Source organism: Paenibacillus taiwanensis DSM 18679, from assembly GCF_000425125.1.
In the GTDB taxonomy this organism is placed as follows: domain Bacteria; phylum Bacillota; class Bacilli; order Paenibacillales; family Paenibacillaceae; genus Paenibacillus_B; species Paenibacillus_B taiwanensis.
On sequence record NZ_KE384307.1, the window covers coordinates 850,309 to 907,979 of the forward strand.

Annotated in this window: 51 protein-coding genes (2 of these 51 only partly in view); 27 read left to right on the top strand and 24 right to left on the bottom strand. The window is 46.0% G+C overall.

From position 1 onward, the window contains the following. The 4 genes from murQ to H509_RS25770 all read left to right on the top strand — a co-directional run. Positions 1 to 322: the 3' end of an N-acetylmuramic acid 6-phosphate etherase gene (gene murQ, locus H509_RS0117830; protein ID WP_028546288.1), read on the top strand. The gene continues 581 nt to the left of window position 1, outside the view; 322 of the gene's 903 nt are visible here — the last part of the coding sequence; its start codon lies beyond the left edge, outside the window; its stop codon occupies positions 320 to 322. A gap of 308 nt (positions 323 to 630) precedes the next feature. Next, positions 631 to 1,500: a MurR/RpiR family transcriptional regulator gene (locus H509_RS0117835; RefSeq protein ID WP_036697711.1), complete on the top strand. Its 870-nt coding sequence runs from the start codon at positions 631 to 633 to the stop codon at positions 1,498 to 1,500. 265 nt (positions 1,501 to 1,765) lie between these two features. Next, the gene (locus H509_RS0117840; protein ID WP_028546290.1) at positions 1,766 to 2,224 is read left to right on the top strand and encodes a hypothetical protein; all 459 of its coding nucleotides are present in this window, start codon (positions 1,766 to 1,768) and stop codon (positions 2,222 to 2,224) included. A gap of 54 nt (positions 2,225 to 2,278) precedes the next feature. Next, positions 2,279 to 2,719, top strand: a complete 441-nt coding sequence (locus H509_RS25770; protein WP_051287309.1) for a YtxH domain-containing protein — start codon at positions 2,279 to 2,281, stop codon at positions 2,717 to 2,719. 150 nt (positions 2,720 to 2,869) lie between these two features. Here the strand turns inward: H509_RS25770 and H509_RS0117850 are convergent, their stop codons facing one another. After that, a complete protein-coding gene (locus H509_RS0117850) occupies positions 2,870 to 3,991 on the bottom strand; it encodes a phosphodiester glycosidase family protein (RefSeq protein WP_028546291.1) in 1,122 nt (373 codons plus the stop codon). 741 nt (positions 3,992 to 4,732) lie between these two features. Between H509_RS0117850 and racE the strand changes: the two genes are divergently transcribed. Next, positions 4,733 to 5,542, top strand: coding sequence for a glutamate racemase (gene racE / locus H509_RS0117865; protein ID WP_028546293.1), 810 nt, complete (start codon positions 4,733 to 4,735; stop codon positions 5,540 to 5,542). 94 nt (positions 5,543 to 5,636) lie between these two features. On the opposite strand, the gene H509_RS0117870 is transcribed toward racE, so the two are convergent. Genes H509_RS0117870 through H509_RS0117885 form a run of 4 tightly spaced genes read right to left on the bottom strand, consistent with a single transcriptional unit; the run spans position 5,637 to position 11,310 of the window. Then, entirely contained in the window at positions 5,637 to 8,213 is a 2,577-nt protein-coding gene (locus H509_RS0117870; protein WP_028546294.1) for a glycosyltransferase, read from the bottom strand. Next, positions 8,210 to 8,761 (bottom strand): GNAT family N-acetyltransferase, encoded by a 552-nt coding sequence (locus H509_RS26870; protein WP_169450943.1) that lies wholly within the window; start codon positions 8,759 to 8,761, stop codon positions 8,210 to 8,212. The genes H509_RS0117870 and H509_RS26870 overlap by 4 nt, the downstream gene beginning before the upstream one ends. Before the next feature lie 20 nt (positions 8,762 to 8,781). Then, positions 8,782 to 9,918 carry a DegT/DnrJ/EryC1/StrS family aminotransferase gene (locus H509_RS0117880; protein WP_028546295.1) on the bottom strand — a complete coding sequence of 379 codons (1,137 nt, stop codon included), beginning with the start codon at positions 9,916 to 9,918 and terminating at the stop codon, positions 8,782 to 8,784. A gap of 54 nt (positions 9,919 to 9,972) precedes the next feature. Continuing rightward, positions 9,973 to 11,310 carry a YncE family protein gene (locus H509_RS0117885; protein WP_028546296.1) on the bottom strand — a complete coding sequence of 446 codons (1,338 nt, stop codon included), beginning with the start codon at positions 11,308 to 11,310 and terminating at the stop codon, positions 9,973 to 9,975. Positions 11,311 to 11,494: 184 nt separating this feature from the next. Between H509_RS0117885 and H509_RS25780 the strand changes: the two genes are divergently transcribed. From H509_RS25780 to H509_RS0117910, 5 genes are all read left to right on the top strand, one after another. After that, positions 11,495 to 12,760 (top strand): M14 family metallopeptidase, encoded by a 1,266-nt coding sequence (locus tag H509_RS25780; RefSeq protein WP_245596139.1) that lies wholly within the window; start codon positions 11,495 to 11,497, stop codon positions 12,758 to 12,760. Between the two features lie 108 nt (positions 12,761 to 12,868). Then, positions 12,869 to 13,150, top strand: a complete 282-nt coding sequence (locus H509_RS0117895; RefSeq protein ID WP_028546297.1) for a hypothetical protein — start codon at positions 12,869 to 12,871, stop codon at positions 13,148 to 13,150. A gap of 99 nt (positions 13,151 to 13,249) precedes the next feature. Beyond that, positions 13,250 to 13,471: a YuzB family protein gene (locus H509_RS0117900; protein ID WP_028546298.1), complete on the top strand. Its 222-nt coding sequence runs from the start codon at positions 13,250 to 13,252 to the stop codon at positions 13,469 to 13,471. Positions 13,472 to 13,566: 95 nt separating this feature from the next. Next, the gene (locus H509_RS0117905) at positions 13,567 to 13,848 is read left to right on the top strand and encodes a hypothetical protein (protein WP_028546299.1); all 282 of its coding nucleotides are present in this window, start codon (positions 13,567 to 13,569) and stop codon (positions 13,846 to 13,848) included. Positions 13,849 to 14,059: 211 nt separating this feature from the next. Beyond that, positions 14,060 to 15,019: a sugar-binding transcriptional regulator gene (locus H509_RS0117910; protein ID WP_028546300.1), complete on the top strand. Its 960-nt coding sequence runs from the start codon at positions 14,060 to 14,062 to the stop codon at positions 15,017 to 15,019. 123 nt (positions 15,020 to 15,142) lie between these two features. Here the strand turns inward: H509_RS0117910 and H509_RS0117915 are convergent, their stop codons facing one another. From H509_RS0117915 to H509_RS0117950, 8 genes are all read right to left on the bottom strand, one after another. Then, the gene (locus H509_RS0117915; RefSeq protein ID WP_028546301.1) at positions 15,143 to 15,925 is read right to left on the bottom strand and encodes a Cof-type HAD-IIB family hydrolase; all 783 of its coding nucleotides are present in this window, start codon (positions 15,923 to 15,925) and stop codon (positions 15,143 to 15,145) included. Between the two features lie 34 nt (positions 15,926 to 15,959). Further along, on the bottom strand, positions 15,960 to 17,006 hold the full coding sequence (locus tag H509_RS0117920; protein WP_028546302.1) for an ABC transporter ATP-binding protein: 1,047 nt from the start codon (positions 17,004 to 17,006) through the stop codon (positions 15,960 to 15,962). After that, positions 17,003 to 18,754 (bottom strand): ABC transporter permease, encoded by a 1,752-nt coding sequence (locus tag H509_RS25785; RefSeq protein ID WP_084159252.1) that lies wholly within the window; start codon positions 18,752 to 18,754, stop codon positions 17,003 to 17,005. The genes H509_RS0117920 and H509_RS25785 overlap by 4 nt, the downstream gene beginning before the upstream one ends. Positions 18,755 to 18,773: 19 nt before the next feature. After that, complete coding sequence (locus tag H509_RS0117930; RefSeq protein WP_028546303.1) at positions 18,774 to 19,805, bottom strand: ABC transporter substrate-binding protein; 1,032 nt, start codon at positions 19,803 to 19,805, stop codon at positions 18,774 to 18,776. Between the two features lie 94 nt (positions 19,806 to 19,899). Beyond that, positions 19,900 to 20,760, bottom strand: coding sequence for a Cof-type HAD-IIB family hydrolase (locus H509_RS0117935; protein WP_028546304.1), 861 nt, complete (start codon positions 20,758 to 20,760; stop codon positions 19,900 to 19,902). Between the two features lie 26 nt (positions 20,761 to 20,786). After that, positions 20,787 to 21,521 carry an MBL fold metallo-hydrolase gene (locus H509_RS0117940; protein ID WP_028546305.1) on the bottom strand — a complete coding sequence of 245 codons (735 nt, stop codon included), beginning with the start codon at positions 21,519 to 21,521 and terminating at the stop codon, positions 20,787 to 20,789. A gap of 359 nt (positions 21,522 to 21,880) precedes the next feature. Then, entirely contained in the window at positions 21,881 to 23,860 is a 1,980-nt protein-coding gene (locus H509_RS0117945; protein ID WP_051287312.1) for an LTA synthase family protein, read from the bottom strand. 26 nt (positions 23,861 to 23,886) lie between these two features. After that, positions 23,887 to 25,041 carry a THUMP domain-containing class I SAM-dependent RNA methyltransferase gene (locus tag H509_RS0117950; protein WP_028546307.1) on the bottom strand — a complete coding sequence of 385 codons (1,155 nt, stop codon included), beginning with the start codon at positions 25,039 to 25,041 and terminating at the stop codon, positions 23,887 to 23,889. Between the two features lie 91 nt (positions 25,042 to 25,132). Here H509_RS0117950 and H509_RS0117955 point away from each other — a divergent pair, with 91 nt between their 5' ends. The 3 genes from H509_RS0117955 to H509_RS0117965 all read left to right on the top strand — a co-directional run bounded on the left by H509_RS0117955 (position 25,133) and on the right by H509_RS0117965 (position 28,672). Continuing rightward, a complete protein-coding gene (locus tag H509_RS0117955) occupies positions 25,133 to 25,789 on the top strand; it encodes an O-methyltransferase (RefSeq protein ID WP_281169752.1) in 657 nt (218 codons plus the stop codon). Between the two features lie 137 nt (positions 25,790 to 25,926). Further along, positions 25,927 to 27,267 carry a sodium-dependent transporter gene (locus H509_RS0117960; RefSeq protein ID WP_028546309.1) on the top strand — a complete coding sequence of 447 codons (1,341 nt, stop codon included), beginning with the start codon at positions 25,927 to 25,929 and terminating at the stop codon, positions 27,265 to 27,267. Positions 27,268 to 27,319: 52 nt separating this feature from the next. Next, the gene (locus tag H509_RS0117965; RefSeq protein WP_028546310.1) at positions 27,320 to 28,672 is read left to right on the top strand and encodes a sodium-dependent transporter; all 1,353 of its coding nucleotides are present in this window, start codon (positions 27,320 to 27,322) and stop codon (positions 28,670 to 28,672) included. Between the two features lie 493 nt (positions 28,673 to 29,165). Here H509_RS0117965 and H509_RS28210 read toward each other — a convergent pair whose 3' ends face one another. From H509_RS28210 to H509_RS25790, 5 genes are all read right to left on the bottom strand, one after another. Next, the gene (locus tag H509_RS28210; protein ID WP_211234347.1) at positions 29,166 to 29,630 is read right to left on the bottom strand and encodes a hypothetical protein; all 465 of its coding nucleotides are present in this window, start codon (positions 29,628 to 29,630) and stop codon (positions 29,166 to 29,168) included. Beyond that, positions 29,572 to 30,783 (bottom strand): MFS transporter, encoded by a 1,212-nt coding sequence (locus H509_RS0117970; RefSeq protein WP_028546311.1) that lies wholly within the window; start codon positions 30,781 to 30,783, stop codon positions 29,572 to 29,574. Before H509_RS0117970 ends, H509_RS28210 begins: the two co-directional genes overlap by 59 nt. Before the next feature lie 118 nt (positions 30,784 to 30,901). Then, positions 30,902 to 31,972 (bottom strand): Ger(x)C family spore germination C-terminal domain-containing protein, encoded by a 1,071-nt coding sequence (locus H509_RS0117975; RefSeq protein ID WP_028546312.1) that lies wholly within the window; start codon positions 31,970 to 31,972, stop codon positions 30,902 to 30,904. Then, entirely contained in the window at positions 31,969 to 33,099 is a 1,131-nt protein-coding gene (locus tag H509_RS0117980; protein WP_028546313.1) for a GerAB/ArcD/ProY family transporter, read from the bottom strand. The genes H509_RS0117975 and H509_RS0117980 overlap by 4 nt, the downstream gene beginning before the upstream one ends. Further along, positions 33,096 to 34,520 (bottom strand): spore germination protein, encoded by a 1,425-nt coding sequence (locus tag H509_RS25790; protein ID WP_245596164.1) that lies wholly within the window; start codon positions 34,518 to 34,520, stop codon positions 33,096 to 33,098. The genes H509_RS0117980 and H509_RS25790 overlap by 4 nt, the downstream gene beginning before the upstream one ends. A gap of 325 nt (positions 34,521 to 34,845) precedes the next feature. Between H509_RS25790 and hemE the strand changes: the two genes are divergently transcribed. The 5 genes from hemE (at position 34,846) to H509_RS0118010 (ending at position 40,915) form a co-directional block, all read left to right on the top strand. Then, entirely contained in the window at positions 34,846 to 35,895 is a 1,050-nt protein-coding gene (hemE, locus tag H509_RS0117990; protein ID WP_028546314.1) for a uroporphyrinogen decarboxylase, read from the top strand. Positions 35,896 to 35,908: 13 nt separating this feature from the next. After that, positions 35,909 to 36,850 (top strand): ferrochelatase, encoded by a 942-nt coding sequence (gene hemH, locus H509_RS0117995; protein WP_028546315.1) that lies wholly within the window; start codon positions 35,909 to 35,911, stop codon positions 36,848 to 36,850. A gap of 68 nt (positions 36,851 to 36,918) precedes the next feature. Further along, on the top strand, positions 36,919 to 38,376 hold the full coding sequence (gene hemG / locus H509_RS25795; protein WP_036697722.1) for a protoporphyrinogen oxidase: 1,458 nt from the start codon (positions 36,919 to 36,921) through the stop codon (positions 38,374 to 38,376). A 187-nt stretch (positions 38,377 to 38,563) separates the two neighbouring features. After that, the gene (gene moaA, locus H509_RS0118005; RefSeq protein WP_028546316.1) at positions 38,564 to 39,565 is read left to right on the top strand and encodes a GTP 3',8-cyclase MoaA; all 1,002 of its coding nucleotides are present in this window, start codon (positions 38,564 to 38,566) and stop codon (positions 39,563 to 39,565) included. Positions 39,566 to 39,634: 69 nt separating this feature from the next. Continuing rightward, the gene (locus tag H509_RS0118010) at positions 39,635 to 40,915 is read left to right on the top strand and encodes a molybdopterin molybdotransferase MoeA (protein WP_028546317.1); all 1,281 of its coding nucleotides are present in this window, start codon (positions 39,635 to 39,637) and stop codon (positions 40,913 to 40,915) included. Positions 40,916 to 41,125: 210 nt separating this feature from the next. On the opposite strand, the gene H509_RS0118015 is transcribed toward H509_RS0118010, so the two are convergent. Both H509_RS0118015 and H509_RS25800 read right to left on the bottom strand, forming a co-directional pair. Continuing rightward, on the bottom strand, positions 41,126 to 41,842 hold the full coding sequence (locus H509_RS0118015) for a glycosyltransferase family 2 protein (protein WP_028546318.1): 717 nt from the start codon (positions 41,840 to 41,842) through the stop codon (positions 41,126 to 41,128). Further along, complete coding sequence (locus H509_RS25800) at positions 41,839 to 42,780, bottom strand: glycosyltransferase family 2 protein (RefSeq protein ID WP_084159255.1); 942 nt, start codon at positions 42,778 to 42,780, stop codon at positions 41,839 to 41,841. Before H509_RS25800 ends, H509_RS0118015 begins: the two co-directional genes overlap by 4 nt. Positions 42,781 to 42,980: 200 nt before the next feature. On the opposite strand from H509_RS25800, the gene H509_RS0118025 reads away from it, so the two are divergent. The 9 genes from H509_RS0118025 to H509_RS0118075 all read left to right on the top strand — a co-directional run bounded on the left by H509_RS0118025 (position 42,981) and on the right by H509_RS0118075 (position 53,236). After that, a complete protein-coding gene (locus H509_RS0118025) occupies positions 42,981 to 44,030 on the top strand; it encodes a ThiF family adenylyltransferase (protein WP_028546319.1) in 1,050 nt (349 codons plus the stop codon). A gap of 119 nt (positions 44,031 to 44,149) precedes the next feature. Beyond that, a complete protein-coding gene (locus tag H509_RS25805; RefSeq protein WP_051287315.1) occupies positions 44,150 to 45,577 on the top strand; it encodes a CapA family protein in 1,428 nt (475 codons plus the stop codon). Between the two features lie 138 nt (positions 45,578 to 45,715). Continuing rightward, a complete protein-coding gene (locus H509_RS25810; protein WP_036698051.1) occupies positions 45,716 to 46,357 on the top strand; it encodes a fumarylacetoacetate hydrolase family protein in 642 nt (213 codons plus the stop codon). A gap of 7 nt (positions 46,358 to 46,364) precedes the next feature. Next, on the top strand, positions 46,365 to 47,192 hold the full coding sequence (locus H509_RS25815) for a DUF92 domain-containing protein (RefSeq protein WP_036697726.1): 828 nt from the start codon (positions 46,365 to 46,367) through the stop codon (positions 47,190 to 47,192). Positions 47,193 to 47,290: 98 nt separating this feature from the next. Continuing rightward, on the top strand, positions 47,291 to 47,866 hold the full coding sequence (locus H509_RS0118050; protein WP_028546321.1) for a TetR/AcrR family transcriptional regulator: 576 nt from the start codon (positions 47,291 to 47,293) through the stop codon (positions 47,864 to 47,866). 110 nt (positions 47,867 to 47,976) lie between these two features. After that, positions 47,977 to 49,935 (top strand): ABC-F family ATP-binding cassette domain-containing protein, encoded by a 1,959-nt coding sequence (locus tag H509_RS0118055; RefSeq protein ID WP_028546322.1) that lies wholly within the window; start codon positions 47,977 to 47,979, stop codon positions 49,933 to 49,935. A 304-nt stretch (positions 49,936 to 50,239) separates the two neighbouring features. Continuing rightward, positions 50,240 to 51,547 carry a helix-turn-helix domain-containing protein gene (locus H509_RS0118060; protein ID WP_157277793.1) on the top strand — a complete coding sequence of 436 codons (1,308 nt, stop codon included), beginning with the start codon at positions 50,240 to 50,242 and terminating at the stop codon, positions 51,545 to 51,547. Between the two features lie 497 nt (positions 51,548 to 52,044). Further along, positions 52,045 to 52,830, top strand: a complete 786-nt coding sequence (locus H509_RS0118070) for a hypothetical protein (RefSeq protein WP_028546324.1) — start codon at positions 52,045 to 52,047, stop codon at positions 52,828 to 52,830. 127 nt (positions 52,831 to 52,957) lie between these two features. After that, on the top strand, positions 52,958 to 53,236 hold the full coding sequence (locus H509_RS0118075; protein ID WP_028546325.1) for a hypothetical protein: 279 nt from the start codon (positions 52,958 to 52,960) through the stop codon (positions 53,234 to 53,236). Between the two features lie 123 nt (positions 53,237 to 53,359). Here the strand turns inward: H509_RS0118075 and H509_RS0118080 are convergent, their stop codons facing one another. The 4 genes from H509_RS0118080 to pepF form a co-directional block, all read right to left on the bottom strand. After that, positions 53,360 to 54,394, bottom strand: coding sequence for an oxidoreductase (locus tag H509_RS0118080; protein ID WP_211234348.1), 1,035 nt, complete (start codon positions 54,392 to 54,394; stop codon positions 53,360 to 53,362). 70 nt (positions 54,395 to 54,464) lie between these two features. Then, positions 54,465 to 55,556, bottom strand: a complete 1,092-nt coding sequence (locus H509_RS0118085; RefSeq protein WP_051287317.1) for a M42 family metallopeptidase — start codon at positions 55,554 to 55,556, stop codon at positions 54,465 to 54,467. A 95-nt stretch (positions 55,557 to 55,651) separates the two neighbouring features. Further along, positions 55,652 to 55,978 carry a LapA family protein gene (locus H509_RS0118090; protein WP_028546328.1) on the bottom strand — a complete coding sequence of 109 codons (327 nt, stop codon included), beginning with the start codon at positions 55,976 to 55,978 and terminating at the stop codon, positions 55,652 to 55,654. Positions 55,979 to 56,147: 169 nt separating this feature from the next. Next, positions 56,148 to 57,671, bottom strand: partial view of an oligoendopeptidase F gene (pepF, locus tag H509_RS0118095; protein ID WP_028546329.1) — the 3' portion only. 273 nt of this gene lie beyond the right edge of the window; 1,524 of the gene's 1,797 nt are visible here — the last part of the coding sequence; the start codon falls outside the window, past its right edge — the gene reads right to left on this strand; the stop codon is at positions 56,148 to 56,150.

Genomic DNA, 57,671 nt, shown 5'->3' on the forward strand with positions numbered 1-57,671 from the left:
TACAAGGATGAAAGCTGCCACTGCTCATAAAATGATACTGAATACGATCTCCACCTCTGTCATGATTAGACTAGGAAAAGTATATGAAAACTTGATGGTAGATCTGAACGCAAGCAACTACAAGTTGCAGGAACGCGCCCGCGGCATTGTTATGAGTATTACGAACGTAGATTATGAAACCGCGTCATCTACGCTTGCTGTAGCAGATCAAGAAGTAAAAACCGCAATCGTTATGCTGGAGGCCGGATTAAGCGCCAAGGAAGCAAGAGAACGCCTTGAGCGCACTGGGGGCTTGGTGCGGCAAGCAATTCATTTACATTAATGGACTGACGGGAAATAACATCAAATTAATTCCGACGTGTATGGCTTATTAACAGATGGAGGATTCTATCTTTATATCCAGCTTTGTGAGGACTTGAGAGTACGTATGTATGCTGGAAAGTAGTGCCCTTGTTAGAACATGTCCGTTGCGATTATGCTAGAACTACCCTTATCATAAAGCGTGGGTAAACCGTGTTATTGCTGTTCATGTTATTGCCGTTATAGTTAGAGGTAGTGCACATCATTTATAAATATAAACGCTTATATAATGGAGTCCGTAGCGTGCAACAGTCCAAAGGAGGAATCCCTATGTACGTATCGCCGACTAAGGGCGGCTTGGTTATGCTGTCTGATATGCTGTCCAAGCTGCCTCCTTCGGAGAAAAAGATCGCGCAGTATATTCTTGAACACCCGCAAGAGGCGGTCTCTTTAACCGCGTCCGAGCTCGGAGAGAGGTGCAATGCGAGCAGTGCAGCTGTCATTCGCCTTTGCAAATCTCTTAAACTCAAAGGCTTTCAGGAGCTGAAGCTCCGCATCGTAGGTGACTTAAATAAGTCAGAGCACGAAGGCTATCGGGATATTAAGCCAAATGAGAGCGTGGACGCTGTGTTGGAGAAGATGACCACAAACAGTATTCAGGCGCTAAGGGAAACGTCAGAGATTGTCAATCTGGCGGACATGGCAACCGTAGTGGATGTATTAATTCGTGCGCGCAACGTTCATTTCTTTGGAGTCGGGGCGTCCTCCATTATAGCGATGGATGCGCAGCAAAAGTTTCTACGGATTAACAAGCCAGCGACAGCGTTTACGGACGTGCATGTTGTGGCGATGAACATTGCTAACATGACATCAGAAGATGTTGTATTTGGCATTTCTTACTCTGGAGAAACGTCAGAAGTGTATGATATTTTACAGCTTGCCAATCAGAAGGGGAGCCGTACTGTAAGTCTGACTCATTACGGTAATTCATTAATTGCATCAGCGGCGCAGCTTAATTTATTTATATCGGCTACTAAGGAAGCAACCTTCCGCAGCGCAGCGACTTCTTCTCGACTGGCCCAACTTCATATTATTGACGTGCTCTTTATGTGTGTTGCCTCGCATCAATACGACAAGACCGTTCAATATTTGGATCAAACAAGAGAAGCCATTCGGTTTATGAAAGAACAACGTTCTTAACTAAATCACTTCCAACTACGGTATACCTTTTCTTCGGTTGAAGATGGAAATTTAATTCCACAGCCGCAGAAGGGGTATTTTGTTATGTCCTCATGCAACGACTATTAAGATTTCAATCTGACGAGATTGGCATGGATATAAAGGGCGAAGTCAAGCATATGAAAAAAAATAAAGCTTCTGTGTGTCAAGACAAGCCCATTCTTCTTATACTGTCATTACGACATGGGCATTCGTCCTGATCGATGCTGAACTCAGGAGGTAGATCATGGTAGAGTGGAGTGTTGCTGTAGCGGCTGGGGCCTGGCTTGTGCTTTGCATTACGGCAGTAGTCGCCATATGGCGAGGGCTTTTTTTAGTAAGACAGGCGAGTCAGTCTTTAAGTATGTTAAATACGCAGTCTACCCAACTTGTTCAGCAATTGAGCGACCTGACCCGCCGGGGAGATCAAGCGTTGAAGAAGGCGGAAGCAGCGGCAGAGCAATTAACGGAGTGGAGCGAAACGATTGGGCGGACTCGTCATATATTTGAGGGCTGGAACAGTCGTCTGGCGCGCTGGTCTGAACGGACAGAGTCTGCTGTTGAAGCAGCACAGCAGGCTAACGAGCGACGGATTCACGATACGCTACAGTGGGCCGACCTGGCCTACACACTATGGTCTGATATCCAGACTCGTCGTCAACGCTCATCATCACACGTTACTCCTGAGCAGAAAAGAAAGGATTAAATGATCTCGTTAAGCAGTGAACAGGACGAAGGCTATTTATAAGGAGGAAATAGAATGGCACAATCACAACGTAAATTTTGGGTAGGCTTGTTAGTTGGCAGTGTCGTCGGCACGGTATCGGCATTGTTGCTGGCACCAAAGCCGGGACGAGAACTGCGCCATGATCTTACTGAAGGTGCAAAGCAAGCCAGTGAGAAGTCGCAGCAGTTGGCAAAACAAGTGAGTGACAAGACAAGTGAATGGGTGGAAGCGGCCAAGGAGAAGACATCGGACTGGAAGCATGCACTTCAGGAGCGTTTTGGCAATCACGACGAAAAGGTGTTGGTTTCTTCGGTCGCAAACGAGCAAGCAGAGGATATCACAGTTGAAGCAGCAGCCGCTGTTGCCTTGTCGGGAAACGCAAGTGACTTGGGCCTGACCGCGGATCAAAAAGTAGCTATCGTAGTAGTTAGCGACAATGCAGCTGTAAATCAACAAGCTCAACCTATCAAATAGTGCGCACAGCTATCTGGATCGGTATAAGAAAGTCCCTACCTTTAGGAGCATGAAAAGCTAGCTCCACAAAGATAGGGACTTGTTTGTTAAAACAGTATACAGCCAAATTGTGATCTTACAAGCTACAAATATTCCGTGCTGATACATACATCAGGAATGACGCTTCCACGTGCTCGGATCAATTTTGGTCGGATCAAGGCCTTCCCATATATTTTTAATGATGGCTTTGTCAGGGTGATCAAATACAAGGAAGGCTGTTGGCAGCAGCCGCTCGCCGTACTGACTTGCAGGTGAGTTTACAAGCTTGCCACCCTCACCGACGAGTACGGTCGAAGAGCCGCCATCAAGATTGGCGGCGATGACAGCCCCGTGTTCCAGCATCAGCTGTTGGCAGTCATACAAGTTAGCGCCAATACTATGTGTCTGTCTTCCGTCTATGACGAGAAACAGTACCGTTCCGTCCTCTTTTTGCCCAATCACAGTACGAGGAGCAATACCCCAGCCATCGGCGGCATTTTTGATTAACCCTTTGCCGTTCACAATGATTCTAGGCTGAAAGCTGACAGCTTCCTTTACCCCGAGCTCTTCCATCTGGCTCACTGTATAATTGCCTGCTACCATTTTGCCCTCTTTATCAAAGCCGACGATTTGGGTCCGCTTATTTTTACCGATCCCGTTGTAGAAGAGCTTGCCATCTGCATAAACGATACCGATCGGCTGAAATCCATTCCCTTTCCAGTTTGGATCAGCAAATCCGCCCCCGTTAATACCAAATCGGGCTCCGGTCCGTTTAACCATCGTGGATACTTTTTCTCCCATGCCCATCTCATTTGTGACGGCTACCCGAATTGATTTAGGGTCTTGTATCGTAAGCAAGTAACCACTATATCCTTGTCCGCTAATTTCTTTTAGCTCCGTAAGCGGCTTGTCGTTTTTAGGTTGTGCTGGAGTTTTGATCAAATTTGTATTTGCTTGTTCGTCTCCCATTTGTTCAAATCGATTGTTGTACTGCTGGATTCTTCGATTCGTCTCTTTTTCCCCGATAATAAACTTGGCCCAGTGGCGATGCCGAGTCGTCAGCAGTGTATCAGCGATCATAAACCGGAACTGTTCACCTGATGGAGTAAACAGCAGCCAGCCTGCCCCGAACGTAATACATAACATAAAAATAGCCATCCAAACGCGGATAATTTTCCATATCGCACGTTTGCGTGCCCCTTTGCTCTTCTTTTTTTTCTGTTTCTGGTTGTCTGGAGCAGCAGGGGCAGGCATTTGTCTGCTTGACGATCGGTTGTCACTTCGTTGTCTTGTGACTCTCGGTGACGGAGAGTCCGGTGTGACGAGTCTACCATAATCATTGTTGACCGGCGTATTAAAGCTGCGTCCTCCTACTGCACGTCTGGCAGCATCATCGTGTGCAGCCGTTCTGTTTACAGGTCCTGTAACGGAACTAGCAGATGCGCTTGTTCGTAAAGGTTTATCGTTATGGCGAACAGCAGCGCTTCTTCGCGCAGGGGTGAATGCGGGACTAGAAGAAGTGTAGCTGCTTGGTGTACCTTGTACCGGTACAGCACGCTCGGGTGCAGGATCAGGCGGTGTATGCTTTAGCCTTCGTGGCGGGAGCTGTCTTGAAGCTGTTGGCTTTTGTGAATAATTTGGATTTCGCATTGTAGTTCCTCTCATCCTATAAGGTTGATCTCACTTGCTCCATTTATGACTTCCAATTACGTTCATACGTTCATTGGTTCTCTCTCTAGTTGTGAAATAAAAAGCACCGTTTCAACTTGTCTTTCAATAATAACGCGTGAATCGGTAAAAAGTTGCTGGCAGGTTACGGAATTGAACTTGCACGCCTTACCCGCAGCAGCATTACCTATACTTGAACCTTGTCTATATATCAGTTAGAATCGAGGTACGTTTTATCCTCGCTATACATATGGTATTAAGTACGGAATACGTCATAACGAGTGTGATCCGGTCAGTCAAACAAGAGATGAAGGAAGCGGTGTTTTCGTGCAACAAGCTATAGCAATGCTTGATTCAGGAGTCGGAGGCTTGACAGTTGTTAAAGAGGTCATGCGCCAGCTCCCTAGAGAGAAGATTATATATTTTGGCGATACAGCTCGCTCTCCGTATGGACCTCGTTCGTCGGAAGAAGTAAGATTGTTTACCCGTCAAATTGTAGATTATTTAATCCAGTATCAACCTAAAATGATCGTAATTGCTTGTAATACGGCGGCAGCAGTTGCCTTGGAAGACATACGACAGCATGTATCCGTACCTGTGGTAGGTGTTATTCACCCAGGAGCGAGGGCAGCCATATCTGCTACTAAATCGGGATATATCGGTGTCATCGGAACAGATGTAACCGTAAGAAGCGGTGCTTATGTGCAAGCGCTTAGACGTTTGTCCCCACATGTAGAAGTTATTTCACAAGCTTGTCCTCAATTTGTGCCGCTAGTCGAAAAAGGTATGTATCGATCGGAAGAAACGTGGAGTGTCGTTCGCGAGTCGCTTGCTTCTGTCCGGGCCACGCCAATTGATACGTTAGTTCTCGGCTGTACGCACTATCCGTTTCTGACCGAACCGATTCAGGAAGTGATGGGGCCTGGTGTTGAATTAATTAACTCGGCTGAAGAGACAGCACGTGAAGTAAGCACTATTTTACAAGATAAAAATCAGCTTGCGGAGAAAGATGACATGCCCGTTCATCAATTTTTTTGCAGCGGTGATCAGGAAATGTTTCAACATATTGCCAAGGAGTGGCTAGGAGATCAGATTCAGGATATTCCATGTATTTGGCAGGTGCCTCATATTTATTAGTCCACAGGTTTATAGCATAATTGCGAAGGGCTGTATTCGTTGTCTGCGTAGACAGACGAGATACAGCCCTTCGTCAGTGTTTTCCATAAGAGAACTAACTTTCATTAAAGGCACGAAGTATGGCCCAAGCTAACATCGTATCGGACACGACAGGGCGCAGCTCCACTTCCGTTAATTGCTCTATAACGTTTGAATGATACTTGATATTGTCCCAGTTCGTTATAATTAATGGTTTACTATGGGGATTTGTAGATTGTTGTTGCCACTGCTGAAGCATGGATAACAAGTGGTTCGATTCGGCATCGGTATGCATTTGGATACAGGCAGCAAGGTTTGTGAGCGTTGGCACAGACGATTCTACTGCGGCAGTTTCTGAAATAAGGTTTAGCCGTTCCAACTGCTCGACAGCGAGATGGTGAATCTGATGATCTTTGCAGTACAGCGCTAACGCTTCCGAATTATCAAGCATACTTCCGGTCAGTACAATCGCTTCAAAGGCGTAAGCACGCAGCGCGGCCACAAATGAGGTCAAGGCATATTGCTGTTCAAAAGGCTCGTTCCACAGCAGGGCGATGTAAGGCTTTCCATCATCAGCACGCTGCTCACGAAAGCGGTGATGCAGAATCGCAGCTTCGGCTACAGCAGCTACCCGAATTCTCTCCTTCTCTGTAGAAAATGTTCGGCATACATCATCGTGGGCAGACTGCCATAGGCGCTCTCTCGCTTCAACAGGCATCTGAATAAGGGTGTCCATTCCTTCGTACCAATCCTGTACGGTATTTGCAACTTTCCATCCCGTAACCTGATGTGTAACCGAACGGTAAGGCAAGGCGTCCGAATAGATGCCTATCGTGCCTGCCGCTGTATATTCTAAATATTTAATTGGACATTTTCCCGATTTAGCACGGGTGGAATCATCGAGCGGCGCAATCCCCAGATCAATGTCAATATTCATAAGTCGATTTAAATATTCGTAATAACTATACGTAAAAGGTACGTAGCTGACAGGTGATGACAGGGCAGGGAACGAATGCGGGTTCATTCCCCAAAATACAAATTCAATCTGATCCCCGTACTTTTGTGACAAGCGCTGAAAAGCTTCCCACAGTTGGGTGAATTCGTCGGTTCTTGAATTTCCGCCCGTATATCCAATTCGGAATGGCCGTGTGCCATTATTTCTAATAAACGGACGTTGCAAGTAACTCCCCGGAATGTTGGTGCTCAGTGTCAGAACACGGGGGTTATGGGGTCGGATGCTGTCAGCTGTAATATCCGAATAGGCCACACAGATGTCCGCTTCCTGCAAATGAATTAATAGTTGATTATAATAGTTTTCTCCTGGAGCCAAATAATGAAATTCAGGACTGACTTGATATAAGTGTAAAAAGTCATCGTCCATCATATAAACGACGGGCTTGCCTATTTGTTGGGCGGCATAATGCTGCAAGACGGAGAAGTCGTAACATGCACGATGGAGCACAACAAGATCCGAATCTCTCATATACGAAGTATCTATTTGATGAAGCGGCACATAAAAGGATTGGAAGAGTGGGTTAGCAATGCGATTAAAATGTTGGAACGTAATGTCTACCGACGGATCATAATGCATTTTACTGACGACAATGGAACGTTTACGGGTTAAAGAAAGTTCACGCTTGATAAGCGTGTTGTTGTGCAATGGCTGCAAGTCGGTAAAATCGGCCTCCCCTAACCCCTTATTGTCGTGCCCGCTGTTCCCATATATAGAGGCTGCGTGTCGTAGCTTTGCAAGTGCTGCAAGGGTGTCCGCCGTTTGTTTGTTCCATAACTGGATGTGTTCCTGCTCCATTCGATTTTTGCAGGTGGAGGAAAGGGCATCTGCCCACGGTGACAAATGATCCACTTCGGCATGGAGCCAGTTGTGTGGCAGCAGTACCTTCTCTCGATATAAGCCGTTAAAGATACGATAAGCTAGCAAATCATACGGGGCGATTTCCCCAATTGCGTTATCCTGCCCGATCGAGACTTGGCTCACGATGACATCTACATCATAAAATGGGACAAGTTGGGACCAACGCTGCCAAAGCATCCAATCGCACACCCTTCGCATGACGACATGGGTATCGTACAAGCCATACCTTTCGAAGCATTCCCTAGAGTGGAGAACGCTATTGTTAGCTATGAAGTTGGCATCCATAAGCCGACTAGAACCTGCGGCAAAGTTGCCTCCTATGATTCGGCTGTCAGGTGGAAAGGCTTGTGCCTTACCGTATACGAGTGCAGGAGATTCAACTTTTCGGATATGTTTTAAGAGAACATCAAGTAGTATGGGCTTCCAGACGTCATCGTCAAATTGATAAGCGATATATGGGGCTCTTGCCAGCATCAGCCCTTCATTTACCCGGACGGCGGGCAGACCGGAGTTGTAGGCATGCCGTATATGAATGATACGATGATCTATTCTTTGGAATTCACGAATCGTATCCAAGCTGCCATCACGAGAGCCGTCATCTATGATGATCAGCTCCCAGTTGGCAAACGTTTGGGCGCGCACGCTGTTGATGGCGCGGCTTAATAAGCCGGATTGATTGCGACAATAAGTGGGCATGATGATGCTTACTTCAGGCGCTTCAATTAGACGATGCGGGTATATGATGTGCTGGTCGCGCATAAATAATGAAGCATCCGTCATGAATCCCGCCCCTCCCTGCGCCTTTTCGACGCAAAGCACACCATACGAATGAGTGCGGAGGAGCCTTTTGCCACTGGATGGCGATACGAGGAATCATGTACATACCCACAGTTCATGTAAATACGAATGGCACGTGTGTTGGTCACTTTTACAAATAGCTCAATCGATTGCAGTCCGAGTGTATTTAAGCCAAATTGAGTCACGGCTTTAACAATTTCTTCACCATATGATTGGCCTTGCGATTCCGAATCCCCGATAAGGACGCGACCGAATTCGGCTTTACGTTTAAACGTATTGATACGGTAGAGTGCAGCCGTGCCAATCGGTTTCTCTTTATCTAGTCTGACAGCGATAAACATCATATCGCTATCATTCGTGCGGTAACGCTCATACCAATTAAAATGTTGTTCAGGTTCGATGAGTTGGTCGTCTTGAAACCAGATTCGAATATGCTCTTGATTGCGCCATGAGCGGACCTGATCTAGGTCATGCTCGGTTAAAGGGCGAAGCAGCAGTCGCGGACTCAAAATTCGGTATGAATGATCCATCTTCATATCCGCTCCTTCCCCTAGAGATTGTTTACATACTGCTTGATCACATTTGTGATGGTTTGTATATCTGCATAGGTCATTCGCAGATGTAAAGGAAGTGAAATAATCCGGTCTGACATGGATTCTGCGATCGGGCACTGGCCTCGTGCATGTCGGTACATGCGATAGGCCGTATTTATTCGATAATGCACGCCAGGAAAAATGCCATTTTCGTTTAATAAGGCAAGCAACTCGTTACGGGCAGGAGCGCTAATCATAAACAAATGACGACTGCTATCGCAATCCGGTGCTACCGGTATAACCGAAATGGCAGGTCCCACGTCAGCCAAAGCCTGCTCATACCAGGTGCACAATTGTTTGCGGTACGCGTTATCTTGATCGAGATAACGGAGCTGAACTAGACCGATTGCAGCCATAATCGAATTGCCATGATATTTGTAGCCAACGTGCTCTACGTCGTACAACCATCTGTATTGGCCTTCAGCATTTGTACGGGTATACGTATCCTTATTGATGCCAAGCCAAGACAGCTTACGTACAAGGTGATCCTGTGCCGCTTCATGAAAACACACCATACCGCCATCAGCGGTAGGTAAATTTTTTACCGCCTGAAACGAATAGACGACGGCGTCTGCTTCTTTTCCAGGTATACAACCATGCAAACGAGTCCCGGCCATATGCGCTGCATCCAAAATGAGTGCAAGACCATGCTGCTTGCACAGCTCTACGACTCGTTCATATTGACCTGTGTTGCCACTCATGCCTACAAATAAGACCGCCCGAGTTTTGGGTGTTATGCGCTTCACCATATCATCAGGGTCCAAGCATAAGTAATGATCAACATCCGCAAACACAGGCTTTAAAGCATGATAGCGTATGGTATGATTTGTCGAAACAAAAGTTAGCGGCGTCGTAATGATTTCATCGCCTTTTTTCCATCCCTTAGTCATTTTTAGCACTTCTACCGCCAATGAAAGCCCCGCAGTAGCGGAATGGAGGAAATGGGCGTGTTGGAATCCAGTATATTCTTTCCACCGTTCCTCAAATTCGATCGTTTTGTAACCTAGTCCCGTCCATCCTTTTTCCAAACAATCGCGAATCTCGGCAAGGCATTCATCGACACGATAGGTAGGGACGAACAATGGAATGTTCATTGTAATCACTTCCGTTCTATCATATTCAATCCGTACGAATGAAGCTGCTCTGGTTTACCATATAAAGTTGGAAAAAGAAATGCTTTTTGGCTGGAAGCCAGTAGGGACTGGCACGGGCAGCAGCGAATTGGTGGAGCGATCCAATATACTTACCGTACTGCCTGAGGACCAGTTGTTCACAATATATACTTCACTGCCATCAGGAGTGACTGCAAGTGCTTCTGGAGGTCCACCAGTCATCGTCACATTACGATAAAGGGCAGGCTTTGCAGGGCTGTTCACATTCAGGCTTACTAGGTCCGAGCTGTTAGATGAGGCTACGTACAATACGGCATCGTCAGGGGAAAGCGCGATTCGATAAGGAATTAATCCTGCGGAAGAAGGAATGCCGAGTAACGGGATAGGTGTTAGCAACGTGTTGGTATACCCGTTAATGACCTGAATTTCACCTGGCAATCCTTGCGCGGCGACATAGACATACTTGCCATTTGAGCTTGCGGCAAGATGGACAGGTGCACTTGCATTTGGAACTCCAGGCAGCAAGGGGATCGTCGTGATCACCGTATTCGTTATCGTATCAATGACAGAGATCGTGCCATCATCTTTATTGGCGACGTACAATCTTTCGGTGGCGGGAACAAATTGTAACGCTACAGCATTGTCTCCGACTGTAATAGGGGAGCCTGGGCGCTGTGTATTGGTTGTAATATCAAACACCGTTACATAGCTGTTTGGCGAATTGTTGTTTAAGGCAAATACACGGATCGCATATGGTTCATCGGTGTCTATGGCAATGCTTTCCTTCCCAATTGGCAGTAACCCTAGCTGTCTTGTATCCGTTAAGATGAGGGAATCATTTAAACTATTGCTGTTTGCCGTAAAGGCATAAATGCTGAAGTAAGGCAATGCGACATCAACCGGCATGGAGTTAAGGGGTAGCTGAATGAGACCGCCTACTTGTTGTTTGGTGACTTGATCAAGGACGAGCAGTGTGTCATCCCCGCTATTGACGATATAAGCGTATTTTGGCATGGAACTGATTAATGGGATCGTAAGGGAGCCAACTGGCTGGTTTACAGCATTGTTAAACGTGATGACGCGACGCAGCAGCTCTGCCTCATTATTGTTGGCACTGATTTTGACACCAAAAAAGGCAGTAGCAGTTGGCATATTTTTAATTAAATAAGTGGAGGCTCCATTCCCAAAAGGGCTTAACGTGATGATTTGTGAACCATAAATGGTAGGTGTCTGCGCCCCTGGCGTGTCGGTAAAAGCATAAAAGCGGACTATACAGGTCACCGTCAAGTTGGACATGTTCGTTAAAGTTACATCGACAGAAGCCACATTGTTGCTTGGCCGGTTATCATGCGGGCCATATTCGTAAACAAACATGGTTGGAATCTCCTCCTCTTTGTAGCTGCATTTCTCTATGACCACTATATGAATCAGCCGTAAATTCTACTTGGACCATAATACTAGAGTGATAGAAAGGGGCGCTGTCCATTGGGTATTGGGGCTTACAATTCCGCATATAAATAGTAGTCACCAACTGCAAATAAGGAGAGGAGAGAGTAATGTGAGCAATGGGGCGATACCGTATACGATTCAAAGAGGGGATACATACCTGCGCATTTGCTTGCGTTATGGTATTCATCTGCCTGCTTTATTGGCCATAAATCCACATATTCGAGTAGAAGAGCACGCTATTGCTGGTCAACTTCTATATATTCCACAGCGGCCAACTAACATATATGTGGTGCAGCATGAAGAAAGCTTCTATGAGATAGCTTCTCGCTTTCGAGTTCCTGCACAGTGGCTGGCCAATGCCAATCCGACAGTAAATCCGCGCAGACTTCATGGGGGACAGAGCCTCGTTATACCGTACTGGACAGATGAACGAGATGTGCGCAAGCATGCGGAGTATGGACCTGCTCAATTGGCTGATGATATTCAACGGTTGCTGCAACGTTATCCTTTTATAGAAAGTGAACAGATTGGGACGAGCGTAATGGGGAAGCCCATCGTTGCTTTAGGTATAGGTACAGGGCCTTTTCGTGTGCACGCGAATGGAGCGGTGCATGCTAATGAATGGATAACGTCAGCGCTGCTGATGCAATTTGTAGAGGATTACGCGTTGCATTATGAGCGGTGCGCATCTTGGCAAGGATGGGACCCGCATGGTGCATACAACAGAACTGCGCTCTGGATTGTACCGATGGTCAATCCAGACGGCGTGGAGCTTGTTCAGGAGGGCATCACCTATCAGCATCCGTATGCCGCGCAATTGGCCGACTGGAATGTGTATGGCAAACAATTTTCGTTATGGAAAGCGAACATTCGGGGGGTTGATTTAAATGATCAATTTCCAGCGTATTGGGACGAGGAGAAAGAGCGGCGGCAAGTAGATGGACCTTCGCCTATGAATTACAGCGGAGAAGCACCGCTTTGTGAACCAGAGGCGGAGGCGCTTGCTCAATTTACACTGCGTGAGTCATTTGAGCTTGCGTTATCATTTCACTCGCAGGGGCAAGAAATTTATTGGAACTATCGGGACTTTGAACCCGATGTTTCAGAAGCGTGGGCTAGAACATTTGAATTGGCCAGCGGTTATCGCGCAGTGAAGTTGTCTGGCAGTGATGCAGGCTTTAAAGACTGGTTTATTCAGACGTTCCGTAAGCCAGGTTTTACAGTAGAGATTGGTATGGGTGTTAATCCGCTCCCTTTGCAGCAATTTGAGCGGTTATATGTTGAAGTAAGTGCAATTATGCGGGCAGCACTAAACGGAATGCCAGCTCAAGAATGGAGGGCGACCGCGGCCAAACAGTCCGAGTTATTAGGGTGAGCAACTTGGTTGAGCATTGGTTCTTACGCAGGAGTCCATATCGCGATTAACGGGATGTGACAAATGAAATGGCATACACTATGCTAAGAGCATAAGGAGGTGTGTGTCATGTCTGCAAAGCGACTAAACCAGCCATCATCATCGCGGCCACCTAAGCGTACATGGGGCAGACTATGGTTTCTATTCCGTTCTGCTCCGGCACTGCTTGGCTCGCGACATGTACCGATTAAGCTTAAAATTTTTTTTGTAGGAGCCATATTCTTATATTGGATTTTGCCCGACTTGATGCCATTTATGCCGATTGATGACGTCGTATTTACGATGGTGCTGATTCCTTGGTTTGCCAAACAAGCTAAAAAATATGAGCCTCCTCATGGCCAGTCGTCATAGGGAAAAGCAAGGGATATGGTTGCTTAACTTTTAGAGTTCCCTTACAATAGAGTTGCTCGCAAGAGTGAACATAATGGGAATAAATCGGAGTGACATAAGATGAGTAACGATATACGTATTTGTGATAAATGCCGCCATATTAAGATGAAATCGTTCCTTCCAAAAGTGAAAAAGCTTGACCCTGAAGCAGAAATTAAAATTGGCTGCAAGTCTTATTGTGGCCACTGCACGAAGCGAGTGTTTATTTATGTGAATGGCCGTTATATTACAGCGCCTACGGAAGATGAGGCGATCGAGAAAGCGAAGCCATTTATCAAATAGAGGAATGAATGCATAATTGCAGGATCGGCATCACATCCTAACAACGATCATAAACAGCTTATGAAACGCTGTTTAGACCGAGGAGGTAAAGGACGATGTCGAAGTACGATTCAAGCTTACAGTCGCAGAATCCAATTTCTCAGGCGCAAAATGCAGTGGAAACAGCACATCACGCGATTTCGCAAGCGATGTCACATCCGTCTGATCAGGCAGTAGTTCAAGCGGAGCATGCTTTAGAGCGGGCAGATCGTGCTGTGACGCAGGCGGGCGACAGTGCGAATCAGCAGGCCGTGGAATTTGCGGAGGAACTGCTTGGAGAAGAGCATGGACGTCTACAATCGTTGCTTGAGAGTGAGCAGTGGAAGAATCATAAGTAAGGCACATTATAAGGTTGTTAAACCGTGGAATTATCCCCTAGGTAAGCAGTGAACATGGAGCTCATGGCGGCATACATGTGACACTGTTGAGCCCAATGGGGATTTTTTTGATGCTGCGCTGGTTTACGATTTCTTAACTTGACCTTCATCTATATGCAACATATATTTATTACAAATGTATGGAATAAGAACAAATGTTAGGCGGATGTTCATGTTAAACGCAGATGAACGAAAGTGGATCGTAAAAATATGCAAAATGTATTACTTCGAATCGATGACCCAAGAGAAAATAGCTGCAAAATTCGGAATATCGCGCCCTGCCGTCTCCAAGCTGCTGCAAAGGGCACGTGACGAGGCGATTGTAGAAATTGTCATTCATGACGATACACTGGAAACGACTGATTTGGAAAATGAGTTGGAGACCGCGTTTGATCTGAAGCAGGTGTTAGTTGTGCCCACAAAAGATTTGAAAGAGGACTTCGTATACAGCACTGTCGGCAAGGCGGCTGCTAGTTTTATTTTACGAACGATGAAACAAGTCGAGCGGATCGGTGTATCGTGGGGGACGACACTTTATCATATCGTAAAAGAGTTTCCTTTTGAGAAAAGAGAGGGGCTCAAAGTTGTTCCACTGGTAGGGGGTATGGGGAATGACAATACAGAAATTCACTCCAACCAAATCGCGTATGAGCTGTCCAAAAAGCTGGGCGGAAAATGTGAATCACTTTACGCGCCTGCCGTCGTCGAAACGGAGGACCTCCGCAACAAACTCATCGAGCTGCCCCACATCGCTGCTGTGCTGGAAGAAGGTCAGCAAATTGATATCGCTTTAGTTGGTATTGGCAATCCATTTGCTTGTTCAACGATGCAACAGATTGGCTATTTGAATCAAGAAGTGCTTCAGGATCTGAAGCAGTTAAATGCCGTAGCAGATATTAATTCCCGCTTTATTAACCAAGACGGCGATCTTTGTGATCATCCGATTCACAATAAGGTTATCGGCATGGAGTTGGAGCAGCTAAAAGCGGTAAAACTGGTCATTGGCATTGCAATGGGTGTACATAAGGTCGATAGTATTTGGGCTGCTCTGAAAGGGAAGTATGTGCACGTGCTTATTACCGACGAATTGACGGCGTCAGCGCTTGTTAACCGTTTGAAAGAGACACGGTAATTGTGCTATGCAAGGTGTATTTCTACATGAAGATACAGGTTGAACATCCAAAAGCCCTATGATCGTGATCCCTTAGTAGAGTAAAGGTTCGTTCATAGGGTGTTGCTTGTTTGTGTGAAGTCGTTATGGCAGCAATCCGACAAGCTTTAGTCCATAGGCAATTCCATCTTGACTTACGTCCTTTGTAATATAACGTGCGGCTTCCTTGACGGAATCAGGCGAGTTGCCCATAGCTATACTATGACCAACATAGGAGAACATTTCCAAGTCGTTCAAATTGTCACCGAATGCGTACACGTCCTCCTTGGCAAAGCCGAGTTGCTTAATATATCGTTTAATCCCCTGGGCTTTAGAGCCGCCAGCTGGCAGTACATCCATAGCAGCAGGATGCCAGCGGACAAATTGTAGCTGCGTAAATCGCTGTCTGTATTCCCATTCCTCTTCTTCCGTACAAAATAGCATCGACTGATAAATGGGACGTTCTTTATAATATTCAGGGTCACATACAGGATGCTTGTATTGCAGGGAACCGATTCCAGCTTCGATGTGAGCGTGAAAAGGGGTGCTGCTGCGCATCACCTGATGATCCAAATAGACGAGTGGATGACCGACTTGCAAAGTATGTGCTGACAAGGAGTCCAGCACATCTGTCGGTATAGGCTGCTCGTAGATGACGTTGTTATCCAGCATTACGTATTGTCCGTTAAAGCAAACAAAGGAGTGAATGTTGAGTTCATCTTGTAATGCTTTTAGCATAAAAGGAGAGCGGCCAGTAGCAAAGGCGACTTCATGTCCGGCATCTTTTAACGCGAGCACTGCTTCCTTGGCGGAAGCGGGCAGTTGTTTGTGATGATCAAGCAGCGTTCCATCTATATCAAAAAAAATCATACGTTTTGGCTTTGTCATGTGTACACCTCGATGCGATTGTAATTGAAGCTAATTAAGTAAGATCATCTCTTAATAAGTTAAGGGATACTGTCGAATGCAATTGGAATGGCTGAGGAGAGGATATTTCCCATACGCCGTCCTCGGTTTCTATATGATAATGAAATTCTTTCCCCTGAAATTGCACGTTGGTTACCTTTCCTGAAATCCCTGGCACATGAGAAGCGCTTAGCTGGAATTGGTCAGGTCGGACGGGATACTTTCCGCATGCCTTAAAGTAATCTGCAACTTGGCTGCCCTCCCATTGAATCCTTCCATCCGTATAAAGAGGGGTAAACTGATCGTGGTTCCAATTTCCACGCACCAGATTAGCTTTGGACACAAATTGGGCGACAAACTCCGTCTGTGGGCGCAAATAAATATCTTGTGGAGTTCCAACCTGCTCAATATGTCCGTCCTTCATGACGATAATGCGATCCGCCATAGCTAATGCTTCGCCTTGATCGTGTGTCACATATACGATTGCTGTTCCAGTTTGACGGTGAATGGACTGAATCTCCTTGCGCATGTCCATTCGAAGCATCGCATCCAGACTGCTTAAAGGCTCGTCCATCAACAGCAGAGACGGCTCGGCTGCAATCGCTCTTGCAATGGCTACGCGCTGCTTCTGGCCGCCGGACAACTCATGGGGCATACGGGTACTGTGCTTGGACAAGCCAACCATTTGCAGCACATTTGTAATACGTTCCTGTTCCTTTTCACGAATCGCAGCCGGAGTCTCCTTATGGTGTCGGATCGGAAAGCGGACATGTTCAGTCACATTCATGTGCGGCCATAAGGCAAACGCTTGGAACACCATGCCGATGCGGCGTTTTTCAGGCGGCAGGTTGAAGCTTGCGCTTGCTACTAACGTTTGGTTCATATGAATTTCTCCGGCAGTTGGCTGCTCAAACCCCGCCAACATACGCAGCAGGGTCGTTTTTCCACAGCCAGAAGGTCCCAGAATAGCAACAAACTCGCCAGTGGCGATGTTGAGATTCAACGTATTCAGTGCTTGGAAATGACCAAATCTCTTGCTGACTTCGACGATTTGAATACTCATTGTGGCTGAACTCCTTTTTTGGATTGAAGCTTTTGAATGAAATGTAAAATGGCCATACCTGCAACAATAACGATTACGATCAAGCTGGACAAAGCGGTAGAATACAGTGTACTGCCGGCTTGCTCGAAGCTGAAAATGGTAACTCCGATCGTTTGTGAGCCTGAAGACCAAAGCAGGGCGGACACGGTAAGTTCCGTCAGAGCCGTCAAAAATACTAGAAAAGCTCCGCTAAGCAGTGCTGGCAGCAGTAGTGGCAGCAAAATAGATATCCATTTACGCCACGTGCCGGCCCCAAAAATATGGGCTGCTTCTTCCATTGAAGTGTCAATTTGAGTAAATGCTGTGATGCCTGCTCGTACTTGAAGAATGAGGAATCGACATACATAGGCGATAAATAAAATACGAATCGTGCCGTAAATCCCCGGATTCCAGCCTGGAATCGGTTCCATCCAGGTTAAGATCATACATAAGCCGAACACGATGCCAGGCAGCGTGTAAGGGAGAGCAACCGCAAGCTCAGCCGACTTTGTCATCCAAGAAGGCTTTCTTACTCGAACGTAGGCTAGCAGCGATCCTAGCAGCAAACAAATGATCGTTGTTGACACCGAGAGAAGGAGGCTGTTTTGAATCGATTCCCATACTTTCGGATTGTCAAACAAAATGAATGCATAATTCGATAAGGTCAAATTAGCGGCTTGGAACGGTAAGCCGTACGCTTTTTTTAACGAGATAGCGACCATTGAGACTAACGGTACAATGGTGATGACAATCAGGAACGTCCATATGCCTGCTGAAACCCATCTCCGATGCTTTCCTAGTGTATAACGCGGACTGTGATCGATGACAACCGTGTCAACCGCTCTAATTTTGCGAACGGAAAGCCATTGCAGAAGTGTGCCAATGATCGCAAATAGCCCCAACAGGACGGATAAAGCTGCGCCGCGAGCAAATGCGGACGGACCAAACCCGATAATTTCCTCATAAATGAGCGTGCTCAAGACAGATATATGAGCAGGGATGCCGAGAAAGGCAGGGATGCCGAAGTTGTCCAGCGATGCCAAAAAGACGAGTAATCCCCCAGCAGTTAGCCCAGGCAAGGCCAAAGGCAGCGTAACAAGTGTGAACGTTTTCCATCTCCCGGCTCCACTTGCGCGTGTAGCCCATTCCAAATCACGTGGAATTTTTTTGAGCACATCAACAGTTAGCAAGTAGACGAGAGGAAAATGGTGAATTCCCATTACAAAAATAATGCCCCCATAGCTGTACATGCTCCAAGGTGTGGCATCGGGATGAAACAGGCGCAGAAATTGAGCTGCCAGCCCTTGGCTGCCCATAAAGGAAGACCAAGATAAGGTAAGTACGTATGACGGCAAAATAAAGGATAGCAGCATCGCCATATGCAGCGCTTTCTTATGCAGCAGATCGGTATAAGCCATTAACCAAGCGGCTGCTACACCTAATATAATCGATACGACGGAGGAGCCTACTACGATAATGAACGTATCTATTAACGTGCTCCACAGTCGATCCTGACGCAGCATTTCCGTGTAGTGCTGTAACGAGAATCCGCCAGTACCTTGTACACTCAAATAAATGAGCTTGCCTATAGGCAACACAAACAATAAAAACAAGAAGATCAGCAGCAGCAGCCCGATTATTCGTTTTGTGAGTAGTCCGGGTAAGGAGGGGAGAGCCTTTTTACCCGTCAGTTCTCCCCTGGCAGCATTAATTGTTTTCGATTCCATCATGATGTGTACGCTCCGTCAATTATTGTCCAAACACCTCAGTAAATTGTTTCTTATCCGCATCACGAGCTTCCGTCAGCGTAGATATATCTGAGGATAACACGTTGAACTCGCTCAGCCCTTTTAATCCTGCCGGAGCAGCAACACCTTCACGAATCGGTGTGTACCCGATGTCGGCAGATACTTTTTGACCGTCCTCGGACAGTACAAAATCGACGAATGCTTTTGCAGCGGCTTCGTTAGCTGTATTTTTTAAGATGCCGATTGGTTCCGTAATTACTGGTACACCTTCTGTAGGATAGACCAGTTCCACAGGGGACCCTTTTGCTTTCTCACGGGCAACGAGGAAATCTACCACCATCCCGTAAGATTTTTCTCCACTGGATACGGCGTTCAGCACGGCGCCGTTCCCTTTAACGACCGTTGTGTTATTGGACTTTAAGCCTTTAAAGAAATCCCAGCCGAAGCTGTCCGTACGGCTAAGTACGCCTACATTATAGGCAGCAGCACCTGAGTAAAGCGGGTTGGGCATAATGGCGGCATCTTTGCTTTCGGGCGCCGTCAGTACTTGCCAGGAGCTAGGTATCGTTTTTACCTTTTGTGTATTTACAGCCAGAACCGTTGCCATCACTTTTGTACCTGCATACATCCCATCTTTATCTACAAGGTTGTCTGGAATTTTTGACAATTCCGGTGATTTATACGTTAACAGCAAATCCTGTTTCTTTAGTCCTTCAAATGTGACCGCATCAGCCAGCAAGAGCACATCAGCTTGGACTTTACCTGCCTGCTGCTCCGCCTGTATTTTGGCGGTTACTTCCTCGGTTCCAGAACGAAAGCTTTCGACCGCGACATCAGGATACTTTTGATTAAAAGCGGCAATCAGCTTTGTCACATCGCCCTCTGGCTGTGAGGTGTAGAAAGATAGCTTTCCAGATACGGCGGAAGACGTCTCCGACTTGGAGTCTGACTGTTGTGCGCCCGTGGAGCAGCCGCTGAAAATTAATAAAGCCGATAAACTGAACAGAACAAGTCCTTTTTTTAACAACATAATTCTCTCCCTACGTTAAGTTATGGATTAGATCTATACATGCAAGATAGCATTATAAAGTTTCCTACTATTATATAAAGCATTTGTATAATGACTGTTAACAGGACAGAAAGTATCGATTAACTGCCTCTGCAACACCGTCTTCCTCATTGCTGGCCGTGATCACATTAGCGGCTTGTTTGGCCGACTTACTGCCATTTTCCATCGCAATGCCAAGTGCTGCCCACTGAAGCATATCGATATCATTGTCGTAGTCACCGATCGCTACAGCTTCAGAAGGTGCAACACCGAGCGTGCGACTGACGACATCTAAGGCTGACTTCTTGCTCACGCCTGCTGCATTCATATCGAAGCGTCTCTGACCGGTTTTTGTGAGCGTTAACTCCTGCCACGACTCAAGCTCTTTGTACAATTCGTCTAGCAGCTGCGGGTTTTCGCTGATCATCGTCGCTTTATAAATGGGAACCTCATTTGTTTGGACAAAGTGATGCAGATTCCCAACCGCCCTGACTTGAATCCTGTCGGCTTGCTCCTTATAGTGCGCATAAGCAAGCGGCTTTCGAGGATCAATGACGACATTAGCCAACGGCCATCGCACATTCATCGCGTTTATTTCCCGTACGAAAAGTTGGTGATAACTATAAAAGTGTACATAGATGCCTGCTTGCTCTGCTAATTCGGCAATTCGCTGGGCGGCAGCGGGTACAATAGGGTACCCGTGAGTAAGTTCACCTGTGTTTGCATCCAGAATAACAGCACCGTTAAAGGCAATTAATGGACAAGTCATGCCGATGTGTTGGCCATGAAGCCAGACCGAAGCAGGAAACCGGCCTGAAGCGATCGTTACGTTCACCCCCTTTCTAATGAGGCTTTGTAACGTTTGTTGAACGACGGGGGTTACAACTTTGTTTCGATTTAATAATGTGCCGTCCATGTCCAGTGCTAGTAATCGATACATAGCGTGTCTCCATTTCACATGTGATGTCATATTGTGTAGCTGCTTATAGCGTCTGGCAGGAAGACCGGTCCTCGGTAAACGGAGCTTGCCGTTTGCCTCATATGTAACAAATTGCCGTCACATGGTAAATGCACAAGCACAAGCTTTTTTACGCCTGCTTTTTCGGCAATCGTTGCGGCTTCCGCTGCATTCATATGGCCTTGTCCTGTTGTATGCGTACTTCCTTCGCACACGGTGGCTTCACATAGCAGCATATCGGCATCCTTTGCCAGCTTCACCAGCGACTCACAATAGGCGGTGTCACCGGAGTAGACGAGCACCTTGCCTTTGTAGGTAATTTTGACTGCAAAACAAGTAATCGTGTGCTCCACAGGTGCAAACTCGATGTCCGCGCCTGCAAGACGGAGCTTTAACGTGGAATCGATTTGTGTGACGTCTGTATGCGGGCCAAACAGCGTTCCGAATATGTCGGCTGGTTGTTCAGGAGCAAACAGCTGCAATTTGTGCTGCATCCGATTGTTGCGGATAGCGCCAAGGGCGGCGTATTGCAACACGCCGATGTCTGCCATGTGATCATAGTGCACATGGGACAATATGACGCCAGACAGCTGTTCCACTGTCGCATGGTGCGACAAGCGGCTCATCACTCCGCTGCCACAGTCCAGCAAAATATGGCCTTCTTCTGTAGTAACCAAGTAACCGGACGTGGCACCACCAGCCAAGGGATACCCTCCCCAGTACCCCAGAATCGATACTTTCATGTCTTCACCTCGATGATCTGCTTCAATCGCTTAACATTTGTTCACATCACATACATTTGTAATAAATATAGGTGTTGGGGGTAGGAGGGTCAAGTTAAGTTCATGTAAATGGATGCTGCTTACAATACGTTTACATTCGGCTTACATTCCGCTTACAGCTTGCTTACATTGCGTTTACATTTCATTTGCATCATACTAATTTGAGGTCGTTTCCGTTCACTTTACAGCACTTTAATAAAGGAATGAGGAGAGAGCAGCGTATACAAAAAAAGTGGTTGAGCGTCTGCTCAACCACAAAAGTGTTCGTACGGTGACTATACGAGGTTATGAAAATTGTTAGATGACTAGTAGTTATATGTTTACTTATTGGCTGCCTTCTTGCGTCCAATATAATCCTGCGTAATGACAAGATCGGACACGGTGAGACGTTTCATCGCCTCATCATGCAGAGGTTTGCACGGAGCGACGTCTCCTGGCTCGCCTGCCGCATAGTTGTAGCAGGTGCCATGCTCGAATATACCGTCTGCCGAAGGTACATAGAATATCGATCCGTTCGTATAGGAACCGTTGCGCAGCACAATTAAATGTTCACCAGCAGCTTGAATATGGCTGCCCATATAGTGCTTATCTGCTGGCGTAATACCTAGCCAATGCATAATCGTAGGCGAGAGATCTAGCTGACCAGTTACAGTGTCATACGTTCCAGCTTCTTCCCCATCTGGCAAGTGTACGATCAATGGCACTTGATTTTTCATTTCAAGCATCTGGAAGTCGCTTACAGGGTGACCAAGCAGCTTTTCTAGCGGCTCACGATCAGGAATAGAATTGTCATGATCACCGTAGAACATCAAAATACTGTTGTCCCACAGTCCATTTTTCTTTAGATCCGCAATCAATTCGCCCATAGCTGCATCCACATAATGAACAGCTTCGAGATAGTCGCCAAATATCGTATCCTTATATGGCGCTACATCAAGCTTCTGTACGCTTGCTGGCAGTTTATAAGGATGGTGGCTCGTTAATGTGATCATAAAGCTATAGAATGGCTGCTTTTCCTTGGCCATCCGCTCAACTGATTGGCGGAAGAACGACTTGTCCCCTACGGACCAGCCAAGTGGCTCGTCAACAGTGTAATCCTTACGGCTCATAAAGAAGTCATAACCTAATTGATTATACACAATATAACGGTTCCAGAAGCCAGCGTCATAAGCATGATAAGCGCCTGTTGTATAGCCGTTATCCTGCAAAATGCTCGGCATCGCATCATACGTATGATTGGGATAACGAATAAATACAGAGCCCGTCGGCAGCGGATGCAAGCTCGTTTGTACCCCAAAATCCGCATCAGATGTACGCCCTTGTCCTGTCTGATGGAAGAAGCGGTTATAATACATGCTTTCTTTAAGCAGTGCATTTAAGTTAGGTGTTAACTCTTGTCCATTAAAGCGTTTGCCGATGACGAAGTTTTCAAAGGCTTCAGCCTGCACGATAATGACATTTTTACCTTTGTATTTACCAAAAGTAGAGGCAGGTCCACTAAGCATAGGCTTATGTGCTGTAAACCATTGCCCGACAAGCTCTTCATCCTCAGAACTAATTGAATTGGAAGAGAACCAATTCTCACGTGCATAACGATAAATATCATAGCCATGAAAGCCGTATAATCCTGTGATGTTATAAAGGGAAGCATTCCACCAGTTGCCAGAAAATACACCTTTAGCCCAAGTGGTTGTGGCCTGCTGAATGGGTACAAATAACAATACAGCACCTAAAATGAGACTCATTACGCCATTTAGCAGGCGAATCCACCTACGACGAGGGCCACTAGTGTTAAGGGTGGAAGCCCGTGCTGCTTTGCGTGCTTGTTTCAAGGTACGTGTCTGCCAGATTGCTAACGGGATGAAGATCAGCCAGTCCAAAAATAGCTTATAGTCTTTCCAAGAAATTAAGGATGCGATGCTATCCCCTAATGCGCTGACCTGAAAAGCCTGCATAAGCACAGGAACCGTTATAAAATCCTGAAAATAACGAAAATAAACAAGATCCGAAAATAGCAGGATCGTCAGCAGGATGTTCAAAATGAGTAAAGACAAGGGGCGCCAATGCTTGGGCAGCCACCATGTCCAGCCACCAATGACAAACAGTGCACCTAATGTAACACTGAAGTCGCTTAAATCAAATGCCATATTAGGAATGCTTAACGTCTTGTTCAGCCAGTAACATTTCCAGCACATGACGGCTATAAAGAAAGCAAAAGTAAATCCGTTTACGGTCAGCAGCTTCGACCATTTCCGTCCTGATCCAGATGAATGAATAGGGCTGCTCGTTATCGATTGCATCTTACGATCCTTTCTGCAGCGTCACATTAGGCTTCCTCGTGATGCCGACGTGGTGGTAATGGTCCGAAATATTGATAAAATTGACATTCGATATTCCCGTTGAATAGCTTGCGACGCTTGTCCGCAGGGCGACCGAAATAATGCTCAAACTGACGACTTGGCGTAATGACAAACATCGACCAAGTAGGTAACGTTTTCATCATAAAGCCCATCTGACGGTTTAAGCGTTCGACTTCTTCTTTCTCAAGCAGTCGTTCTCCGTAAGGAGGGTTAGTAATCATTACACCGTACTCGCCTTCTGGTCTTGCTTTGGCAAGCGGTGCAACTTTAAATTCAATCTCTTGACCAAAACCTGCACTTTTGGCTGCCGCTTTAGCAAGTTCAATCGCCTCCGGATCAATGTCGGAGCCATACAGCTGCAGCTCGATATCGTCCTTGACGGCGTCAAAGGCCTCATCTCGAGCTTGCTCCCAATCTTCCTCAGGGATACATGGCCATGCTTCAGAAGGGAAAGAGCGGCGCAAGCCTGGCGCAACATTCCAGCCGATCATAGCAGCTTCGATCAGCAAGGTGCCTGAACCGCAGCACGGATCATAGAGCGGTCGCGTCGGATTCCAGCGTGATAACAAAACAAGCGCTGCGGCCATCGTTTCTTTGAGTGGAGCTTTGCCGATCAGCTTGCGATAACCACGCTTATGCAAGCTCGGACCTGTCGTATCGAGCACCAGTGTTGCCATATCATTATGGAGAATCACTTCGATTCGGTAATAAGCACCTGTTTCTTCAAACCATTCCGTGTGATAATGTTCTTTTAACTGCTCTACAATTGCTTTCTTTACGATGCCTTGACAAGCAGGCACACTCGACAGTTGTGATTTAAGTGAACGTCCTTCCACAGGAAATTCTCCGTCTGCTGGAATCCATTCGTGCCAATTGACTGCTTTTGTGCCTTGAAATAAATCTTCAAACGTACGGGCGGGGAATTCAGCCATCTTGACCAGGATACGATCAGCTGTGCGCAGCCATAGATTGGTGCGGCATATATCGATTGGACCGCCTTTGAAATTCACTTTTCCGTTCTCGACTTGAACGTCCTCGTAGCCTAGATCACGCAATTCACGTGCCGCGATCGCTTCTAGCCCCATAGGAGTCGTTGCAATAAGAGACCAAGGTTGATTCATCCCTGATGTTCACTCCGTTCTCATTCACGTTGCTTTTGGAATTGTTAATAAGATGTTAACTTGTGTTCACATGGGAACCATCATATCATAATTGAAGGAGGTTGTGAAAAAAATGACCATGCAAAACGTAGAGACCTATTTAGATGGATTATATGCAGAAGATGCAGAATTAACTCGAATTCAACGTTCTATTGTACATAATGGAATGCCTGCGATATCAGTTGCTGAAAGTTACGGAAGATTGCTGACTATGTTAGCGAAAATGTCAGGGGCGGAGCATGCGCTCGAGATTGGCGCGCTTGGTGGATATAGCGGTCTGTGCATATTACGTGGCTTAACGGCTTCAGGCAAGCTTGTTTCGTTAGAACTAAAGGAAGAATACGCGGCGCTCGCACAGCAGAACTTAACGATGGCCGGATTTGGCGAGCGTGTGGAATATCGCATTGGCGAAGCTATACATGCGTTAGAAGCGTTAGAAGCTGAAGGGCGCAAGTTTGACTTTTTCTTTATTGATGCAGATAAAGAAAACTATCCGAATTATTTGGAATACGCTATTCGATTGGCAAGACCAGGGGCTATTATTGCAGCAGACAATTTGATGCTGCGTGGCCGTACGCTGAATTTAGAGAAGCAAGGCCCCTCTGTACTGGCAATGCGCCATTTTAATGAACAAATGGCGCAAGATGAGCGGCTGCTGAGTACGATGCTGCCTGCTTATGACGGTCTAGCGATTGCGATCGTACGTTAATAACAGGCGTGGCAGTACACAATGGAATGTAAACAATTCTCATCTCCCGTTTTTTGCAGCTTGTGTTATAATGGGACATATTTTTGAGGCAAGAGCTTAGACTAGTAGAGCATAGCTTAGACGGAGGCAGAGACAGCATGAAAAATGAGCAATGGACTTCGAAGATTGGATTTATATTAGCGTCAGCAGGATCTGCTATTGGGCTTGGGGCAATTTGGAAATTTCCGAATGTCGTAGCTACGAGCGGAGGCGGCGCTTTTTTTCTTGTGTTTCTAATATTCACGTTAGGTATCGGGCTGCCACTGCTACTTGCGGAGTTTGTTATCGGTCGCAGTACAGGCAAAGAAGCGGTTTCTGCTTATAAAGACTTAGCGCCAAAAAGCCGGTGGCATTGGATTGGATACTTGGGGATGGCTACATGTTCCATCTTGTTATCCTTTTATAGTGTAGTAGGTGGTTGGATTGTCCTTTATTTTATAAAAGCTATGACAGGTCAATTGCTGCATCAGGGTGAGGATTACGGTGTTCTGTTCCAAATGACGACCAGCAACCCGTATACAGCTGTACTATCTCAGGCCGGTTTTATGCTGCTTACGATTGTTATCGTTGCTAAAGGTGTAAAGGGCGGTATAGAGAAGGCAAGCCGTATTATGATGCCAGGACTGTTTATTATATTTGTTATTCTTATGATCAGATCGTTAACGCTGCCAGGAATGGGAGCAGGACTTACTTATTTTTTAAAGCCGGACTTTAGCCAGTTGACCTCGGAAGCGGTGCTGTATGCGTTGGGGCAATCTTTCTTTTGCCTAAGTGTAGGTGGCTCGTGCATGGTAACCTATAGCTCTTACTTAGGTAAACATGATCCATTAGGAAAACCGGCATTGTCCATCGTAGGGTTAAATGTAATGACGTCCTTAATGGCCGGCATCGCGATTTTTCCGGCATTGTTTGCTTTAGGTATGAAGCCTGCGGACGGACCCGGGCTGTTATTTATTACATTGCCAGCGATGTTTGAGAAGCTGCCGTACGGCACACTGTTTATCGCGATATTTTTAGCGTTGTTCCTGTTTGCAACGTTGACCTCAGCCTTTTCGCTGCTTGAGATTGTAGTGGCTGCGTTTGCACATGGAGATCCAACACGTCGGCGTCACATGTGCTGGCTGTTCGGCATTATTATTTTCCTGCTGGGCGTGCCTTCTGCTTTGTCATTTGGCATGGAACAACTGACCTTGATGGGCAAAACTGTATTTGAATGGGCAGATTTTGCCGTAACGAATGTGATGCTGCCCCTTGGGGTGCTGTTCATCTCTGTTTTTGTCGGTTATCGTTATCCGAAGGAACGTTTGCAAACAGAGTGGTCAAGTATCGCTCCAGCATGGCGCACAGGCTTACATGTATACTTGTTTATGCTGCGGATTGTGCTGCCGATTATCGTAATAATTGTGTTTTTGAACGGGATGAAGTGGCTGCCTTTGTGATCGTTTGGGTGACCAGTAGGGAGCTATGGCAGCATGAATGGAGGAAGTTGTCTTGGAAACAAAGGAGCAATGGACGTCAAAACTGGGCTTTATTCTGGCGTCCGCCGGTTCTGCGATTGGACTTGGCGCAATATGGAAATTTCCGAATACAGTTGCAACAAGCGGGGGTGGGGCGTTCTTCCTGCTCTTTATACTGTTTACACTGCTTATTGGGATGCCGCTCTTAATAGCGGAGTTTGTTATTGGACGAAGTACGGGGAAAGAAGCGATCTCTGCATATCGTAAGCTTGCACCTGGGACGAAGTGGCATTGGGTAGGCTATTTAGGTATGGGTACCTGTTTTTTGCTGTTGTCCTATTACAGCGTAGTTGGTGGCTGGATCTTATTATATTTTGTGAAAAGTATATTTGGCAGCTTGCTGCAAGCCGGAAATTCGTACAACCAGCTGTTTGCGGATACGGTGTCTGATCCGTGGTTAGCTGTACTGGCCCAATTCAGCTTTATGCTTATTACGATTCTTGTTGTTGGACAAGGGGTCAAAAAGGGGATTGAGCGTGCGAGCCGATTGTTGATGCCAGGTTTGTTTATCCTGTTTTTAGTGCTTATCGTGAGATCCTTAACATTGCCTGGCATGGAGGCAGGAATTCGTTATTTCCTTATGCCTGACTTTGCGCATTTAACAGGAAAAGCGATTTTGAACGCGCTTGGCCAATCGTTCTTTTGTTTAAGTGTAGGGGTATCCGTAATGGTAACCTATAGCTCCTATTTGAATAAAAAGGAGTCGCTTACACGTTCAGCCGTTTCGGTTGTTGGCTTAAATGTGCTTACTTCCTTTATGGCGGGTCTGGCTATTTTTCCAGCGCTGTTCTCTCTTGGGATGAAGCCGGCGGAAGGGCCTGGTCTGCTATTTGTTACGCTGCCGGCTGTGTTCGAGCAAATGATGGGCGGATCGATATTTATTGCGATTTTCCTTGCCTTGTTTTTGTTTGCTACCTTTACTTCTGCATTCTCTATGCTTGAAATTTTGGTTGCGGCGTATGCGTTGCCTCAAGCCCGCCATCGTAAAAAATTAAGTTGGATATTTGGCTGTATTATATTTGCGGTAGGAGTTCCATTTGCGCTTTCGTTTGGCGTATTAGGAGACGTTACGTTGTTTGGAAAGTCTCTATTTGATGCGGCTGATTATTTGGTTACTAATGTATTGATGCCAATAGGGGTTCTGTTGATTGCGTTGTTTGTCGGCTATCGATTCCCAAAAGATACATTAACGGAAGAGATGAAGAACGAGCCTTTGTGGTGGCGAAAAAGTTTGGCTGCCTACGTATTTATGCTTCGTTACGTCATTCCGATTATCATTATTATTGTGTTCTTAAATGTATTAGGCCTGCTTCCGCTAGGCTCCTAAATAGTGCAATACAGCAAAAAGGCTGGCGCTTGGGTGAGGTTGGGGCTGTCCAGAAAGTCAGTCTACGCTGACTTTTTGGACAGCCCCGTTTTGATACACTCCTGCCTTACGGCACTATTATGAAGGAGAAAACAAGTCGTTACAAAAGGACATTCGGCATGCCTCGAACTGGACGTATGAAGGGCACGATGTTCGGTTTGTGTACCCGAATGGCCGGTACGTTCGCTTTAAGAAATACAAAACAATAGCGGAGAGCATAGAGAGCGATAATATTTGGTTGAATATTCCGGCTTTGGTGGACTGACGATCCGTTATGTGTGATAAAAACACGCTTTTGGTGTAGCTACCGGACAGGATATCCGCTATTGCCTCCAAACTACCGCTTAGCGGGCACGAAATACGCAAATAGCGTACCTCCTGTCCGCTAAGCAGTCTAATAATCCTTGCATCCACCCTATAACGGATCTCTCGTCCAGTCACGTATTCCGCGCCACTATCGCACCATCGTACCGATGATCCGCGCCACTACCGCACCATCGTACCGATGATCCGCGAATACGATCAGCACATTGACATTTTGTTTGGTTTGAAAATGATTAGTTGAGATGTGACCGTATCGCCCTAGATCGTTACAGATAGGCAGATAATGGATAGGTGTGTAGTAAAAATTTAACGAATGGATAACTCGAAACCCTATTCCTGCTAAATGGGAAGTTATGACACTAACACCATTCGCCAGCAGTAGTAAAAGAACCAAAAAAGTTGGACGGAAAACATGACGTTTTTCTGCCCAACTTTTTATTTTGAGGCTTTTCGGCGAGCCCCAAGCTCCGTTTAGCGCCAGTCTTTCTTCGAGATGCTTCATGTGACCTGTACATAATGGATAACAAACGATTCGTTTATGGACGAACGGAAGATCGCGTATGGCTGTACAGGGAATAGCGGACCCAGATGACATTGAGGAACAAAAAGATACCCGCCATTATAAACAGTCCCTCGATGCCAATAAAGCCGGATAAGGCACCACCAACGATAGGGCCAATAGCATTGCCGAGTGCTAACGTACTGCTGTTAAAGCTGTAGGCTCGACTCTCCATGCCATCAGGTGTATACTTGCGTATTAAAGAATTGACGGAAGGCATTAACCCTCCCATAAACATGCCCAATAAGAAACGAATGACAAGCAACTGCCACACGTTGCTGACAAAGGCTTGTGGAATTAACGTACATGCCGCACCTATTAAAGAAAACGTCAAAATACGATGAGAGCCAACCTTGTCGCTTAGTCGGCCGAGAAGCGGTGAGGCGATCATATTAGACAAGCCTGTTACCGCACTGACGAGCCCCGCCAGAAAAGCGAGATTTTCCGTTGAACCGTGCAAATCCTGAACGTAGAGCGGCAAGAGTGACATCGGGCTCAACATGGCAAACTGAAGCAAAAATGTTACCGCAAACAAAGCGGTAAGCTGCGGAATGCGGCTGAGCTGCTTAAAGCCTGCGACGACTGATATTTGCGGCTTGGCCATTGCTGCTTCCTTATTAAATTGCTCCTTGACCATTAACAGCGCTAACATCGAACCGATAAATAGAAGCGAGCCTGTTATGTAGAAGATGGGGCGATATCCGACCCAGTCCGCTAGCAAGCCGCCAATAAGCGGCCCGAGAATCGTACCTGCCACAGCACCGGATTGCAAGACACCCATTGCAAACCCCATTTGCTTCTTTGGTGTTGTCGATGAAACAAGTGCCACGGCAGCAGGGTTAAAGCCCGAAATGGTGCCGTTCAGCATACGCAGCAGCAGCAGATGAAGGGGACTTGTCGCAAAGCCCATTAACACTGTAACTACAGCCATGCCAAATCCTGAGCGAAGCAGCATGACTTTTCGTCCGTATTTGTCAGCGAACTTTCCCCAAATCGGCTGAAAAATAAACGAGGTTACAAAGTTGCCTGCAAAGATAAGACCAGACCAGACACCAATCTGGTGTTGATCTGTGAGACCGATATCTTGCTGCAAATAAAGTGCCAGAAAAGGAACAACCATCGTCATTCCTGCCATAACGAGAAAGTTGCCAAACCATAAGATGATCAGATTCAACTTCCATTGTTGCATAACGATTCACCGCTTTCTAAGGTCACCGTTCGTCCGATACCAACAACTGGATTCTATTATATCACACTTTGGACATATCGCTGCGGATATTTCAGGAGGAAGAGATGCTGTCGTGCTCTCAAATTTCATTTTCCTTGTAATAATGAACGATACATTTGATGTTTGCATTTTTAAAGAGCTTCGGCCATTCGGCCTCGTTCCACTCCGTATATCTCATCTTGTTGCGTACATGCATGCCGACACCGATTACATCGGCCTCTTTTTCCTGAACAAAGTGAATAAACTGGTTAAACTTCCGTTGCAGCGTCTCCTGGATCATGGACTCCGTAATTTTATCCTCTGATGTTGTTTCACTCATTGGTGTCGTTAATGTGCTGGTAATGTGCAGCTTAATGACGACGGTAGGAACGGGGGCCGTTTGCACGACTTCTATAGAGCGCCTCGATTTGGCGTTGTCCAAAATGATCGGTTCATTTCCAGAAAGCTGACTTTCATTAATGTAAAAGGCTCCTTTAATACTGTGATTTCGCAGCAGCAACATATAGTTCACTTCCTTTTCAGGTACGATCCCTATCATTTTGCCGCCTCTAAACAAGGACATCCCCCCAATGACCGCGTCCTTCCTCAGTTTAACAATGCTCGTAATCGGTTCAATGCCAACCTGCTGCTGATCTCGTACAAAATTAAACACGGTCGACAAGGAATAATCATTCACTTTTTGAAGCTTTTCCAGCAAAATAAACAGATGAAAGTCTGTCAGATCTTCTTTTTGTCGCAAAAATTGTTTAGCTTTTCCCTCATATATCAGAATTCGACTCGTTAAAGGGAACTTAGGCTGAAACAATAAATTGCTAATGACTTTAACAACGTCAGATTCGGCAATTTCTTTGCTAATTATAATGTTGCGGACTTGGCCGACAACTAACGCAAATCGTGATTGCAGCATAAAATGATTGTAAGCCTCTGTGAAATCATGTGCCTTGTAACCTTGAAAGGAAGATTTTGCTTTCCCTTCCGCCAGCGGCTCGGCATACATGATGCCAAAATAATATTGATTAGGATCATCGGTTTTGTCGACGGTGATGGTTTGAATATAACCGTTCTGGTTTATGACACGCTTCGTCTGACAGGATGAGGCTACAACTGCCAGAACCATAAGCACGAGCATTGTCATCAACACACGTTTCATCCTGTGTTTACCCCTTTCTGTTGGGAGGGTGTATGTGATTCTGGTTGATGAGCTGATGTATTGGCTTCTGGGGGCTTATAAGGCAAGCATAGCAGCAAAACAATGTAAATGATCAGCAAGCTAAAGCCAGCCGCACCTTGTACCATCGTGACGACATCACGCTGTGCTTCATTAAGCGGCACATGACTTAATAGCACCAGTACAATGCCAAAAGAAATGTAATTATGCAGTTTGTGGTTATTTTTCTGCATCTGCTTTAGCCCTTCATTTGCCCCCCATAAATACAGACTGCTGCTTAAGAGCGACGAGAAAAGAAAGAAAATAAACAATAAATCAGTTAGGTACTCCAAGGTGGATAATCTGGTAGCACCGTACAAGCGCAGCACTACGTATCTGACATTTACGAGATGGTAGTGCGAAAGCAAGCCTTGAGCAAGAATGCAATACATCGTGTAATAACAACCAACCAGTGTTAAGGCTCCTGTTGTATAACGAATCCATTTGGTATCTGGAGAAATATGCGGACTCATTATGAGTAGCATTTCAAACCCTAAATAGGCGCTAACTACCTGCAAGGCCCCTTTCACTGTCCATTCCCCGCCCTGAAGGAAAAAGGGAGTAAGACGAGTTAGCGTAAAATCGCTAAATTGCAGCAGTTCCAGCGCAATAATCCAGATGGACAGCAGAAACAGCACAATCGACGTTTTAGACATCGTATACAAACCGTGATAGGAAATATATAGAATAACAGCGATCATAATCGAACCTGTCAAAGTAATATTTACTGTGACGTCGTTTGTGAACTGTAGCATTTTCACGTAGGTAAACACAATATCAAAGGCGATACATATGTAAAGAAGGATGGAAAAAGAAATAAGTGAATTTGCGATCCATTTGGGAAAATGGTGTTGCAGCACTTGAAAGATAGATTGGCGCTGATGTTTTTGCAGCCCGACATACATCAGTCGCATAACACCAATCATCAGCAAAGTATAACCAATCATCATAATCCAGCTATTGGTTCCAAATTCTCTCGTTACGACAGACGGCAACTGAAAGAACAGCACTCCACGTACGACCATAAAGATAAGAGTGGCCACGGCGTATCCTTTTAGCTGCGGGTTCATGAGTCAGATTCCCCTTTCGTAGATGTAGCGGTGGATGTATTAGCTACGGTGTATGGCAGCTTTTCTTTGCTCAAAAATGAAAATTGAAATATATTTTCCAACAACGCATACTCTTGGTTAAGTGTTCTTAAATGGCAAACATGGGTGACAAACATGGCGATGAACAAAAATATGCCAAAGTAACCCAAATACCCGGCAAGTATGATGCTGACAAATCGTAAAATCCGCATGGACGTCTCCATCGTGTAGTTGGGAACGATAAAGGAAGAAAGCGCGCTGGCTGCTACAGCTACAATGAGTACATTACTAGCCAAACCGGCCTGCACAACTGCTTGACCAATAACTAGACCCCCTACGATACCTATCGTTTGTGCAATTTTTGTAGGAAGACGGGCTCCGGCTTCACGCAGCAATTCAATCACGCCTTCCATCAACAGGGCCTCAATCATAGGTTCAAATGGAACTCTGAGCCTTGATTCCACAATGGTTTGCAGAAGTGAAGGCGGGACCAGTTGATAATGGTAGGTGGTGACGGCTACATAAAAGGCGCTGAACACAAGGGATAGCGCAAACGCAACAAACCGTAAAATACGGATAAATAAGCTGAAGTGCCATCGTTCATAGGCGTCACCCGACACCGCAAAAAAATCAGTTAACCGAGCAGGCGCTATAATGACAGTAGGACTTTCGTTTGTTATAATTGCCACTTTGCCATGAATCAAATGGTTGCTTGCTAAATCGGGTCGTTCTGTTCCGAGCCATTGCGGAAATAGCGAATATGCATTATCGTCCATCCGTTTTGCGATGACGTTGCCGTCTAACGCCTGCTTTAATTTAAGCTTGGATAAACGTGTAATCGCTTCATCAACGACAGCAGGCAAGGCCGTGCCTTCCATATAGAGCAAGTATGTAATAATAGGCTGATCTCGTCCGACATCAAACTTATGAACTTTAAGCAAATGAGAACGAATACGTCTGCGAATGAGTGAAATGTTGGTCGTAGATTGCTCAACAAAAGCGTCGTGTGGCCCTGTAATGATCGCTTCCCGATTGGACGATTGAATGGAACGGGACTCCGGACTTCCAACGGATATACGGTATATTTTACTGCCATATATCCCACCTATCTCACCACCAAGTATGGCCTCCTCCAATGTTTGGACCATTTGCTCTTGATTCAGTCCTTCAATCTCATTCCAGACGTGTAAGAGGCGCTGCAAACCGATTGCCGTAGGCGCATCCTCAAAAAATTGTGATACCAGCTCGTGATACTGCGATTTGTCTAGCAGATGATCAAAGTAATAAAGGGTCATCTGATTATCAGCTATTTCCTGTACCGTCAAATCAGCGCAATCCTGAAAACGCTTGAGAATAAGCGCGTTCAAGTTGATTTCTTCTTCGCTAGTGTCGTAATTTGGCATAGTCACCGTTCAGATCCTCCTTCATACCATGATTAACTTTTAGGGTGTGCAAGAAAAAGGATTTTATGAGTTTTCGGCCTGAATGACACTTCGTTCCATAAAAGTGGTGGTAAGTAAGTTCGATGGTCATGAGTGGAGCAGAAATGTTATGTGCAAAAGGAAGTACAATGAAGGTGCACGGACGTGGCTTCATCCATACGAATGTCAACAGATTGTCATAGCTTCATAGAACGGTGTAGTTGTGGCGAGAAGAGAAACAGGGCATAATGGTAGCGGTAGGTTGTTCCAAAAAGCACATTATTCCATTCAAGGTGAGGATACGTACATGACATATAATGATCGATTTATTCGTGCATGCCGCAAGGAACAGGTAGACCGACTTCCGGTATGGTATATGCGTCAGGCAGGTAGATATGATCCGGATTACCGCAAAATAAAAGAGAAGTATAGCTTGCTTGAAATATGCCAGCAGCCCGAACTTGCTGCTGAAGTGACGATGATGCCAGTACGTAAGCTGGATGTAGATGCAGCTATTTTGTATTCCGACATTATGAATCCGGTTGCTTCCATTGGCGTGGATTTTGATATTGTGGCGCAGGTAGGTCCTGTTATACACGATCCGATCCGCACGAAAGCCCAAATTGATCGCCTGCGTCCCGTCGACCCGGAAGGTGATTTGGGTCATATTCTGGAGACGATTCGTATACTTGATCGCGAATTGGAAGTCCCGCTTATTACGTTTGCAGGAGCGCCGTTTACGATCGCAAGTTATTTAATCGAAGGCAAACCTTCGAAGTCGTACATTCGTACGAAGACGATGATGTATGAATCACCGGAATTGTGGTTCTCTTTAATGGACAAGCTTGGGGACATGGTTATTGAATATGTACGCGCCCAAGTGAAGCATGGAGCAAAGGCGTTCCAATTATTTGACAGTTGGGTAGGATCGTTGTCACCCCGTGATTTCTCGACCTATGTGCTTCCAACGATGGAGCGTATCTTTAATGCGGTGTCTGATCTTAACGTACCCAAAATTTATTTCCCAGGTGTCAGTTCGGGGGAACTGTTGCCATTACTGCATCAATTGCAGACGAATGTCATCGGCTTAGACTGGCGTGTATCAATAGAAGAGGGACGTCGCAGACTGGACCATAAGTTTGCTGTGCAAGGCAATTTAGATCCTTATTTATTAACAGGACCGATGTCGGTTATCGAACGTGAAGCCAAGCACATTATGGATCTTGGCATGAAAGAACCAGGCTTTATTTTTAACTTAGGGCATGGATTGTTCCCGGAAGCTTCATTGGATAAATTAAAGCAGTTGACAGCTTTCGTTCACCGTTACTCCGAAGAACAGCTGTCCAACCTGAAGTAAGGAGGCATGGAGGATGAGTCAACGCAAAGTGGGTGTGCTAGTCATGTCGTACGGCACACCGTCAGGAATGGATCAGATCGAAGCCTATTACACGCACATTAGACGCGGAAATCCACCTTCTGCGGAGCAATTAGAGGAACTTCGTTCCCGCTATGAGGCCATTGTAGGTGGAGTGTTCCCGTTAAGGGAGCATACGAATTTGCAGGTGGCTGCTTTGCAAGCGGAGCTTGACCAGCGTACTTCTGAGCAGAATATAAAGTATGTGTGCTATCAAGGATTGAAGCATGCTGCGCCGTTTATCGAAGATGGTATCGCAAATATGGCGCAAGATGGCATAACGGAGGCAGTTGGTATCGTATTGGCGCCACATTATTCGGTGATGAGCATTGGCGGATATTTGAAGCGTGCGCAGGAAGAAGCAGAGAAGCAAGGTATCACTTTCCGTGGGGTCAAAAGCTATCATTTGCATCCGAAGCTGGTGGAAGCATTAGCGATTCGCGTGAATGAGCAACTGAACGCCTATGAGGAAGAAGGTGTTAGCAGCGAAGACGTCCATGTATTATTTAGCGCACATAGTTTGCCAACACGGATTTTGGAGATGAATGATCCTTATCCCGCTCAATTACTTGAGACGTCCGAGGCTATTGCGGAGCAATGTTTCTTGGATGAAGATCAATGGCGATTTACGTGGCAAAGCGCTGGGCAGACAGGAACACCTTGGTTAGGTCCAGATATTTTGGATACGCTGCAAACGGTGAAAGAGGAAGGGAAGACACATGTGTTGTCTGCTCCAATTGGCTTTGTATCTGATCATTTAGAAGTGTTATATGATCTGGATATTGAGACGACTAACCGAGCAGGGGAACTGGGTGTGAGCTTTAAGCGCACACGTTCCTTGAACCATGATCCGTTATATATTCAGGTGCTGGCCGATTCCGTTATGGATGCTCAGTAATTGGGCTATAACGAAAGTCGGATCTTTATCGTGAAATGATTTGAATGATGCAGAAAGAAGGGCTCATGATGAACGAGCGTCAAGACATCGTCGTGATTGGCGGGGGTCTGACAGGACTGTCCGCAGCCTATTACGCTTGGCAGAAGGCTCAAGCCGAAGGAATAGCGGTTTCCATTACTATTATTGAAAAAGAGAAGTCGCTAGGCGGCAAAATTAATACGCTTCGACGAGACAACTGTGTCATAGAGAAAGGCCCTGATTCATTTCTGGCGCGCAAGCTGCCTATGGTGGAGCTTGCTCAAGCGCTCGGACTTGAATCAGAGTTAGTGGCCACAAATCCTCATGCCAAAAAAACCTATATTCTATGTCGTGGCAAGCTTCACCCGATGCCGCCAGGGCTAGTATTAGGAATCCCTACCCAAATAAAACCATTTATGAAGACGGGACTAATTTCGATATGGGGAAAAGCAAGAGCTCTGCTTGACTTGGTGAAGAAGCCGCGAGAATCGGCGGAGGACGAGTCGCTTGGCAGTTTCCTAGATCGTCGCTTGGGCCATGAAGTGACATCCAACGTGGCAGAGCCACTGCTTGCTGGCATTTATGCAGGTGATTTAAACAAGCTGAGCTTACAAGCTACGTTTCCACAATTTGAGGAAGTAGAGCGCAAGCACGGTAGTTTGATTCGGGGCATGATGGCAAATCGTAAGCAAGGACAATCACTGCCAGGCCTGCCAGATGTGGCTAAAGGAACGATGTTTCTGACCTTTAAAAATGGTTTAGGCTCTCTTGTTGACCGTTTACGGGAACAGTTGAGTCCGCACGTGAACATCCGTAATGAAGCTGAGGTCGTTCAGCTTCATGTTATGGAGGATGGCGCATACGAGGTACAGCTGTCAGACGATACGAGAATCGTAGCGCAGCAAGTCATTCTCACTACTCCTGCCTATGACGCAGCTCCTTTGCTGCGGCCTTATTTGGATGTGTCCATGCTGGATAACATCCATTACGTGTCAGTAGCTAACGTTGTCAGTGCATTTGACCGTGCAAAGCTGAAGAACAAGTGGGATGGCACAGGGTTTGTTATCGGACGTGGGGAGAAGCGAGCAATAACGGCTTGCACGTGGACATCAATCAAATGGACGCATACGAGTCCGGAAGATACGATGCTAATCCGTTGTTATGTCGGTCGGGCAGGTGATGAAGAGCGTGTTGACTGGCCTGACGAAGCATTAAAGCGCACCGTTAAAAATGAATTAAAGCAGCTTTTGAACATTGAGATTGAGCCGAGATTTATGGAAATTACGCGGCTTCATCGCTCGATGCCGCAATATCCGGTCGGGCATGTGCAAAGTTTGGCCCAATTCCGCGCTCGACTTGAAGAAGAGCTGCCAGGTGTGCATATTGCTGGATTTGCTTACGACGGCATCGGAATGCCAGATTGTATTCGTAGTGGACGTACCGCGGGCGAAGCTGCTGTTGCGCAAGTCAAGCCGCACACAGCAAAAGTTGAATCCGCGGTAATGTAAGCATTAGCGGCATTGTGAAGTAAAGGATGCGAAATTATTTTGTAAGATAAGGGGATTGGCTATGGTCTAATGAAACCATAGTTAATCCTCTTGTTTTTTATTGGGCACTTTATTTGGTACAATGAGGAACATAAGCAGGAAGCGTGAGAATACGGGAAACGAGCTGAACCTGTTGGGAGGAATTTGCGTGGAGACTCGACTTGTGGATCGATATGGCAGAGTTCATGATTATTTGCGTATTTCCGTGACAGACCGTTGCAATTTGCGCTGCTTGTACTGTATGCCGGCAGAGGGAGTGGAATTTATGCCACACAACAAGCTGCTGACAAATGATGAGATTGAAGAGGTCGTGCGCGCAGCAGCGAAGCTGGGGGTTCGCAAGATTCGCTTGACAGGCGGGGAGCCTACCGTCCGTGCTGGCTTGCCTCAATTGATTAAACGCATAGCATCCGTCCCTGGTATTATAGACGTTGCCTTAACGACCAATGGCCTCTTGTTAGGAAATATGGCAGCGGATCTGTATGAAGCAGGATTACAGCGCGTGAATATTAGTATTGATTCCTTGCAGCCAGAACGTTTTAAGCAGATGACGCGGGGCGGAGATTTGAGCAAGGTGCTTGCGTCAATTGAGAAATGTGTCCAGTTGGGCCTGTCTCCTATCAAGCTGAATGTGGTGCTGGTACGTGGGTACAATGAAGATGAATTTGATGATTTCCTGCGACTTACAATTGATCGACCGCTAACAGTACGTTTTATTGAATATATGCCAATCGGGGGGAGACAAGCGGACTGGAAGCACAATTATATAGCGCTCGAAGAAAGGCTGCATGCAAGCCAATTTGGAAGAGCTGCTGTACCACTCGCCAAGCCAGACCACGGTGGGCCTGCCGAATACTATCGTATTCCCGACGCTTTGGGCAGCTTTGGACTCATTCACCCTGTTAGCGAGCACTTTTGTGATACGTGCAATCGGTTACGTTTAACCGCTGACGGGTTCTTGAAGCCATGCCTGTATTGGTCCGACGAATTTCAGATCCGTCGCTACATCGGGGATGAGCATGCATTAATGAATGCACTTCTGCGTTCACTTGACGCTAAGCCATTAAATCACGAGATGGCACGTGAATGGTCTGGACAACAATTGTCTCACGAGCCAACGACACGTACGATGTCGCAAATAGGCGGCTAATGGCAGGCACAATAGACATGAAACATCCGTGAACAATTATTATGATAAGCAATAAAGGAGGCAGACCTCATGGAATCATCGCAGGCTGATTATCAAGCGCGATTTCAGCGTAATCCACTTACAATCTATGAAGCGCAGCACATGTTGATTCACCGGATCAATAGTGAGGCTGTTGAAGTCATCCCTCTGGAGCAGGCTTACTTGCGGCGCTCTGCACAAACAATAAGAGCTAACATGCCAGTACCGCATTTTCAGCGCTCTATGATGGATGGCTTTGCTGTGAAGGCAGCTGATACTTGTCATGCTCAACAAAACATGGCTGTACGATTGCAGGTTGTCGGCAGCATTGCATGCGGGGACGTATCGAAGAAGCCGCTAATGTCAGGCGAAGCGGTGCGCATTATGACGGGGGCTCAGCTGCCAGAAGGAGCCGATGCGGTCATCAAGTTGGAGGGGACATCAGATTTGCAGCGGCGTACGACGGGACAGTCGCAAGACGACACAATTCTGATCCATCAATCGGTGTCCGAAGGTGAGAACGTTAACGCGATCGGTTCTGAAATGGAAGAAGGACAGCTTCTGATTGAGAAAGGCAGTCGATTGGAGGCGGGCGAGATGGCCTTGCTTGCGATGTTTGGTTATGAGTACATTCATGTGTACACGAAACCGAGAGTCGCCATCATTTCTACGGGCCATGAGTTGTTGTCAATAAGCGCTAGTATAGAAGCTGGCAAAATAAGAAACAGCAACAGTTACATGTTGTTGGCTCAAATTCAGGAAGCGGGCGGCACGCCTTATTTACTCCCACATGTGGCTGATGATTTGCATCAGTTGACGCAAGTGTTAAAAGAAGCGCTCCAACAATATGATGCGGTAATTACTACAGGGGGTGTGTCTGTAGGAGATCACGATATTTTGTATGATTTTACGCAAAATTGGGAGGGGGAGCTGTTATTTAACAAAGTGCAGATGCGCCCAGGCAGCCCCTCAACGGTCGGCTTTTTCCGTGGGACGCCGCTATTTGCCTTATCCGGCAACCCGAGCGCCTGCTTTGTCGGATGTGAAATGTTTGTAAGGCCAGCGCTTTTACGCATGCAAGGTGTTACTGAACCTTATCGGACACCGTTGCGAGGCAAGTTGGAACAGTCCTATTATGTACCGGATACATTTGTACGTTTGGTAAGAGGTGTGATGCGGACTGAGGAGGACGGCACGGTTGTCGTTCGTCCTGCTGGTGTTGATAAGTCAAGTGCAACGATTTCCATCATGGAGGCCAATTGTTTATTTGTAGTGCTGCCCTCACCAACAGGGCTTGAGCAAGGCACACTCGTAGATATAGTGCCACTTTAAATGTTTAATTCACTGTAACCGTCAATGATATGTAGCATCGAATGACATGTAGGTGTGAGTAGCCTATACCTGCAAATAACGTATGAACGAGTAACGTGTGACTGAATTACGTATGGATGAATAGCGTATGACTGCCAAGGAGTATATGTTTGCATAATGAAGCCGAGAGCTCCTAGATGGAATTCTCGGCCTCACGAGCTCATACCAACCTTACTCCTTCCACTGGATGAGTGTGGGGTGTGCATCCAATATCGAATCGTATTGCGCTTTAATCCCGAATGTTCCTTCCGGGTCCAGACGATGATATCGCTCATACTTGTGCAGTCTGTCAGCGGGGTTGGACCACCCGAAGTGCTGAATTCTTGCAGGGTGACACGCATAGGGCAGCTTTTCAATCTCGATCGGGAATCTGCCGCAGTGCTGATTAGTTTGCAGCCAGGTATATCGTATATGCGGCCGATAGCGGACTAAGAATGGCCGATATATACGATGGGCTGTCCAATATCGATCTTCCCGATAGTGATCAGCCCCCCACATATCAAATAACCGGAAATAAAACACATCTGCAAATTGTTGTCGTAATAGCTTCTCGATCTCATCCTTAAAGCTTAGCTCAAACTGCTCATCGGCATCCAAATTTAAAATCCAGGCGGGACGTGTTAAAATCGTTGCCTCCCATTGCTGCTTGCGCAACTCATGCTCGCGCTCAAATTGCGAAATTTCATTATGGACAATGCGATGCGGGATCGATTGCAAGAAATAAGCACAAATCGCTCTTGTTTGATCAGTGCTGCCGTCATCTATAATAACAGCCTCGTCAATATAGGGAAGATGCCGCTCCAGCATTTGCGGCAAGTAACGATCTGCTTCATCCTTAACGATCATAGACAACGTTAAACGATAAGTTGAGCTTCTCCCTGTTCTCATGGCCGCTGACTGGATTCAGAAGGCACACCTGATGACGTATGAAGTGTAGAGGGGGATGCTTCTTTTTTTTGAATAGTGGAACTTATTTGAGCCTTAGGTTTACTGTCGAGAGGTGATGAATCTGGATCGATGTTACAAGATCGTAAATAAGCTGCCAACTGTTGCAGGTCAGAAGGACGGTATAGATGAAAGGCAGGTTTGCGTGTGTCTACATAAAGCTTCAGGCCCAGTGCGGCTGCTCTGACGCAGAAATGTCGATCCTCTCCCCAAAATGACACATTCGGAATTTCCGCAAATGACACCCCAGCTTCCAACGCCTTCTTTGAAATTAACGTGCAAGCTCCAAGTCCTCCGACTTCATAAATTCCAGGCTGGCGAAGCTGTGCCAGCACTTGAAACAAACGCCGATTAGTTTCCTCTTCTGTTAATTTTTCATTGCGACCTTTTGGAATAAGCGAGTATACGTCTTGTACCCATACTTGTGGCATTTCAACAGTCCCTGGCTCCCATATTGTCCAGAATATGTTTGCTATAATATCCTTCTCTGTGGCTAGCAGTCTATCAATCGTATCTGGGTGGAGGACTAGATCAGAGTCAATTAGAAACAAGGCGTCTACTTGATCTGCCAAAGCTGCCTGTATACAGAAATCTTTCATCGCTGCGACACGCCACACTAAATGTTCATTCCAGAAGTGGGTTGTTTCATTGCATTCGTAAGCTACTTTGGGCTGTTCACTTCTGTAAATGCGCACATCAGAGTGCTCCTGCTTGAATTTTAATAGTAATTGACGGGAATGCTCATCGTCGTTGTCGTCAAAGAAGGCAAAGCTCGCTGTATACGATTGGTGCTGCAAGCGGCTTAGCGATTCAAGCCAAGCTTCCAGTATATCTGGCCGTTGACGAATCGGGCTGGCAATTAGGACGCGTTGTCGTTCCATGTTACGACCTCCATTATTGGCTGTTGGTACATTGTATGACGAGTCTGTTGGATATAGAGTAGGTTTTTGGAAAAGGTTCATGTAAAATAAGAGAGGTGTATGTAAATGCATGAAACGGGTGCATCCAGAAGTAAACAAGCATATGTAACAAGCAGGTGGATATAAGGAAAAGAGCCCTATAAAGAACAGGGGGAACATAGATGAGTACACCTTTAAAGATTATTGGAACGGACGAGCGATATTCAAGGCAGGAACGCTTTGCGCCGATAGGGGCGGAGGGGCAGCGTAAACTTAAAGACAGCCGGGTACTTATTGTCGGTGCAGGCGCATTAGGATCGGGTACCGCTGAAATGTTAGTACGAGCCGGAGTTGGACATGTGACGATAATCGATCGAGATTATGTGGAATGGAGCAACTTGCAGCGGCAGCAGCTATATACGGAGCAGGATGTACAGGAGCGTCTGCCCAAGGCTATAGCTGCTGAACGCAGACTAAGAGCCGTTAATAGCAGCGTAGAAATTCAAGGCGTCGTAGCGGACGTGACAGTGTACGAATTGGAGCAATGGGCTGCTGGGCAGCATCTTATTTTAGATGCAACTGATAATTTTGATACACGAATGCTCCTGAACGATTATGCAATGAAGCATAACGTGCCGTGGATTTATGGCGCCTGTGTTGGAAGTTATGGCATGTCTATGATGTTTGAGCCGGGGATGACGCCATGTCTGCATTGCTTAATGGATACGGTTCCGATTGGCGGGGCCACATGTGACACTGCGGGTATTATTCCACCAGCTGTGCAGATGGTCATCGCTTACCAGACGGCAGAAGCAATCAAGTGGTTAAGCGGCAATCAGCCCGCACTTCGGCGCAAACTTGTTTCGTTTGATCTGTGGACGAATCAAAGTACAGCGCTTGATGTTACGGCAGCACGTCGTGACGATTGTCCTTCTTGCGGCAAAGCTGCCACTTATCCATACTTGGAAGCTGCTAATCACCGTAAGACCGAAACATTGTGTGGGCGAGATACAGTACAGATTCGACCTGCTAAGCCTCAACAGCTTATTATCGCAGAAGTGGCTGCGCGACTTGGGCATGCATGGGGATCTACCGTGCAAAGTAATGATTATTTGTTAGCTGTCCACATCGATTCTTATCGCTTGGTGATGTTTAAGGACGGTCGTATTTTAGTACATGGTACCAAAGACCCTGTAGAAGCCCGAACGATTGCTGATCGAGTGTTCGGTTAAGCAGTGCGGTGGAACAAAGAGGACATCGATCCGTATTCTACTGGGTAGGTGTTATCACAGCGAGCCACGAAGGTGACGCTCATAACGTTCTTATCCCATTAGCAAGGAGAGTAGGCGAAGTGAGACAATCGAGGACGGAGCGCATGCGTCATGAGAAGCAGCAGCGTCAGCGTAGGCGAGGCAAGTTATTTGCTTTTAATCTGGGCTTGGCTACAGCTATCATTATCGTAGCGTTGTATGGTTGGTATTCAGGTCAGCTTGTTATTCCTGATAGCTATTCAGCCGCGCCTTTATTCCAGCATGATCAGTCCAGCAAGCAGGGGGCTGCGGTCTCTTCAAGAATTGAGCAGTTTGAATACCCAGAGGAATCTTTACATAAAGCAGAAGACGATAATCCAGAGGAAACTGTTGCTCGGCAGCAGAAGTTATTTGAGTCTACTGGGGACAAAGGGAACGGGATGACCACGAGCGAAGCTGATGAATTAAAGGAGTCTATTCAATCCATTTCATCAACAGATTTGGCTGAGTCTACAAGATCAATACAAGTGAAGCCTCCGTTGACCTCATCAGATGGTGATCAGAGTGGCAAGCCTAAGCCTGCTAGTGATGTTGTTCGATTTACTTTTGTCGGTGATCTGATCAATGCAGGTAAAGTAGCAGATGTAGTAGCAAAATCGGGGTATCATTATCCTTATTCCTATGTGAAGTCAATCTTCCAGCTAGACGATATGACGATTGCGAACGTGGAAACACCAATTACGAAGCGAGGAGTTCCTGCACAGCATAAAGAGTTTGTATACAAGTCATCTCCTAAGATGGCCAGCGCCATGAAAGAAGCGGGAATTGACGTAGTTAATCTCGCCAACAATCATGTCATGGACCAGGGGGAAGAAGGTTTATTGGACACGTTTTCTGCATTACAAGGGGCGGACATCCGTTACGTTGGCGCAGGTAAGAACGGAACAGAGGCTTATCAACCAGTCATCGTCAAGCGTAATGGGATATCGGTTGCTGTGCTGGGATTTAGTCGTGTCATTCCCGATGTGAGCTGGTATGCAGGCAAAAACAAACCGGGAGTTGCTGCGACGTATGACCCAACAAAAGCGCTGGCATCGATTCGCAAAGCGAAGCAGGACGCCGATCTTGTAGTCGTTATTGCCCATTGGGGCAAGGAGAAAGTGGACTATCCGGTGAAACACCAGCGAGACCTTGCCCATGCATATATTGATGCTGGCGCTGATTTGATCATCGGCGGGCACCCGCACGTCCTGCAAGGGTTTGAGCCCTATAAAGGAAAGTGGATCGCTTACAGTATGGGTAATTTTATTTTTACACGTGCTTCACAGCCGAAGACGTGGGAGACGATGGTGCTTGAAGCCGAATGCAGCAAAGAAGGTACATGCAAGCTTCAAATGCATCCCTATTATACAGAGCTTGGTCGAGCAGTGCCGCTCTTAGGAAACAAGGGCCAAGCACTGATCTCGCGCCTAGAAAGCATCTCATTTCATACTAGAGTGGATCGTTATGGGTATGTAACGAAGCGTTGATCAATAGTTTACATTAGAGGGGCGATTGAAATGAACACGGGGAATAAGGCAGGGCTGTCCAGTAAAGATACGAGTAATAGAAGCGTTGGAGGAGCAGCTAGTAGAGGGGATGAGTTGGCGTTGCCAACGACGGCTCCGATCGTCCGTCCAATCCGCAATGTGTATTGCATCGGGCGAAACTATAAGCTGCATGCGGCTGAGCTAGGCAATGCTGTTCCTTCTGAGCCGATGGTCTTTATGAAGCCATCCCATGCCTTGACATGGCTGGATGGGCAGCATACATTATCACTTCCCTTACATAAAGGAGCAGTACATCATGAGCTTGAGCTTGTACTGCGCATCGGGCGGCAGGTAGAATCGGGAATGACGGCAGACGAGGTAGTTGATGGCCTGGCATTAGGGATTGATTTTACACTGCGAGACGTGCAGGACGAGCTAAAGAAGCAAGGTCATCCTTGGCTTGCGGCGAAGGGGTTTCTTCATTCCGCACCGCTCACGCCATTTATGGCGTATCCGGGAACGGAAGCAACGATTCATACGCCGTTTCAGCTCAAGTTAAATGGAAATACGGTGCAGCAAGGCGCTGCAAGTGACATGATTTTTAATTTTGATGAACTGATTCAATATGTTGCTATCCATTATGGATTAGGTGAGGGCGATCTTATCTTTACTGGTACACCCGCGGGAGTTGGCGCTGTACAAGAGGGAGACACGTTAGAACTGCTCTGGAATGGCGCGTGTGCAGGAAAGGGTGTTATTCAGACTACGGAAGTGAAGTGATTGTTATATGGATTGGTTAATAGGACTGGCAGGAAGTATAATCGTTGCCGGCTTGGCATATAGAAAAAAATCGTTGACGCAATCGGGCGCACTAGCGGCGATTGTCATGGGGACGGTTTACTATGGGAGCGGGAGCTTGATCTGGTTTGGGCTGCTGCTCACTTTTTTTATAACGTCTACGATATGGTCCAAATGGAACAAACGGAAAAAAATTCGCTTCGATCATATTTATGAGAAGACAGGGGAGCGGGATGCGTATCAGGTCATGGCAAATGGTGGCCTCGGCATGCTGCTATGTGTCTGTAATGCAATCGTACCACACCCTGGATGGCTGCTTTCCTTTGCAGGTGTTATGGCTACCGTTAATGCAGATACATGGGCCACAGAGATTGGCAGCCTTAGTCGGTCCATGCCACGCTCTTTGCTGACAGGCAAACGTGTGCCTGCCGGAACTTCAGGAGCTATATCCACAATTGGAACTATAGCTACCTTGCTAGGTGCAGCCACAATTGGTGCGGCTGCTGTCATATGTCTGTACATCGCTGCTGATCCAGCATTTTCAATCCCGTATCAATGGGGGCTGCTGCTCGTGATAGGTATATCGGGCGCTATTGGTGGTGTTGTTGGCGCGTTTACCGATTCATATCTCGGGGCAACGATACAAGCGGCTTATCATTGTGAGAAGTGTGCAGCAAATACGGAGCGAACAGCTCACTGCGGGCAACCGACAGCGTTAGTGAAAGGGTTTCGCTGGATGACTAACGATATCGTAAATGGGGTTAGTTCGGTCGTCGGAGGTGTGGCAGCTTGGGTGCTAGGGATATTATGGTTATAAGTCTTATAAATCGACAATAACGGCTTCCCATGTTATATTCGAAGGAGCAGCAACTAGAGCATTAAGCCTGATAGGCATTTGCCGAAGGAGGTGAGCCGGTGAGTTACGGTCAAGGAGATAAACTGCATTTGATACTGGATGCGGCTTATGAACTCTTCGGTTCCGATGGCTTCTACGAAACAAAGATGTCCGATATTGCCGATAAGGCGGGCATTGCCAAAGGAACGCTATATTTGTATTTTAATAGCAAGGAACAGTTGTTTACGGCGATGTCACAGCGTGATTTTGATCATTTTCTAGGTGATTTGGAATTTGGTTTAAACCAATTCTCCACGCTAGAAGAGCAATTGAGATTTATTGCAGGACATCATCTGAGATATTATTATGAACGAAAGCGATATACGAAGTTATTTTTTAAAGCACCTAACAATGACCCGGATATGATGGAAGTGATCCGGAGCTTTATGCAGCGTTATATGAAGCTGATGGCAAATGCATTTGCACAGTTTGGGATGACAGAGCCCATGCTGCATGCGAAGTCTTATGCTGGTATGCTAGATATGATTAAGATGGATATTATATTTAGTCCGGAATTTGTTGAGCAGGACATGGACAAGCGTATCCAATTTGCAGCCCAGCTGTTTCTGAACGGATGCATGTCTGACCACAGGTGATGATGAGCGTAATCGTGTAAAGGGAGGACCTATGGTTCTCCCTTTTTATAAGATTTGGGATAAGTATATGGAACAATAGGGATAGTTAGGAAATGGAGGCACACATCAGCATGCATGTGATGACGATTGAGCAGCTTAGTAAAAGTTACGGTGAGAAAACGTTATTTAAAGACGTTTCGTTTGGTATAGAGAAGGGTGATCGTTTTGGTATTATCGGAGTTAATGGGACAGGCAAGTCCACATTTTTGAAGACGATAGCGGGATTGGAACCAATCGAGTCTGGCAAGATGATGAGAGGCAGCAGCGTAACGGTAGAATACGTCGCGCAAGAGCCGGAGTTTGATCCTACGTCCACGGTGTTGGATACGGTGATGAGCGGAAGTTCTCCTGAGATGACGGCAGTTCGACAATACACGGAGGTACTGGACGCGCTTAGCCTTCATCCGGAGGATGCCACGCTACAGAATCGATTGGTCAAAGCAAGTGATGACGTCGATCGTTTGCAGGCATGGCAGTTGGAAAGTGAGGCTAAAACCATTTTGTCTAAGCTGGGAATCCAGCGATATCAAGCCAAGATGGGGGAGTTGTCTGGTGGACAACGCAAACGGGTAGCGTTAGCTGCCGGTCTTATTCATCAAGCGGATGTTCTGCTACTGGATGAGCCTACAAACCACGTTGATAATGAAACGGTAGCTTGGTTGGAGTCGATGCTGCAAAAGCGAACTGGCGCCTTGATTATGATTACGCATGATCGGTATTTCCTTGATCGGGTTGCTAATAAGATGATTGAGCTGGACCAGGGGAACGCATTTTTTTATGAAGCGAACTATACACGGTTTTTGGAGCTAAAAGCAGACCGCGAAGCGCGCGAGGCATCTGCCGAGGATACACGTCAGAACATTTTACGTCGGGAGCTGGCTTGGATTAGACGTGGTGCGAAGGCGCGTACTACGAAGCAAAAGGCACGTATTGAACGTTTTGAAGAGCTGAGCTCACAGGGGCCTGCGCAGCGTGACTCTGGTATTGAAGTTTCAACTGCAAGTGCTCGTCTCGGCAAAAAAATTATGGAAATCGATGCACTTCGAGCCGACGTTGATGGCCGTGTGCTGTTTCAAGATTTCTCTTATATTGCGGTAGCAGGCGACCGCATTGGTATTATTGGGCTAAACGGCAGCGGGAAGTCCACGCTGCTGCAAATGATTGCTGGACGTCGTGAGCCTGAAGCTGGCTCCGTTGTATTAGGTCCAACAGTGCGTCTTGGCTATTTCACGCAAGAGCATGAGGAAATGAATGAGTCGATGCGTGTCATTGAATATATACGTGAAGCTGCGGAGACGGTGAGTACCGCAGAAGGCGAGACGATTAGTGCTGCGCAAATGTTGGAGCGGTTTATGTTCAGTCCTACGATGCAGTGGACAGTGATAGGTAAGTTGTCCGGCGGGGAGAAGCGCCGCTTGCAATTGCTTCGTATGCTTATGACTGCACCTAACGTGCTGTTGCTGGATGAGCCGACCAACGACTTGGATGTGCAGACGCTTGCTGTACTGGAACAGTACTTAGATGACTTCCCCGGCATCGTTATCGCGGTATCACATGATCGGTATTTTTTGGATCGTGTAGCGGAGCGGATCTGGTCATTCGAACAGCGGAATGTCCATCAGCATGTCGGAAATTATTCCGAATATATGGAGTGGAGAACTGCGAATGGAATGCCTTCCTTGAGCGAGGGCGCCTTAAATGTAACGCCTGCGGCTAGGAAATCGGCGGACATACAAGTCGAAACATCAGAGACAGAAGGTGCAACGGGCCGACAAGAGCGCAAGCCGAAGTTAAAAATGTCTTACAAGGATGAACGCGAGTATGAACAGATTGAAGGCTGGGTCACTGATACGGAAGCGTTGCTGGAGCGGATTACCCGTGACATGGAAGCGGCTTATAGTGATTCGTCTCGTCTGCAAGAGCTTATGAAAGAGCAGCGGGAAGCAGAGTCCAAGCTGGAGCAATTGATGGATCGTTGGACGGAATTGAGCGAGCTGGCAGAGCAAATTGAGGCTTCTAAACGTTCGTAAGACAGTTATAGTTATCTACTGACCGCTTTGTAGGGTAGATGTTGCCTTGTAAAGCAGACAACAATAAAACAGTTTTACGCGGCGATCGCTTCTTGGTATTCTATTAGGGAAGCGGTCGCTTTGTAGTTTAGTAGATAAATGAGGCTAAGGGAGGAGGTAGGTTTAATATTTATCGCTATTCGTTCTAGTGCAAGGAGGAGTAATTACGAATCAACGTTTTTTGAAATAAATAGAATAATACAAAGTTTCATGGTAAAATGTAGGTGGTTGATTTATACATAATCAAATAAGCGAGGTGTACCCGTTGACTGATATCTCCACTTCCACGTTAACGTCGGGGCTGGGGGAACTGATACGAAGTAAACGAATAGATAAGCAGATGACACTACCCCAAGCTTCCGAGCTATCAGGCATCCCCGAAGAAATGTTGTCCCGAATCGAATCAGGTGAGTCAACAGCCCCTGAGTTCCGCAGCATGTTAGCTCTTGCTACTACTTTAAATATTCCGATTGAAGAGATGACAGAAACATATATCGAACTAGAGCGCAGCTCGGAGTCACTGTTTACCGTGCTGAAGGAAGCGATTCCGAGATTGCTGCCAATACCACTCATTATGAAGATTGCTACTCAACTCCTCACGATCAGTCAGCGCGAAACCTCTGAAGACTCTGTTGAACGATTATACGCGCTTGCAACGGAGACACAAGAGATTCCTCGAAAGCTTGCCTTGTTTAAAGTAATTAGCCAGTTCACCGACGATCACAGCATTCGGCCAACTTTAGCGAAATCATTACTTCAATCCTATCTGATTGAACGTGGTGATTTACGAAGATTAGGCGATTCATACGAATATGGACGAAGCATTCAATATCACGTAAAATTTCTTCCAGTAGATGACCAAATTGTGTATTACTACAAAATTGGAGTACACGCCTATCACTTAGGCAAGTATGAAGATTGCATCCAGCACTGCAAAAAAGTTCTCACCCTTGATTACTCGGAAGGGACAACTAAAGCAGAGGCTCTGTTATTGTCTGCATCAAGTTATTTCTTATTGGGTCTTTTTGATAGCGCCGAGAAATATGTCCGCCTACTGAAGGCATTTAATTTTCCTTGGCTGAACGATCAAGTGGATTTTTTGCAGGCCAAAATAGATAGCAAAAAAATTAGTAACGAGTTAGCCATTGTACAAATTGAGAAATTTTTGGATAAACATCCGCATAAAGTTGTTGTTATGTATGATTTATTAGACCTCTACCTTAAACAAAATGATGTGAATGCTATCGAAAGATTAATTAAACACGAGAAGGACTTTATCGACTTCACTTCCACCAATCATCCCTTATTGATTTCCGAACATGCTGTGTATTTCTCAAAAAAAAGCGAGTATTATTTTACTATTAATAACGCGAAAGAAGGCTTCCATAATTTGTTTAAGAGTATTATAATGTTTATATCTGTGGATAGGCACCGTGAGGCATCGAGTAATATTGGCATGCTGTTAAGCGTGATGAGTAGATTCCCTAGTGCACTTCACAGTTTTGAGAAAGAATTTCATCAGGTGATTGAGTACTTGCAGAACAATAATAACAAGGGAGGCGCTTTCATATGAAAAAAGGAAGAAAACTCGCCCAGGCAGTTTTGTTGACCGTTTCTTTCGTTACTTTAATCACTCCGTTAGCTGCAAATGGCGTAATCGTATCCTGGTAATTAAACGTTATAGTTTTTGAACCAACGTTACAGGCACCTGCATGGGTGTCTGTTTTTATTTTGCTCGGATCACAATTAGTTAGCCGTAGCTATTTGTTCTGCTAGCAGCTGATTTGAACTTCCAACCATTTAATGTTAATATATAGGAGGTTTAATCGTGTGGGTATAAACGAGAGGTGTTCAAATGGTTGATGTTATTACACTTTTCCATGCCGACGTTAGGAGAACTAATACGTCGCACTCGACAACAAAACAAATGACATTAGCGCAAGTATCTAGGTTATCTGCTATTCCTAAAGGAACTTTATCCAAAATTGAAAATGGAGTTACAAAGCTCCTAATTTCCAATTCGTTTTATCTGTTGATTTGGTACTAGACATACCCATTGAAGATTTAATTATGGGTTACATTGAAGTCGTGCGAAGTACGGAATTAGTCCTCGTAGCTATGCAAGAAGCCATTTCCCGAAACCTATCCTCACAGTTGATTTACAACATCGCAGCTAAGTACCTGGAAGTGAGTCGAGAACTAACAGAAGACTCATTAGAACGTATATATACATTTACCTCTAATTTACATGAAAGCTCATATCAACTTACTTTATATAAGTTTATTAGCGAGTATGCCGATCATTATAGTGTTAGATCTATCCTTGCAGTGTCGCTGCTTCAGATTTATCTTATCGAAAGAAACCAATTCAACAAACTAGTAGAAGTATATGAAACAGGTAAACATATTTTACACCACGTCAGATTCCTTCAACTTCAGGACCAAATTACATACTACTATAAACTTGGGGCACATGCGTATCACATCCGGAAATTTGAAGACTGCATCACTTACTGCCAACGGTTGGTAGCCATTGATTACATTTCCTTTAGTTATTATCTTATGGGGCAATATGATATGGCTGAGAAATACGTTAATATACTGAAAGAGTTTAACTATCCGTTTATTTATGAGAAGGATTTTGTAGAATGTCAGGCGAGTGCTAACCCAACTCTAACGGGTGAGTACGCGGAATACTATGCTACAAAAAGTGAGTATTATTTAAAGATTCTAGCGTATGATCAAGCTTTTCAAGCTTGGATAAAAAGTATGACGATGTATACAGCGGTGGATAGACCCTCCAATGTTTTTATGCTGCTCCAAATTTTCAAAAAATGCTTTGGAAAATACGTATAGGGTATTTTATTGATCCATAGACTATAAATTTGAGACAGTAAATTTTCCAGTAACCCATTTAATACTATTGAATATGGGCCATTTATTAAGCATGATATGGGAATGCCCATTACATAGGAGGATCATTATGCCTATAGGACAGTTTGAATCAATGTTAATCATTATTGCTTTTCTTACTCTATATGCTTTAATAGTCGTTTTAGCGATTCACTTCATTTTCAGAAAAAATAAGTTGATAAGGAATTATATATTTTTAGGGCTTGTAGCACTGGGCGTTCTGGTGTCTTCCTATAACACTTTTCAAAATGGGTCCAATTGGACTCAAGCTATTTTTATGACAATAGCTCTTATCGGACTTGCACGTCAGCAATGGATATATCGTAAAAAGGTGCACAATCAGCCTTAAGCAAGAGGTGAAACCAAAAAGAGGCCCAGCATTTATATCGATTGCTTGGCCTCTTTTTGGTAATTTCTTAGGAGAGTAGATTAAAGTATATTATGCTTCCACTATAGTAAAAATAAGTGCTTGTTAATGACAATGAGCAATACGAATAATGGTTCTTCCCATCATTTGGCTTTGCAGCATTCGACTAGCCAATGCAGGCAATTCTTGCAGTGTCACCTCATGGACAAAACCTTCTACTTGAGAGATGGAACTCCACTCCCACGCCGTTCGCGCCCACACATGAACACGATGATCCTGCGCTGTATACACGGAATCGATTCCATATAAAGTGATGCCGCGTAAAATAAAAGGATACACCGTCGTCGGCAGCGTTCCGCCTGACGTCAGCCCACTAGCGGCTACCGCGCCTCCATATTTGACAGAGGCGAGTGCAGCTGCCAAAATATCACCGCCGCATACGTCAACTGCGCCAGCCCACTTCTGCTTATCGAGCGAGCGTGGTCGTTCCGGCAGCCAAGCTTCGCGGCTGACCACTTCCGCTGCACCTAGCGCACGCAGCATGGGCTCTGCCTGCTTCTTGCCGGAAGCGGCCGTCACACGGAAGCCGAGCTTCGCCAGCATAGCAATGGCCAAGCTGCCTACGCCACCGCTGGCGCCGGTGACCAGAATTTGCCCGTCTTCGGGTTTAATGCCGTGCTGCTCCAATCGTTTGACGGAGAGGGTAGCCGTTAGACCAGCTGTCCCAAACACCATTGCATCACGCAGGCTGAGGCCAGTAGGCAGCGGCACGAGCCAGTCGCCAGGCACGCGTACATATTGGCTGTATCCGCCAAAGTGAGATACACCCATCTCATAGCCTGTCACAATAACAGCTTGACCAGGCTGATAACGTTCGTCTTTAGAAGCGACAACGATGCCAGAAGCATCAATACCTGGGATAAACGGATAATTTTTCACGATGTTTCCATCTGGTGAACAGGCAAGGGCATCCTTGTAGTTAAGGCTAGAATAAGCAACCTGAATCGTAACATCACCGTCAGGCAAATCAGAAAATGCGATCTCTTTGACCGCTGGTGTTATACGGCCCTGCTCGTCTTTGTCCACAACGAGGGCATAAAAGGATGAGGGCAATTCGGTTAGTTCTGATGAAGTACTCATAACGGTCTCCTTTACAATATCATTCACTATAACTATAAAAGGATATATTTATAAAATGATAAGTTTAATTTTATTCCGTAATATAAGCCGCCAGCAAAATGGCAGTATTTATGATGGCTTGCTCATGTGTACGCTCCATCGCATGAGAAGCATGCACACCAGGACCAATAAGGGCAGCTCGAATATCGTTGCCCCCGCGAAGTGCTGCGGAAGCATCTGAGCCATAATGTGGATATACGTCAACCGCGTAAGGAATACTCTCGCGCTCGGCCAATGCAATAAGACGATTCGTCATAAAATAATCATACGGTCCACTTGAATCTTTTGGACAGATGGATACGTCGGTTTCTTTGCAATTTAAGTCATCGCCGATACAGCCCATGTCCACGGCTATCATCTCAGTGATGTCCTGCGGAATAAAAGAAGCACCGTGTCCGATCTCTTCGTAGTTCGTAATGATGATCACAATGTCATGTACAGGCTGCCAGTTATACTCACGCATGCTGTGCAGCAACCCGAACAACGCGGACACACTTGCCTTGTCGTCCAAGTGGCGTGATTTGATGTAACCGCTTGGAAGATGCTGCGGACGCGCATCAAAGGACACGTAATCACCAGTGCGTATGCCAAGCTGCTCGACATCTGCCTTGCTGTTTACGACTTCATCGATTCGGACGATCATAACAGATTCTTCTCGTTTTAGATCTCGTGCGCCAGAAAAGACGTGTACGGAAGGTTGATTGGTCATAATCGTGCCGGTATATGATTTTCCAGAACTCGTATGTATTGTACAATACTCATTTTCCATTGCGTTCGCCATAAATCCGCCAAGTGAGGTAAGACGAAGTGTACCGTTTGTATGTACAGAGCGGACCATCGCCCCAAGTGTATCGACATGAGCGGACAAGGCGATGACACGGTTAGAGTTCGGATTGGAGCCTTTAACACGAATGTAACCGCAGCCTTTGGCGTTACGCTCCATCTTGTAGCCCAAATGTGCGGCTTCAACACTTAAACGGTTCATCAGCGTATGGGTGTAACCGGTTGGGCTTGCTGTTTCCAAGCATTCCAGCAGCAAAGCCATGACATAACTTTTATCTATATTTATACCTAGTGGTATATTTGTCAGGTCAGGATAAGGATTGTCAAAGATCAAAGTCATTGTTGTTCTGCTCCTTTATTATGAGAATAAAATTTCGTATCGGAAACGAGCAAACTACTTGGCAAGAGCGGTGTTAACTATCATTATTTTAAATCTTATTTCAAATTTGTCTCGTCTGGTAGTGGCTCAAGCTGTTCAGCAACGACAGGCTGATCCAAGTCATAACCAGTTGCTTCTAAAACTTGTGCGAGCTGTTTTTCCAAACGAGCTACTTTACGCTGTGTTCGGTATTGAACATAGAGGCTGTAGGAGCCGACGATAATTGCACCAAGCAGTGTGCACCCCAGTATAAGCAAAATTAAAGGGACATCAAATGTGCCAAACAAAACGTTGACTTGAACCGGATTAACATTAATTACAGCAAAAATGGCCGTAATTAAAGCAAAAAAGAGTGTCGCAAGCAGCATCCATTGCATCCTAATGGGTGTCTTTTTTTTGGATACAGGTGGTTTTGAATTTTTGTTCATAAATGCCACTCCTTCTTGATGTATGTAGCCTTGCCTACATTTCATTTGGAATATCCATTCTTTATACATGTAAGCTAGTATGGAAGAAGGGGCTCATGGTATCCATGACCCCCTTGTGGCTTCATTATTGCGCTTCGGCCATCTTTTCCATTTCTGTAATGAGTGATTCAAGTACGCTCATACCTTCTTCAATTGGGGCAGGAGTTGACATATCCACGCCAGCCTTCTTCAATATATTAATGGAGAAGTCGCTGCCGCCGCTCTTTAAGAAGCCAAGATAACGATCGACTGCCGGTTGACCTTCATCGAGAATTTGTTTGGCAAAGCTTTGTGCGGCGGAGAAGCCTGTAGCGTATTTATAAACATAGAAGCTGGAATAGAAGTGTGGAATACGCGCCCACTCCATTTCGATGTCTTGATCGACTACCATTGCATCGCCGTAGTATTTTTTGTTCAGATCATAGTAAATTTCGCTTAACAGCTGTGGTGTCAGCGCCTCGCCATTTTCAGCCCGCTCGTGAATAAGCATCTCGAATTCTGCAAACATCGTTTGACGGAATACCGTCGTGCGGAACTGGTCGATGTAGTAGGCGAGCAAGTACATTTTCTCTTTTGCATTGGTTGATTTCTTCAGCATGTGATCCATAAGGAGCGCTTCATTTAGTGTGGAAGCTACCTCAGCAAGGAAGATCGTATACTGAGCATCACGGTATGGCAAATTGCTGTCTGAATAATGGGAGTGAAGCGCGTGACCCATCTCATGTGTCAGTGTAAACATGCTGTTCAGGTTGTCTTTATGGTTCAACAGCACGTATGGATGGGTGCCATAAGCTCCCCAGCTATAGGCGCCTGAACGTTTGCCTTCATTCTCATACACATCGATCCAACTATTATCAAAGCCGTCTTGAAGCGCATTCAAATAATCTTCGCCTAACGGCTTCAAGCTTTCTTTCACTGTAGCTTTGGCATCTTTAAACGAAATGTTCATATCAAATTGTTCAACAACTGGCGCAAATAGATCGTACATATGAAGTTCATCCACTTTAAGCAGCTTCTGACGGAGCTTCATATAACGATGCATCAGCGGTAGGTGCTTATGGATCGTGTTGATCAGATTTGTGTAAACATCCTTCGGAATGTTGTCACCGTACAAGGACATTTCCAGTGCAGAAGGGTATTTGCGTACACGCGCGTAGAACAAATTTTTGGTGACGTTGGCACTTAGGGTAGCAGCAATTGTATTACGCTGCTTGCGGTAAGTGGCATAGACAGCTTCAAATGCCGCCTTGCGTATTTCAGGGTTGCGATTTTCCAGGAATTGAACGTAACTACCATGCGTTAATTCAACTTCTTCGCCCTTTTCGTTTTTGATTTTAGGGAATTTCATGTCCGCATTGTTAAGCATGCTGAAGATGGATTCCGGTGCTTTGGATAAATTGCCTACCTGAGCAAGCAGTGCTTCTTCTTGCTTTGTAAGGACGTGCGCTTTCTGGCGTTTCATCTCCTGTAAGGTGAAGCGATAAGCTTTCAGCTCTTCATTTGCAATGAACTCATCCAGCTTTTCGTCCGACAACGCGAGTACTTCAGGTGTAATAAACGACATCGCTTCGCCTACATTAATGCTTAATTTGGTTGATTTCTCGGCCAA

What these genes read in the sequence shown, in the direction of transcription:
- H509_RS0117975 (WP_028546312.1), bottom strand. Translation starts at nt 31,972, where the DNA reads ATGAAACGTGTGTTGATGACAATGCTCGTGCTTATGGTTCTGGCAGTT.
- hemE (WP_028546314.1), top strand. Translation starts at nt 34,846, where the DNA reads ATGACATATAATGATCGATTTATTCGTGCATGCCGCAAGGAACAGGTA.
- H509_RS0118075 (WP_028546325.1), top strand. Translation starts at nt 52,958, where the DNA reads ATGCCTATAGGACAGTTTGAATCAATGTTAATCATTATTGCTTTTCTT.
- H509_RS0117870 (WP_028546294.1), bottom strand. Translation starts at nt 8,213, where the DNA reads ATGACGGATGCTTCATTATTTATGCGCGACCAGCACATCATATACCCG.
- H509_RS0117840 (WP_028546290.1), top strand. Translation starts at nt 1,766, where the DNA reads ATGGTAGAGTGGAGTGTTGCTGTAGCGGCTGGGGCCTGGCTTGTGCTT.
- hemH (WP_028546315.1), top strand. Translation starts at nt 35,909, where the DNA reads ATGAGTCAACGCAAAGTGGGTGTGCTAGTCATGTCGTACGGCACACCG.
- H509_RS25790 (WP_245596164.1), bottom strand. Translation starts at nt 34,520, where the DNA reads ATGCCAAATTACGACACTAGCGAAGAAGAAATCAACTTGAACGCGCTT.
- H509_RS0117960 (WP_028546309.1), top strand. Translation starts at nt 25,927, where the DNA reads ATGAAAAATGAGCAATGGACTTCGAAGATTGGATTTATATTAGCGTCA.
- H509_RS0117895 (WP_028546297.1), top strand. Translation starts at nt 12,869, where the DNA reads ATGTCTGCAAAGCGACTAAACCAGCCATCATCATCGCGGCCACCTAAG.
- H509_RS0117920 (WP_028546302.1), bottom strand. Translation starts at nt 17,006, where the DNA reads ATGAGTATTCAAATCGTCGAAGTCAGCAAGAGATTTGGTCATTTCCAA.
- H509_RS28210 (WP_211234347.1), bottom strand. Translation starts at nt 29,630, where the DNA reads ATGTCATCTGGGTCCGCTATTCCCTGTACAGCCATACGCGATCTTCCG.
- H509_RS0118025 (WP_028546319.1), top strand. Translation starts at nt 42,981, where the DNA reads ATGAGTACACCTTTAAAGATTATTGGAACGGACGAGCGATATTCAAGG.
- H509_RS25815 (WP_036697726.1), top strand. Translation starts at nt 46,365, where the DNA reads ATGGATTGGTTAATAGGACTGGCAGGAAGTATAATCGTTGCCGGCTTG.
- H509_RS0117850 (WP_028546291.1), bottom strand. Translation starts at nt 3,991, where the DNA reads ATGCCTGCCCCTGCTGCTCCAGACAACCAGAAACAGAAAAAAAAGAAG.
- H509_RS0117880 (WP_028546295.1), bottom strand. Translation starts at nt 9,918, where the DNA reads ATGAACATTCCATTGTTCGTCCCTACCTATCGTGTCGATGAATGCCTT.
- H509_RS0117900 (WP_028546298.1), top strand. Translation starts at nt 13,250, where the DNA reads ATGAGTAACGATATACGTATTTGTGATAAATGCCGCCATATTAAGATG.
- hemG (WP_036697722.1), top strand. Translation starts at nt 36,919, where the DNA reads ATGAACGAGCGTCAAGACATCGTCGTGATTGGCGGGGGTCTGACAGGA.
- H509_RS25770 (WP_051287309.1), top strand. Translation starts at nt 2,279, where the DNA reads ATGGCACAATCACAACGTAAATTTTGGGTAGGCTTGTTAGTTGGCAGT.
- H509_RS0118070 (WP_028546324.1), top strand. Translation starts at nt 52,045, where the DNA reads ATGGGTTACATTGAAGTCGTGCGAAGTACGGAATTAGTCCTCGTAGCT.
- H509_RS0117940 (WP_028546305.1), bottom strand. Translation starts at nt 21,521, where the DNA reads ATGAAAGTATCGATTCTGGGGTACTGGGGAGGGTATCCCTTGGCTGGT.
- H509_RS0117910 (WP_028546300.1), top strand. Translation starts at nt 14,060, where the DNA reads ATGTTAAACGCAGATGAACGAAAGTGGATCGTAAAAATATGCAAAATG.
- H509_RS25800 (WP_084159255.1), bottom strand. Translation starts at nt 42,780, where the DNA reads ATGGAACGACAACGCGTCCTAATTGCCAGCCCGATTCGTCAACGGCCA.
- H509_RS0117950 (WP_028546307.1), bottom strand. Translation starts at nt 25,041, where the DNA reads ATGAATCAACCTTGGTCTCTTATTGCAACGACTCCTATGGGGCTAGAA.
- H509_RS0118015 (WP_028546318.1), bottom strand. Translation starts at nt 41,842, where the DNA reads ATGAGAACAGGGAGAAGCTCAACTTATCGTTTAACGTTGTCTATGATC.
- H509_RS0117980 (WP_028546313.1), bottom strand. Translation starts at nt 33,099, where the DNA reads ATGAACCCGCAGCTAAAAGGATACGCCGTGGCCACTCTTATCTTTATG.
- H509_RS0117915 (WP_028546301.1), bottom strand. Translation starts at nt 15,925, where the DNA reads ATGACAAAGCCAAAACGTATGATTTTTTTTGATATAGATGGAACGCTG.
- H509_RS0117935 (WP_028546304.1), bottom strand. Translation starts at nt 20,760, where the DNA reads ATGTATCGATTACTAGCACTGGACATGGACGGCACATTATTAAATCGA.
- H509_RS25785 (WP_084159252.1), bottom strand. Translation starts at nt 18,754, where the DNA reads ATGATGGAATCGAAAACAATTAATGCTGCCAGGGGAGAACTGACGGGT.
- H509_RS0117945 (WP_051287312.1), bottom strand. Translation starts at nt 23,860, where the DNA reads ATGCAATCGATAACGAGCAGCCCTATTCATTCATCTGGATCAGGACGG.
- H509_RS0118080 (WP_211234348.1), bottom strand. Translation starts at nt 54,394, where the DNA reads ATGAGTACTTCATCAGAACTAACCGAATTGCCCTCATCCTTTTATGCC.
- H509_RS0117970 (WP_028546311.1), bottom strand. Translation starts at nt 30,783, where the DNA reads ATGCAACAATGGAAGTTGAATCTGATCATCTTATGGTTTGGCAACTTT.
- H509_RS0118085 (WP_051287317.1), bottom strand. Translation starts at nt 55,556, where the DNA reads ATGACTTTGATCTTTGACAATCCTTATCCTGACCTGACAAATATACCA.
- H509_RS0118010 (WP_028546317.1), top strand. Translation starts at nt 39,635, where the DNA reads ATGGAATCATCGCAGGCTGATTATCAAGCGCGATTTCAGCGTAATCCA.
- H509_RS0117885 (WP_028546296.1), bottom strand. Translation starts at nt 11,310, where the DNA reads ATGTTTGTTTACGAATATGGCCCGCATGATAACCGGCCAAGCAACAAT.
- H509_RS0118055 (WP_028546322.1), top strand. Translation starts at nt 47,977, where the DNA reads ATGCATGTGATGACGATTGAGCAGCTTAGTAAAAGTTACGGTGAGAAA.
- H509_RS0117905 (WP_028546299.1), top strand. Translation starts at nt 13,567, where the DNA reads ATGTCGAAGTACGATTCAAGCTTACAGTCGCAGAATCCAATTTCTCAG.
- H509_RS26870 (WP_169450943.1), bottom strand. Translation starts at nt 8,761, where the DNA reads ATGGATCATTCATACCGAATTTTGAGTCCGCGACTGCTGCTTCGCCCT.
- H509_RS0117835 (WP_036697711.1), top strand. Translation starts at nt 631, where the DNA reads ATGTACGTATCGCCGACTAAGGGCGGCTTGGTTATGCTGTCTGATATG.